Consider the following 54,487-nt stretch of genomic DNA (forward strand, 5'->3'; position numbering starts at 1 on the left):
GTCAAGATCTCGCCCTACCTGTACATCTCCCCGTTCTTCATCTTGTTCGCGATCGTCGGCCTCTTCCCGCTCGGGTACACGGCCTTCGTGTCGATGCACAAGTGGCAGCTCATCGGTGGCCAGGGCGAGTTCGTCGGGCTCGAGAACTTCACGTACGTCCTGCAGCAGCCCAACTTCTGGAAGGGCCTGCGCAACACCTTCAGCATCTTCCTGCTCTCGTCCGTCCCGCAGGTCTTCATCGCGATCGTCATCGCGGCCGTGCTGGACGCGAACCTCCGGGCCAAGACCTTCTGGCGCATGGGCGTGCTGCTGCCGTTCATCGTGGCCCCCGTGGCCGTCTCGCTGATCTTCGGCAAGCTCTTCGCCAGCGACTCCGGCATGATCAACTCGATCCTCGGGAGCGTCGGCATCGACGCCATCCGCTGGCACGCCGACGTCCTGGCCAGCCACGTCGCGATCGCCTCGATGGTCAACTTCCGCTGGATCGGCTACAACACCCTCATCTTCCTCGCCGCGATGCAGGCGGTGCCGCGCGACCTCTACGAGGCAGCGATCCTCGACGGCGCGAACCGCCTGCGGCAGTTCTTCTCGGTGACGGTCCCCATGCTGCGGCCCACGATCATCTTCGTGGTCGTGACCTCGACCATCGGTGGCCTGCAGATCTTCGACGAGCCGCGCCTGTTCGACCAGGCCGGCCAGGGCGGCGCCGACCGTCAGTGGATGACGGTGACGATGTACCTCTACGAGGTCGGATGGGGCGCGCAGAAGAGCTTCGGCCGAGCCGCAGCGGTCGCGTGGATCCTGTTCCTCATCATCATCGTCCTCGCGCTGATCAACTTCTCCCTCACCCGCCGCATCGCCTCCGATGGGGCCCCGAAGACCGGAAAGAAGAAGAAGCGATGAGCGCGCCTTCGATCCCCGTCATCCACCAGACGGCTGGAGCCGGCGCAGCCCGCGCGGCAGCACGTCGCCGCCCCACCAAGGGTGCAGGCTCCGACCGCCGACCGGGCTGGGTCACCTATGTGATCCTGGTCGCCGTCATCCTCATCTCGGCGTACCCGTTGTACTTCGCGTTCCTGCTCGCCAGCTCGGACGCCGGGACCATCGCCCAGACGCCGATCCCGTCGCTCATCCCCCGGGGTCAGTTCTTCGACAACGTCGGCCGGGTGCTGTCCGCGGACATCCACTTCTGGAAGGCGCTCGGCAACTCGCTCATCATCTCGACCGTGACGGCGCTCTCGGTGGTCATCTTCTCGACGCTGGCCGGGTACTCGTTCGCGAAGCTCCGGTTCCGGGGGCGTGGCCCGCTGCTCGTCTTCGTCGTCGCGACCACCGCGGTCCCGACCCAGCTCGGCATCGTCCCGCTGTTCATCGTGATGTCGCAGCTCGGCTGGACCGGCAAGCTCATCGCGGTCATCGTGCCCGGCATGGTCACGGCCTTCGGTGTCTTCTGGATGACGCAGTACCTCGAGAGTGCGCTCCCCTACGAGCTCATCGAAGCCGCCCGCGTGGACGGGGCGTCGATGATCCGCACGTTCTACCACGTGGCTCTTCCGGCGGCCCGTCCCGCCGCGGCGATGCTCGGACTGTTCACCTTCGTGGGTTCCTGGACGAACTTCTTCTGGCCGTTCATCGTGCTCGGGTCGTCCAACCCCACCCTGCCGGTGGCTGTCCAGCTGCTCCAGTCCACGTACTTCAAGGACATGTCGCTCATCATGGCTGGTGTCACGCTCTCGGTGATCCCGCTGGTCGTCGTGTTCATCTTCGCGGGACGCCAGCTCGTCGCCGGCATCATGCAGGGCGCCGTCAAGGGCTGACGGACGTGCCCGCGCGGCAGCGACCGGACTCCGGTCGCTGCCGCGCGGCGCTCCCGGCATGCCACGCTGCCTCGGCAGCCTCAGGAGGGGACGGCCAATGGTGGTCGACAGCACAGAGATCCGACCCGGTGCCGACAGGCCGGTCGCACCCACGCTCGAGCAGGTCGCCGAGCGTGCCGGGGTCTCACGCTCCACGGCGTCACGCGCCATCAACGGCGGGCTGCGTGTCTCCCCCGAAGCCCTCGCCGCGGTCGAGGCCGCGGTCGCCGACCTCGGGTACAGCCCGAACCGCGCGGCACGCTCGCTGGTGACGCGCCGCACCGACTCGATCGCGCTCGTGGTCCCCGAGCCCGACGAACGCGTGCTCTCCGACCCGTTCTTCGCGGGCACCCTCAACGGGATCAGCAGCGCCCTCGCCGACTCCGACCTGCAGCTCGTGCTGGTCATCGCACGCCCAGGCGACAGCGCGCGCACCATCCGCTACCTGCGCAACGGGCACGTGGACGGCGCGATCGTGGTCTCGCACCACCGCGACGACGCGCTCGACCAGGCGCTGCGTCAGTCGCGGCTGCCCAACGTCTTCGTCGGCCGGCCCCTCGCGGCGGGCGACGCCCAGTACGTCGACACCGACAACGTCGCCGGTGGTCGCATCGCGACCCAGCACCTCATCGACCTCGGACGGCGCCGCATCGGCACCATCGCCGGCCCGCTCGACATGTCCGCCGGCATCGACCGGCTCGCCGGCTGGCGTCAGGCCGTGCGTGCCGCGGGTCTGCCCGAGGACGCCGTGGTGCACGGCGACTTCACGATCTCCTCCGGGGCCGCGAGCACGCGTCGGCTGCTCGCGCAGCACCCGGACGTCGACGCGATCTTCGTGGCGTCCGACCTCATGGCCGCCGGCGCGCTCGGTGTGCTCAGCGAGCTCGGCCGTGACGTGCCCGGCGACATCGCCGTCGTCGGGTACGACAACCTGGGCGTCGCGATCTCGACCAACCCCCCGCTGACCACTGTGATCCAGCCCGTCGTCGCGATGGCCCGAGCAGCAGGGGCACGGTTGCTCGACCAGCTGCACGGCGCCAGGCCCGAGGCTCCCCTGATCTTCGCCCCGGAGCTCGTGATCCGCGCCTCGGCATGACCCACCGCCAATCGTTCGTGCTCGTCGGCCTGGGCGGCGCCCTCGGTGGCCTCGTCCGGTGGTCGCTCACCCAGGTCGTCCGCGAGCCTGCGGGCGCGTTCCCGTGGACCACGTTCGCGATCAACGTCGTGGGCTCGTTCCTGCTCGGCCTGCTGGTCGTCGGCGTGGTCGGACGTCTCGGGGCGCCGGCGTGGGTGCGGCCCGCGCTCGGGACCGGGCTGCTCGGCGGCTTCACGACCTTCTCGGCCTACACCCATGCGGTCGACGCGCTCGTCACCGGCGCGGAGCCCGGCACCGCCCTGGCCTACCTGCTGGGCTCGCTCGTCGCGGGTGTGGTGGCGGCGGGCGCCGGGGTCGCGACGGGCGCCCGGCTGCCGGCGCGGCGCGGCACGGACGAAGAGCTGGCAGCGTGAACGGCTGGGTCGTGGTGGGCGTAGGCGTCGGTGCTGCGGTGGGCGCACAGCTGCGGTTCGCGACCGAGATCGTGCATGCCCGTGCCCGGGAGCGCCGGGGGCTGGGGCGGCCGACGTTCCCGTGGGCCACCCTGACGGTCAACGTCGTGGGCTCCGCGCTGCTGGGGGCTGCAGCCGCGCTCGCCGTGCGGGGCGTCCTCACCACGGAGTGGCTCACAGTGCTCGGCGCCGGGCTCGCGGGCGGCCTGACGACGTTCTCGACGTTCGCCCTCGACGTGGTCGAGCTCGCGCGCACCCGACGCTGGGCACGTGCGGTCGCTGACATCGGGCTGCACCTGGGGCTGGGCGTCGGTGCTTCCGTCCTCGCGTTCCACCTGCTCGCCTGAGAGCCTGGTCCGCGCTGCGCCGACCAGCCCGCCGACGCCCGGTGCAGCCGGGTGGCGGGACCGGCAGGGATCGCTAGCGTCAGGTGGCATGACACGTCGCCGTCGTCTCCTCGCCCCTCCGGCTGTCAGCGTGCGGCTCTCGGCGGCGGACCTCACCACTGCGGAACGTCTCGACGACGCGCGGGTGGAGCAGCGGCGCGGTCGACGGCGCCGGGCGTGCGGGATGACGGCAGCGGTCGTGGCGACAGCGGTGGTCGGTGCGATCGGGACGGCCCCGCGCAGCAGCTGGTTCCGCGGTCTCGAGAAGCCGTCCTGGTACCCGCCGGACCGCGCCTTCGCCCCGGTGTGGACCGTGCTGTACGCCTCGATCGCGTGGTCCGGCACGCGGGCGCTGAACGCCGCCCCGGCGACCGGGCGCGTCCGGCTCCGACGCCGCATCGCGCTCGACCTCGGGCTCAACGCGGCCTGGACCTGGACGTTCTTCCGTGCCAAGCGCCCTGGTCTCGCCCTCGGGACGATCGTGGCCCTCGACGCGGTGAACGTCTCGCTCGTCCGCGAGTCGGCGCGGCACGACCCCGTCGCGGCGGTCGCCCTGCTGCCCTACGCGGCGTGGACCGCGTTCGCGACGGCGCTGACTGAGGAGATCTGGTTCCGCAACACCGACAGGTGATCCCGCAGGTCAGCGGGCCTGCTGTGCGTGGGCGCCCCCGGTGGCCACCGGGCCTGCGAGATCCTCGCGGCCGGACTCGACGTGGCCGAAGCGGTGCCGGGTCCGGCTCACTGCCTGCTCGCGCAGCACGGTGAGCAGCTCGCGTCGGCCGGCGGCGAGCACCGGACCGTCGAGCACAGTGACGTGACCGGTGCGGGTACGGGCCGCGGCGCGCAGCCCCACGGCGGTGCCGACGACGCGGATCCGCCCGTCGACGGCGCCGTCGCGCACGCGTCCGGCGAAGAACTCGTCGGGCTCGGTCGCGGCACGGCTCACGGTCACGGGGACCCCGACCAGGCGTGCGGCTGCCAGGACGCGCTCGACCTCGACCTCGCGGGCGTCGGGGCCGACGCGGACGGTCAGGTGCGGCACGGGGCGGTGCCGCAGCACGTTGGACTCGGGGCGCAGACCGCTCGGGTCGTGCTCGAGACCCAGCTCGTGGGCCCAGCAGCGCGCGTCGTCGGCCAGCGCCCAGGCGAACCAGCCCGCGTCGTCGGCGGGCACCTCGGGGGCGTCCGCCCACGTGCCGAGCTGCGCGACGTAGTGGGGCCCACCGGCCTTGGCGCCCGGGCCGACGACCGAGGCCTTCCAGCCACCGAACGGCTGGCGCTGCACCACGGCCCCCGTGATGTGGCGGTTGATGTAGGCGTTGCCGACCTCGACGCGCTCGAGCCACAGGTCGATCTCGCGTTCGTCGAGCGAGTGCAGCCCACCCGTGAGTCCGAACGCGACGGCGTTCTGGAGCTCGATGGCCTCCTCGAGCGTCTCGGTGCGCATGACGCCGAGCACGGGGCCGAACACCTCCGTCAGGTGGAACGCCGATCCGGGCTGCACACCGACCTTGACCCCCGGGCTCCACAGGAGGCCGCTGTCGTCCAGCTGGCGAGGCTGCACGACCCACCGCTCCCCCGCGTCGAGCGTGGTCAGCGCGTCGAGCAGCTTGCCCTGCGCGGGCTCGGTGAGCGGCCCCATGGCCGTGGCCAGGTCGGTCGCGGGGCCGACGCGCAGCGAGGTGACGGCGTCGACGAGCTGGCGGTGCAGGCGGGCCGAGCGTCCGGCCGAGCCGACGAGGATGAGCAGCGACGCCGCGGAGCACTTCTGCCCCGCGTGACCGAACGCGGAACGGACCACGTCGGCGACGGCCAGGTCGACGTCGGCCGACGGGGTCACCACGAGGGCGTTCTTGCCCGACGTCTCGGCCATCACGTCGAGGTCCTCGCGCCAGGTCGCGAACAGCTGGGCCGTCTCGATCGAGCCGGTGAGCAGCACCCGGCTGACGGCGGGGTGGGTCACGAGGTGCCGACCGACCTCCCCCTCGGGGGCCAGCAGCACCTGCAGCACGTCGCGCGGCACGTCGAGCTCGTCCATCGCACGGTGCACGGCCCCCACGGCGACCTGCACGCAGCGCGGCGTCTGGGGCGCGGGCTTCACGAGCACGGGCGACCCGGCCGCGAGGGCCGCGAGCACCGAACCGACCGGGATGGCGACCGGGAAGTTCCAGGGCGGCGTCACGACCGTGAGGCCTTCGGGACGGAACCGGGCACCGGGCACCACGCCGTCGGCGAGCTCCTCGGCACGGTCGGCGTAGTAGCGCGCGAAGTCGACGGCCTCGCTGACCTCGGGGTCGGCCTCGGCGACGGTCTTGCCCGCCTCGGCGACCATGGTGGCGACGAGGTCCCCACGGGCCTCCTCGAGGTGCAGCGCGGCGCGGCGCAGCAGCCGCGCGCGGTCGGCGGGTGTGGTCGACGCCCAGCCGGACGCGGCACCCACGGCCCGCTGCACGGCGGTGTCCACGTCGGAAGTCGTGCCGACCCGCACGCCGTCGGGCACCGCGACCTCGCGGACGAGCAGGTCGGCGGCCCAGTCACGGGAGGCCGCGACGGCCGGGTCGGTGTCGGGGGCGTTCACGAAGGGCGTGCCCGACGCCGTCTCGACGGGTGCGGGGCGGGGGGTGCGCTGCGGCGGGGTCGTCGGTGCGAGCGCGTCCTGGACCGAGGCGAGGAACGCGGCGCGCTGCGCCCCGAGCCCGTGCTCGCCCCCGCCCGGTGCGAACAGCGCGTGCAGGTAGTTCTGCGGCGCGGCGTTCTCCTCGAGCCGTCGCACCAGGTACGAGATGGCCACGTCGAAGTCCGAGCGGGCCACGACGGGCGTGTAGAGCAGCACCTCGCCGACGACGTCGCGCACGGCACGGGCCTGCGCCGGGGCCATCCCCTGGAGCATCTCGATGTCGAGGGCCTCGGCGACGCCGCGCGCCTCGGACAGCAGGTGCGCGAGGGCCACGTGGAAGAGGTTGTGGCTGGCCGCGCCGATCCGCACGTCGGCGGTGCGCTCGGGCCGCAGCGCGTGGTCGAGCAGCCGCACGTAGTTCGCGTCGACCTCGGCCTTCGAGCGGTAGGGCGCCTGCGGCCAGCCGTGCAGCTCGGCCTCGACCTGCTCCATGGCCAGGTTCGCCCCCTTGACCAGGCGCACCTTGATCCGGGCTCCACCCGCCGCGCGCCGGCGTGCCGCGATGGCCGTGAGCTCGTCGAACGCCCCGATCGCATCGGGCAGGTAGGCCTGGAGCACGATGCCCGCCTCGACGTCGACCAGCTCGGGGTCGGTCACGAGCCGTTCGAAGACCTGCACCGTGAGCGCCAGGTCGCGGTACTCCTCCATGTCGAGGTTGAGGAACGTGCCGTGCTGGGCGGCCGCGAGGTACAGCGGGCGCAGCCGGGCGACGACCCGGTCACGGCTGCCGGCGGTGTCCCACGTCGAGAGCTGGCTCGCGACGGCCGAGACCTTGATCGAGACGTAGTCGACGTCGGGCCGCTCGACGAGCGCCCGCACGCGTGCGAGCCGGGCGTCGGCCTCGTGCTCGCCGAGCACGGCCTCGCCGAGCAGGTTGAGGTTGAGCCGGAACCCGTCGGCCCGGGCCCGGGCGATGTGCGGGCCGAGCCCGCGGCCCGCGTCGGCCACCAGGTGCCCGACGATCTGCCGCAGCCGTTCGCGCGCGGCCGGGACCACGACCCGCGGCAGCACCGGGGCCAGGCGTGCACCCACCTCGAGCAGCACCCGGTCCACGGGTCCGAGGAACCCGCCCGCGGCCGACGTGAACCGGGTGAGGTCCGCGAGCTCGCGGGCCGCGACGTGCAGGTCGTCGGGGCGCGCCACGCGGTCGACGAACCGCACCGCGAGCTCGAGGCCCGCGGGGTCCGAGACGAGCGCGGCGAGGCGCCCGGTGGTGCGCCGTTCGCGCGAGGTCTGACCGGCGGCGGTTGCGGCGACCCAACGGTCGGCCAGGGCAAGTGCGTCGTCGACCAGGTCGGTCGTGCTCGTCTGCATGCGACCATCGTCGGACGCGGGAGGCCCCGGCGTCTTGTCACGATCCAGCGACCTGCCTGACGTCCGCGCGCTGCCCGCGCTCCCCCGCCCGCGGAGCGTCCTGCCGACCCGGCAGCGCGGGCGGTACCCTCCGAGCGAGATGAGCACCCTGCCCTCGGCCCCCGCCGCGCCGCCCACCTGGCCAGCCGCGATCGCGCTGGTCACGGCCCTGGGCGCTCCGATGCTCGCGCTGATGGACGAGCTGTCCACCACCATGTTCTGCGCCAAGGACACCGACGGCCGCTACGTCGCGGTCAACCAGGCCTTCGTCGAGCGCACGGTCGAGCGCTCGCGCCGCGCTGTGGTCGGGCGGGCCGCGGGCGACCTGTTCGCTGCGCCGTTCGCGGAGCACTACTCCCAGCAGGACGCCGCTGTGCTCGCCACCGGACGACCCTTGCGCCACGTGCTCGAGCTGATCCGGGGGCCCGGCGGGGCACCCGGCTGGTACCTGACCTCGAAGCAGCCCGTGCGGGCCGACGGGCGGCTGCTGGGTCTGGTCAGCGTCTCGCAGGACCTGCGCTCGTACGACACGGCCGACGTCGCGGTGAGCTCCCTCTCACGGGTCGTCGCGCTGGTCACCGAGCGCCTCGCGGACGGCGTCTCGGTCGCCGAGATGGCGCAGGCCGCCGGCTGCTCGCCCTCGACCCTGGACCGGCGGATGCGCAAGGTCTTCTCGCTCTCACCCCAGCAGTTCGTGCTGCGGGCGCGCATCGACCACGCGACGACGCTGCTCACGACGGGCGACCTGCCCATCGCACGCGTCGCGCAGGACTCCGGCTTCTGCGACCAGGCCGCGTTCACACGCACCTTCGGTCGCCTCACGGGAGAGACCCCGGCCCAGTTCCGGCGCGGGGCCACCCCGGCCGCCACCCCGCACTGATCGCCCCCTGCTCGGCCACCCCGAAAGGGCCGCCGCGCCGGACGCCTCACGCGACCGCGGCGACGACCGGCGATCATGGGGCCATGAACAGCCCCACCCTCCCCACCCTCGCGCTGCGCGGCGCGGACATCCCGCTGCTCGGGCTCGGCACCTGGCAGTCCGAGGGTGACGACGCCCGCCACGCCGTGCGGGCCGCGCTCGAGCTCGGCTACCGCCACGTGGACACCGCCACCGGCTACGGCAACGAGGCGCAGGTCGGCCGTGGCCTCGCCGACTCGGGCGTCGCCCGCGAGGACGTCTTCCTGACGACCAAGCTGCCGCCGAGCGCCGCCGGGCGCGAGCGCGAGACGATCGAGAGCTCGCTGACCGACCTCGGCACCGACCACCTCGACCTGTGGCTCGTGCACTGGCCGCCGAACGGCGCAGCGACCCCCGCGACGTGGGAACGGCTCATCGAGCTGCGTGACGCGGGACTGACCCGTGCCATCGGCGTCTCGAACTACTCGGTCGCGCAGATCGACGAGCTCGTCGCCGCCACGGGCGAAGCCCCCGCGATCAACCAGGTCCCGTGGAGCCCGGGCGACTTCGACGCCGAGCTCGTCGCCGCGCACGCGGCACGCGGGGTCGCGCTCGAGGGGTACAGCCCGTTCAAGCGCACCGACCTCGACTCGCCCGTGCTGGTCGAGATCGCCGCGGCGCACGGCGTGAGCACGCGCCAGGTCGTGCTGCGCTGGCACCTCGAGCACCAGGTCGTGGTCATCCCGAAGTCGACGCGCCGCGAGCGCATCGCCGCCAACCTGGACGTGCTGGGCTTCACGCTCGACGCCGACGAGGTCGCCCGCATCGACTCGCTGCCGCCCACGGCCGACGCATGAGGCGCTGACGCGGGAGGTTCGGCGACACGGCGGCCTTCACGGTGGCAGGGTGGGGGCGGAGGCGTCCCCCGTCGGCGAGGGTGCTGACGACGCGCTCCACCACGAATGCGCAGCCCAGGAGGCACACGAGCATGACGGTGACCGGTTCGTCGATCACGAGCACCCACCCCTCTCCGCTGGCCACGGCCCACGCCCAGCTCTCGACGGTCGTCGAGATCCTGGGATACGACGAGGGCCTCCACCGGATGCTCGCCACACCCCGGCGAGAGATCAACGTGGCCATCCCCCTGCGTCGTGACGACGGGAGCACCGAGCTCTTCACGGGCTACCGCGTCCAGCACAACATCTCGCGCGGCCCCGGCAAGGGCGGCCTGCGCTACGCGCCGGGGGTCGACCCCGACGAGGTGCGGGCCCTCGCGATGTGGATGACCTGGAAGTGCGCCGTGGTCGACCTGCCGTACGGCGGCGCGAAGGGCGGTGTGGCGATCGACCCCCGGCAGTACTCGAGGGCCGAGCTCGAGCGGGTCACGCGGCGCTACACGAGCGAGATCATGCCGATGATCGGCCCGGAGCGGGACATCATGGCGCCCGACATCGGCACCGACGAGCAGACCATGGCGTGGGTCATGGACACCTACTCGGTCAACCAGGGCTACACGATCCCCGCGGTCGCCACGGGCAAGCCGCTCGCGATGGGCGGCTCGCTCGGCCGGGCCACAGCCACCTCGCGCGGCGTGCTGCACGCCGCACGCGCGTGCCTGGCCGACTCGGGCGTCGACCTGCGGGACGTGAGCGTCGCGGTGCAGGGCTTCGGCAAGGTCGGCTCGCACGCGACGCGCTTCTTCGCCGAGGCCGGTGCGCGAGTCGTGGCCGTGTCCGACCAGTACGGCGGGGTGCTGTCGGTCGACGGCCTGGACGTGCCGGCGCTGCTCGACCACGTGGCGGCGACCGGCTCGGTGGTGGGCTTCGCGGGCGCCGACCCGATCGACAACACCGCGCTGCTCGCGCTCGACGTCGACGTGCTGGTCCCGGCCGCCGTCGAGGGCGTGCTCGACGAGGACACAGCGGCGTCGGTCAAGGCGCGCTGGGTGGTCGAGGGCGCCAACGGGCCCACCACCGAGGCCGGCGACCGGGTGCTGGGGGACCGCGGCATCATCGTGGTGCCGGACATCCTGGCCAACGCGGGCGGCGTGGTCGTCTCGTACTTCGAGTGGGTGCAGGCCAACCAGGCGTACTGGTGGACCGAGCGCGAGATCGAGGAGCGGCTCGAGCAGCGCATGCTCGCGTCCTACGCGAACGTGGCCCAGGTCGCGCGCGTCGAAGGGCTGAGCCTGCGTGACGCCGCGCTGACGATCGGGGTGCGGCGGGTCGCGGAGGCCCACCAGATCCGCGGCCTCTACCCGTGACGCCACGGTGAACGGCACTGTCTGATCCGTCACGACGCCGCCGGGAAGCGTTCGGCTCCCGGCGGCGTTGGCCTGGGGTGACCACGAACCCCCTGCCCCTGTCCGTGCTCGACCTGGCCACCGTGAGCGAGGGCTCGTCGAGCCGCACCGCTCTGCTCGACACCACGACGCTCGCCCGGCGCGCCGACGCGCTCGGCTACCGCCGGTTCTGGGTCGCCGAGCACCACGCGATGCCCGCTGTCGCCTCGACCGCGCCCGCGGTGCTGATCGCGCACCTGGCCGGCGTGACGCACCACCTGCGGATCGGATCGGGCGGCGTGATGCTGCCCAACCACCCCTCGCTCGTCGTCGCCGAGCAGTTCGCGATGCTCGAGGCCCTGCACCCCGGCCGCATCGACCTGGGGATCGGCCGCGCTCCCGGCGCCGACCCGATGACCGCCGCCGCGCTCCGCCGCACCGTCGAGGGGCTCGGTGCCGAGGACTTCCCGGCCGAGCTGATCGACGTGCTCGCGCTCCTGGGCCAGACGCCCCCGGGCCGGGCACCGTCGGCGCGCGCCCGCAGGCTCAGCGCGACCCCCGTGCAGGGGTCGACGCCGCAGGTGTGGCTGCTCGGGTCGAGCCTGTTCAGCGCGACCCTCGCGGGCGAGCTGGGGCTGGCGTTCAGCTACGCGAACCACTTCGCCACGGGCCGCACCGAGCAGGCCGCTGACGCCTACCGGGCGGCGTTCCGCCCCTCGGAGGTCCTCGCGGAGCCGCACCTCATGGTGTCGGCGTCGGTGCTGCTCGCCGAGACCGAGGCCGAGGCGCACCACCTCGCCGGGCCGAGCCGCGTCATGGCGCTCAGCCTGCGCGGCGGCGGCCGGCTCGGACCGATCGTGTCCCCCGACGACGCCGAGCGGGTGCTGGCCGGGCTCGACCCGGACACCGCGCGGGCGTTCTTCGCCCAGTCCCCCGGCACGCAGCTCGCGACCACCCCCGAGCGTGCGGTCGCCGCGCTGGGAGATCTGGCGGCCCGCACGGGCGCCGACGAGCTGCTCGTGACCGGGACCAGCCACGACGTGGGCACGCGCGTGCGCACGCTCGAGCTGCTCGCCGAGGCGTGGGGGCTCACGGCCCCCGACGCCCCGGGAACGGCCGAGCCGGCCGGTCTGGCGGGTCAGGCCTCGCGGGGCTGACGGTCGGCCCACTCGGCGAGCGTGACGCGCGGACCCGTGTAGAACGGGACCTCCTCGCGCACGTGCCGGCGGGCCTGGGTCGCGCGCAGCTCACGCATGAGGTCGACGATGCGGTGCAGCTCGTCGGCCTCGAACGCGAGGATCCACTCGTAGTCGCCGAGCGCGAACGCGGCGAGGGTGTTGGCCCGCACGTCGGGGTAGTCCTTGGCGGCGCGCCCGTGCTCGACGAGCATCGCGCGGCGCTCCTCGTCGGGCAGCACGTACCACTCGTACGAGCGCACGAACGGGTACACGGACAGGTAGTCGCGCGCGGGCTCGCCCGCGAGGAACGCCGGGACGTGGCCGCGGTTGAACTCGGCGGGGCGGTGCAGCGCGACGACCGACCACACGGGCACCACGTGGCGGCCGAGCGCGCTCGCCCGCAGCCGCTCGTAGGCGCCCTGCACGGCCTCGATCGAGTCGCCGTGGAACCACACCATCAGGTCGGCGTCGGCCCGCAGGCCCGCGACGTCGTACCAGCCGCGCACGACCAGGTCGCCCAGCGAGCCGTCGCCCGTGATCGCGGCCTCGGCCTCGCGCACCAGCTGGGCGCGCTCGTCGTCGTCCTCGGGCAGCGACTCCTCGAGCGCGTAGACCGAGAACATCGCGTACCGGATCGACGTGTTGATCGACTCGGCGACCTCGGTCGTGTGACCGCCCGGCTCGGGCGTGCCCGTGTGCTGCGTGCTCATGCCTGCTGTGCTCCCGTCGTCGCGTCCATGTCCGTCACGTCCTGCTCGACCGGGTCCGAGCCGCACGCGGCAGGGATCCCGCTGTCCTCGCCCGACCGCATCCGGCAGCAGCCGGGACGGCAGACGTCGGGCCATGCTCCCAGGGTGCCGACGGTCGCCCGTGCCACCTCCTCGCCGCGCTCGGCGGCCGCCCGCTCGAGCACCAGGTCGACGAGGCCCTCGACGAACGGCGCGCGCGTCGAGACCGACCCCGCACGGACCGCGACCACCCCGAGCTCGCGGGCCGTCTCGAGCGCCTCGGTGTCGAGGTCGAACGCGACCTCCATGTGGTCCGAGACGAAACCGATCGGGGAGAGCACGACGGCCCGCAGACCCGCCGCGGCCCGCTCGGAGAGCAGGTCGTTCACGTCGGGCTCGAGCCACGGCTGGCTGGGCGGGCCCGAGCGCGAGCAGAACGCGAGCGTCCACTCGACCTCGCGACCCAGCCGTGCGCCGACCTCTGCCGCCACGAGCGCCCCGACGTCGAGGTGCTGCGTGCGGTAGCTCGGTGCCTGCGCCCCCGAGGCCTCCTCCATGGTGTCCGGCACCGAGTGCGTGACGAACACGAGCGGGGCGCTGCCCGCGAGCGTGCCGACGTCGGTGCCGGTCCGCTCGGCGAGCTCCTCGTAGGCCTCGACGACCGCGTCGGCGTTCGCCCGGACGAAGCCCGGGTGGTTGAAGTAGTGGCGCAGCTTGTCCACGACGATCCCCGCGCTGCCGTCGTCGCCGGTGGGCGTGCTCGCGCCCAGCTCGACGAGTGTCTTCGCGAGGTTCTCGCGGTACTGGCGGCAGCCCGAGTACGAGCCGTACGCGCTGGTCACGATCGCGAGGACGCGGCGCGCTCCCGAGTCCCGCAGGTCGCGCAGCGCGTCGATCGTGTACGGCTCCCAGTTGCGGTTGCCCCACGCGACGGGCAGGTCCACGCCGCGGCGCGCGAGCTCGGCGCGCAGCGCGTCGACCAGCGCGAGGTTCTGCGCGTTGATCGGGCTGCGACCACCGAAGTGGGCGTAGTGCTCACCGACCACGGCGAGACGCTCGTCCGGGATGTTCTTGCCGCGCGTCACGTTCCGCAGGAACGGCAGCACGTCCTCCGGGGCGTTCGGGCCGCCGAACGAGTAGAGCATCAGGGCGTCGTAAGGGGCGGTCGAGGTCGTCGATTCCACTGCTGCATCATGGCACTGCGCTCTGAGACCCGACGCGGCCGCGGGACCCCACGAGCGCGTGATCTTGTCCCGACAGACCGTCAGAACCGTGAGTGCCCAGGTCGCGCCCGGATGCGGACGCCGCGAGCGACTTCTACCGTCGAGGGTGGGTCGTGACGATCCGGCGCCGTCCCGAGGCAGATCCCTCGGACGGGAGCACGACGAACGAGGGAGCGCAGCCGGCGTGGAGACGATCGACCCGAACGCGCTGGTCGGATGGGTGCTCGGTCACCGCTACGACCTCGGGACGCCTCTCGGGCACGGGGGGATGAGCACGGTGTTCCGCGCGACGGACGTGCGCCTGACCCGCTCGGTCGCACTCAAGCTCTTCTCGCTCGACGGGGTCGCGCCCCGCGAGATCCGCCGGTACGCGGACGAGGCCCGGCTGCTGGGTGCGCTCTCGCACCCGGGCCTGGTCGCCCTGCTGGACGTCGGCGCCGACCTGGGGCCCGCCGCGGAGCCGTTCGCGTTCCTCGTCATGGAGCTCGTCGACGGCACGACCCTGCGCGAGCTCGTCAGCCGCGGCCCGCTGCCCCCCTCCACGGTGGCCGACATCGGGCGCCAGCTCGCCGAGGCGCTGGGGCACGCGCACGCCGCGGGCGTGGTGCACCGCGACCTCAAGCCCGCGAACGTCCTGGTCGCGCGCGAGGCGGTGCTGTCGGGCGACGCCGAGGCGCCGACGATCTCGACCAAGCTGGCCGACTTCGGCATCGCCCAGCCGCTGCACGGCCCGACGACGAACGGCACAGCGGGCGAACCGACGTTCGGCACCGCGAACTACCTGAGCCCCGAGCAGGCCCTGGGCAGGCCGCTCGGCCCGCGCTCCGACGTCTACTCGCTGGGCCTGGTGCTGCTCGAGTGCCTCACGGGCGAGCGCACGTTCCCGGGCGAGGCCCTGTCGAGCTCGCTCGCCCGGCTGCTCGACGCGCCGGTCGTGCCCGACAGGTTCGGCCCGCAGTGGGCCGCGCTCCTGCGGGCGATGACGGCCTCGGAGCCCGACCAGCGCCCGACCACAGCCGAGGTCGCCGACCGGCTCCGCGGGCTGCGCCAGCCGGCGCTGTGGGACCGCGTCGCGGCACGTCTGACCTGACCAGGTCGCAGACCCGTGGAGCCGACCGAGGCGTCCCGGGGTCAGTGGTGGGCGTGCACCGGTGCGGGGGCGAGGGTGGCGAGCGTCTCGGCGATCTCTGTCGCCCAGCCGGCCACGGCCTCCATGTCCCGGTGGTCCCCCTCACGGGCGCGGGCACCCGAGATGAGCGCACGCTCGGCGAACGTCAGCTCGCTGCGCACCAGACGACCGGCGAAGCTGCGGTGGGCGCGGGCCCCGAGCCGCTCGCGCAGCGCGGCGACCTCGTGCGGGGAGTTGGCCGACGCAGCGGGCTGGGTCGCCAGACCCGACGACAGGAGCCACACGTGCCGTTCCGCGAGGTCGTCAGCGCAGCGCTCGGCCAGCTCACGGGCACGCGGCAACCAGTGGGCCGTGTACACGGCGGAGCCGAGCACCACCGCGTCGTACCCCCGTACATCGGTCACGTGCTCCGGGTCCAGCTCGTCGACCTCGTGGCCGGACTCCGCAAGCACCCCAGCGATCACCGAGCCGATCTCCTGCGTCGCCCCGTGCCGGGACGCCACCGTCACCAAGATCCTCATCGCGTGCACCTCCTGCTCGTCGTCGTGCCGTGCCCCCTCGACCAGGCGCTGACCAACATCGTCCGTCGGTGAGGCGGCCCTCACCTGGGCCAGAGGTCCCCCGCTCGGCCTAAGCACGCCACGCGACGGGGTGCGGGCGGCTGTGGTGGCGGTGCGGTCGCCGTGCGTGAGCGGCGTGGTGGCGACGGTCGACGACGACGTCCACGACGATTCACGCATCGTGACGCCGTACTCTGGCCCGATGCAGATCGGCGAAGGTCGCACCACCTACGTCCTGGTCGACGGCGAGAACATCGACGCGACCCTCGGCTCGTCGATCCTCAACGGTCGACCCACGCCCGAGCAGCGCCCGCGGTGGGAGCGCGTGCTCGACTTCGCGCAGCGCACGTGGGGCAACCCGGTCAAGGGGCTGTTCTTCCTCAACGCCTCGAACGGCACCATGCCGATGTCGTTCGTGCAGGCCCTCGTCGCGATCGGCTTCCAGCCGATCCCCCTGGCCGGGGAGAGCTACGAGAAGGTCGTCGACATCGGCATCAAGCGCACGCTCACGGCGCTCGCCGGGCGCGAGGGCGACGTGCTGCTCGCGAGCCACGACGGTGACTTCATCCCCGAGGTCGAGCACCTGCTCGGCGACGACCGCCGCGTCGGGCTGCTCGCGTTCCGCGAGTTCACCAACTCGGGGCTCGCCCAGCTCATGGAACGCGGCCTGGAGGTCTTCGACCTCGAGAGCGACGTCAAGGCGTTCAACGTCCAGCTGCCGCGCCTGCGGATCATCCCGCTCGACGAGTTCGACCCGCTGCGCTACCTCTGACGCGACGGACGGCGGTGCGGCTCGCACCGCCGTCCGCGCGGGGTTCAGCGGCCGGTCACGCCCCGAACGCGGCAGCGACGAACGTGTCCATCTGCTCGAGGACCTGGGGGCCGGTGTCGGTGAGCAGGATCGAGACGCCGTGCGCGCCGCCCGGCAGCTCGACGTAGGTGCTCGGGTCGTCGGCGCGGGCGACCTGCTTCGACTCGGAGGCGTTGACCGTGCCGTCGGACACGCTCGCGATCACGAGCAGCGGCCCCGTGTACGAGCTGCCGGCCGAGGTCGCGTCGAGGTCGTCGACCTTGACGCCGGGGCTCAGCGCGATCACGCCGACCGGAGCGGGGTCGAGGTCGTCCGCGACGCCGGCGACGACGCCGGCCCCCTTGGACGCACCCACCAGCACGACGTCCTCCGCCCCCTCGTCCCGGATCGCGGCGACCGCGTCCTTGAGGGACTCGGCGCCGTCCGCTCCCCACCCGAACGACGCGACCCGGTAGCCCGCGGCGGCGTACCGCACCATCTGGTCGGACCACTGGCAGAAGTTCCCGTTGGACTGCGGGGCGAACACGATGCCCTTGGCGCCCTCGCCGAGCGTGAGGACGACGGTGTCGTCGGTGCCGGCCACGACCGCCCGGGTGCCGTCGGGGGCGCAGTCGGGGGTGTCGATCGCGCGGGGGGCGGCGGCGGACGGCGCCGCGGACGAGGTGGCCGCGACGGGTTCGGACGAGGCATCGCAGCCGGCGAGCGCCGCGATGAGTGGGAGCGCTACCACGAGCGCAACGATGGGCTGGTGTCGCACAGAGGGGGTCATGGGTGAATTCGTAGACCTTGCGGGTCGGCGGCACCAGAGGATTCACCCGTTTGCCTCCGGTTCGATCCTCGCCCGGGCGGGGCCTCGAGCAGGCTGCCTGTGCCGCGGGTTGTCGCCCCGGCGCGACGAGGTCATGCTCGCGGGATGACGGCGGCCACCGCGCTCCTGCGCGGCATCAACGTGGGCGGGCACCGCACGGTGCCGATGGCCGACCTGCGAGCGGTCGTCGAGGAGCTCGGCCACACCCAGGTCGCGACCCACCTCAACAGCGGCAACGTCGTCTTCGCGGTGGCACCGTCCGACGCTCCCCCGGCGGGTCCCGACCCCGCGGCGCTCGCCGCCGCCGTCGCCGACGGCCTGCACCAGCGGCTCGCCCTCGACGTGGACGTCGTGGTGCGCACAGCGACGCAGGTCGACGCCGTGGTGGCGGCCAACCCGTTCGACGACGCGGCGCGCACCGACCCGTCCCACCTGGTCGTCGTCTTCTACCCGGACCCGGTGGGCGACCCGGCGCTCGACACGAGCCGGTACGGCCGGGAGCAGGTCGTGTGGGACGGCGCGCACGCCTACGTGCACTACCCGGACGGCATCGGCCGATCGCGGCTCACGGGCGACGTGCTCGACTCCGCCGCGGGCCAGCCCGGCACCGGCCGCAACTGGCGCACAGTGCTCGCGGTCCAGGAGCTGCTGCGCGCGCGTGCCTGAGCGCCGTCGGGGCTAGGTTGGGCGCCATGGCCACCGTGTTCTCGCAGATCATCTCCGGGGCGATCCCGGGCCGCTTCGTGTGGGCGGACGACGTCGCCGTCGCCTTCACGACCATCGCGCCCATCACCGACGGGCACACGCTCGTGGTCCCGCGCGAGGAGATCGTCCAGATCACCGACGCCCCTGCAGACGTCCTGGCGCACCTCGTGCACGTCGCCCAGACCATCGGCAAGGCGCAGCAGGAGGCGTGGGACGCCCCGCGCGTCGCGCTGCTCACCGCCGGGTTCGAGGTGCCCCACCTGCACCTGCACGTGCTCCCCGCGTGGGACGAGCAGAGCCTGACGTTCGCGAACGCGCGCCACGACGTGCCCGCGGCCGACCTCGACGCAGCGGCCGAGCGGGTGCGCGAGACGCTGCGCGCGCAGGGCCACGGCGACCACGTGCCGGCGACCCTCGGCTCGCCCGCCTGACACCGACCCGCCGGCGGCCCTAGTCGCCGATCTCGGCGAGGCGCAGCACGCGCGCATCGGCCGCCACGACCCGCTCGGCCTCGGCCAGGAGCGAGGCCGGGGTGTCGGCCCCCGCCCGCACGAACCGCCCCGAGAGCACGTCGAGCTCACCCTCGCCCATCGCGACCACGAGCTCGGCCACGGCCTCGACGGGCGTCCAGTCGGCGCGCGTGTCGTGCATCGGCATCGCGCCCGTCATGTCGGTCGCGACGACTCCCGGCGCGAGGTCGAACACGCGCAGGCCCGCGTCCCGGTACTGCGCGTCGAGCAGACGCGTGAACCGCGAGAGCGCGCCCTTGCTGATCGCGTAGCCGGTGTAGACGTCGAGCGCGCGGTGCCCGGCGCCCGAGTTCATGTTGACGACGCGGCCCGCACCCCGCGCCAGCATGCCCGGCAGCACGGCGTGCGTCACGAGCAGCGGACCACGCACGTTGGTCTCGATGACCCGCCACGTCTCCGCCGGGTCGTCCTGCGCGAACGGCACCTCGGTCCGCTCGATGACGCCCGCGTTGTTGACCAGCAGGCCGAGGCCCCCCGCGGGGGCGAACGCGTCGAGCACGTGCCCGACGGCCGTCTCGACCGCGGCCGGGTCCACCAGGTCGGCCGTCGCGACGCTCACGTCGGCGCCGAGCGCCCGGCACTCGTCCGCGACCTGGTCGAGGTGCGCGCGGGTGCGACCCACGAGGGCCAGCGACCAGCCGGCACCGGCGAGCCCGTGGGCGATGCCGCGGCCGATCCCCCGTCCGGCTCCGGTGACGAGTGCGGTCCGGGGTGCGTCGGTCATGCCCCCCATCCTCGCTCACCGGCCCGGGCGGGGAGGTCCTCGTTGCGCGGGCGCCGCTGGCCTGGAAGTTTGGGGGGGATCGCACGACGACGGAGGGCCGAGATGCCGCAACGCCCCAGGCCGGGCCCCCCGCTGCGGGTCCGGCTGCCGAGCCTCAACCCGGGCGTCGTGGACTTCCTCGAGGACGAGGCGGGCAGCGCGGTCTTCCTGCTCGTGGCGACGGTGGTCGCGCTGGTCTGGGCGAACTCCCCGTGGGCCGCGGCCTACGAGACGCTCTGGTCGACCCCCGCCGGGGTGTTCGTGGGCGGGTTCGGGCTCGAGCTCGACCTGCACCACTGGGTCAACGACCTCGCGATGGCTGTGTTCTTCCTGGTCGTCGGGCTCGAGATCAGCCGGGAGGCCACGAGCGGCGAGCTGCGTGACCGGCGCACGGTCGCGGTGCCCGCCCTCGGCGCACTGGGCGGCATGGTGGTCCCGGCGCTCGTCTACCTCGCGTTCACCGCGGGCACCGAGGCGGCGCACGGGTGGGGCATCGTCATGTCGACCGACACCGCGTTCCTCATCGGCATCCTGGCGCTGTTCGGGCCGGCGTGCCCCGACCGGCTGCGGCTGTTCCTGCTGACCCTGGCGATCGTCGACGACATCGGCGCGATCACGGTGATGGCCGTGTTCTACACCGACTCGGTCGACCTCGCGGCGCTCGGGCTGGCCGCGCTGGTGATCGTCGCGGTCCTCGTGATGCGGTGGATGCGCGTGTGGCGCCTCGCGCCGTACGTCGCGGCGGGCCTGGTGCTGTGGGTGGCGGTGCAGGCCTCGGGCGTGCACCCGACGCTCGCGGGCGTCCTGCTGGGCCTCCTGGTGCCCGCTCGGCCGTCGGCCCGGGAGCACGTGGACGTCGTCGCCCGCTACGCCGACCACCTCGCCCAGGACACCACGGCCGACCGTGAGCACCTCACCGAGCTCGCCGCCCGCGCCGCGGTCCCCGCGAACGAACGCCTGCAGCGGATGCTGCACCCGTGGAGCGCGTACGTGGTGGTGCCGGTCTTCGGGCTCGCGAACGCCGGGGTACGGCTCGATGCGGAGGCGCTCTCGCAGGCCGCACGCTCGCCCGTGACCCTCGGCATCATCGTGGCGCTCGTCGTGGGTGACGCGGTCGGGATCTTCGGCGCCTCGACCCTCGCGATCCGGCTCGGCCTCGGCGACCTGCCCGGGCGGGTGCGCTACGGGCACCTGCTCGGCGGCGCCGTGCTCGCCGGCATCGGCTTCACCATCGCACTGTTCATCACCGAGCTGGCCTTCGACGACGCCGCGCTGCGCGAGCAGGCGAAGATCGGCGTGCTCGCGGGCTCGCTCGCGGCGGCCGTGCTCGGCACCCTGCTGCTGCGCCTGCTCGGCCAGCGCCTGCCGCTGTGCTCCCCGGAGTCGGACACCCCGCCGCCGCTGCCGCCGCTCCCCTGGCGCAACGCCTGACCGCGCTGCGGCGGGCCGGGTTCAGCCCAGGCCGACGGCTGCGCGCAGGTCCGGGAGCTCGATCCGCCCCACGTACCGCTCGCCGTCGATGAACAGCGTCGGCGTGCCCTGCACACCCGCGTCGACTCCCGCCTGGTACTCGCGCCGGACCACGTCGGAGTACGCCTGCGCGGCCGGGCCGACGACGCTCGACGGGTCGAGGCCGAGCGACTGCGCGTACCGGCCCAGGCTCGCGTCGTCGAGCGCGTCGTGGTGCGCGAAGAGCAGGTCGTGCATCGGCCAGAACCGGCCCTGCGCCCCGGCCGCCGCGGCCGCGAGCGCCGCGGCGAGGGCGTGCGGGTGGATCTCGAAGAGCGGGAAGCTCCGCCACACGAGCCGGACCTGCCCGCCCGAGCTGTCGACGAGCTCGCGGAGCACCGGCACCGCAGCGCGGCAGTAGGGGCACTCGAAGTCGCCGTACTCGACCACCGTGACCGGCGCGTTCGGGTCACCGCGGACGTCTCCTTGCGACATGGGCGCCTCCTCGCCCCCCAGCATCGCACCGGCGCCATGGGGACGCACGGGCCTTCCGCCTTGCCGTGCGACCCAGGTGCTGGTCTGCTGTCGCATGACGACTGTCCGATTTGTCCAGAGGGGAACCCCATGTCGACTCCCACCGTCCTGCTGGTGCACGGCGCCTTCGCCGACGGGTCGAGCTGGTCGCGCGTCATCGCGCGCCTGCAGGCCGAGGGCGTGACGGCGCAGGCCCTCGCCAACCCCCTGCGCGGCCTGACGCACGACGGCGAGTACGTCGCCGACGCCGCGTCGCAGGTCGACGGCCCCGTGGTGCTCGTGGGGCACTCGTACGGCGGCCCGGTCATCACCTACGCGGGCAGCAAGGCGCCCAACGTGACGGCGCTCGTGCTCGTGGCCTCGTTCGGCGTCGACCACGGGCAGTCCGCGGTCGGGTCGGTCGCGGGCTTCGCCGAGCCCGAGCTCAACGACGCGCTCGAGCCGCACACGTTCCCCGGCGGCGACAGCCCCGAGCTGTACATCCAGCGCGAGAAGTTCCGCTCGGTCTTCGCCGCGGACCTGCCCGACGAGGAGACAGCGCTGCTCGCCGTGAGCCAGCGCCCGCTCGCCCTCGCAGGGCTCGAGCAGGTGCTGGAGGTGCCGCCCGCGTGGAAGACGCTGCCGACGTGGTTCGCGGTGGCCACCCAGGACCACGCGATCGACCCCGACGCGCAGCGCGCGGCGGCCGTGCGCCTCGGGGCGACCACGGTCGAGATCGAGGGGTCGCACGCGATCGCGCTCTCGCAGCCGGACGCCGTCGCGGCACTCGTGCTCGCGGCGGTCCGGGCTCAGTCCTGAGCCGGGCCGCCGTGCTCGGGGTCGGCCGGGTACGGCGGGTCGTCGTCGACCGGGGCGGGCTCCCGCTCGCCCAGGTGCAGGATGCAGTGGTGCGGCCCGACGAACCGCTCGAGCCACGTCGCGACGAGGGGACCGTCGTGGCTCTCGAGCAGGCCCTGGCTCAGGCCCAGGTGCACCTGGCACACGATGTCGGGCGACTGGGCGACGAGGTCGACGAACGGGCACCGGTGCAGGTGCACCTCCATGCCCTCGGGGTCCGTCTCGGGCTCGAAGCCCAGGCTGTGCAGCTGGTGGCGCAGCTCGGCCAGCTGTGCCTGCGCCTCGGGGCGCGACACCAGCTCGGCGTGGTCCGCCGGGGGCACCGGCGAGTCGAGCAGCCGCGCCCAGGTGCGGCCGCACTCCTCGGCCTGGCCGCCGGGGTGCGGGGCCTGCACCGGCAGGCGCACCGGGCAGGCGGGCGCCGCTGGCTCCGAGGTGCCGAGGCCGGCGAGCAGCGCACGGACCAGCTGGTCGCGGGCCCGCGCGTCGCCCGGCGCCTCGATGTCGGGCGCGGCGCTGTAGAGGATGCGCGGGCGTCCGCGGGTGTGCCGGCGCTCGACCTCGCTCGTGACCAGGCCCGAGTCCATGAGGCGCTCGAGGTGCTCACGGACGGTGTTGACGTGCAGGCCGACGCCGCTGGCGATCTCGTCCGCGCTCATCGGTCCGGCCTGGCGCTGGAGCAGATGCACCATCGCCATCCGCTTGTCCGATGCGAGCGCGCGGTGCGCGTTGACCGGCTGAGAAGGCATGCCACCAGTGTGAACCACCTGGTCAGCGAGGTCGTAGGACCATCGGTCGCTACGGTTGCCCGATGAACTCAGTGCTCGCGACAGTCGTCGTCGTCTCCGACCGGTGCTCCCGGGGTGAGCGCGAGGACCGCTCCGGGCCTCGCGCCGTCGAGCTCCTGCAGGCCGCGGGGCTCACCGTCGGCGCGCCCGTCGTGGTGCCCGACGGCGCCGCCTCGGTGGCCGCCGCCCTCGCCGAGGTCCTCGCGTCGGGGGCCCGGGTCGTGGTGACGAGCGGTGGCACGGGCGTGACGCCGCGCGACCAGACGCCCGAGGGGACGCGTGGGGTGATCGACCGCGAGCTGCCGGGCCTCGCCGAGGCGCTGCGCCGCGAAGGCCAGACGCACGTCGCGAGCGCCGTGCTCTCGCGCGGGCTCGCGGGGGTCACCGCGGGCGGCGCCGTGGTGGTCAACCTGCCCGGGTCCACGCGTGCGGTCGAGCAGGGGATCGCTGTGCTCGCGCCGCTGCTGCCGCACCTGCTCGACCAGCTCGTGGGCGGAGACCATTGAGCAGCCCGGTCCCGCTCCCCCTCCCGGTGCTGCGCCCCGCCGCGACCACGCCGGGGCCGGTCGCCGACGCGCCGGTGGCCGACGCCCGGGTCACCACCACCGGGCCGCTCACCGACCGGTTCGGGCGGGTGCACCGCGACCTGCGCATCTCGCTGACCGACCGGTGCTCGCTGCGCTGCACGTACTGCATGCCCGCCGAGGGGGTGCCCTGGATCCCGGGCACCGACCTGCTGACCACCGCCGAGCTGGTGCGGATCGCCACGGTGGCGGTCGAGCAGGCGGGGATCGACGAGCTGCGCCTGACGGGCGGTGAGCCGCTGCTGCGAGCGGACGTCGTGGACGTGGTCGCCGCGCTGAGCGCGCTGCGCGGACCGCACGGGGCCCCCGAGGTCTCGCTCACCACCAACGCGCTGCGCCTGCCCCAGCTCGCCAGTCGCCTCGCGGACGCGGGGCTCACGCGCGTCAACATCAGCATCGACACGTTGCGGGCCGACCGGTTCCTCGCGCTGACCCGCCGGGACCGGCTCGCGGACACCCTCGCGGGCATCGCGGCGGCCGACGCGGCCGGGCTGCACCCGGTCAAGCTCAACGCGGTCGCGATGCGCGGCGTCAACGACGACGAGCTGGTGAACCTGGTGCGGTTCGCCACCGAGCGCGACTACGAGATGCGGTTCATCGAGCAGATGCCGCTCGACGCGGGCCACTCGTGGCGGCGCACCACCATGGTCACCGGCGCCGAGATCCTCGAGCGGCTCGCCGGGGCGTTCACGCTGACCCCGGTGCCCGGGCGCGGCGCCGCCCCCGCCGAGCGCTGGCTCGTCGACGGCGGTCCCGGCAGGGTCGGGGTCATCGCCTCGGTGTCGCAGCCGTTCTGCGGGGCGTGCGACCGGCTGCGGCTCACGGCCGACGGCCAGCTGCGCTCATGCCTGTTCGCCCGCACCGAGACCGACCTGCGCGCCCTGCTGCGCTCGGGCGCCGACGACGGCGCGCTCGTGGCGGCCTTCCGCACCTGTGTCGCGGGCAAGCAGCCCGGCCACGGCATCGACGACCCCGCGTTCCTGCAGCCCGACCGCCCCATGAGCGCGATCGGCGGCTGACGGCTCAGACGGGTTCGGCGCGGGACCAGTCGTGCGGGCCGCCCATGGCCATCCACCGGGCGTACCAGTCGGTCGCGAGGTCGTCGGCGCGGTGCATCGCGTCGGCCAGCGGTCCGGCACCGATGCCGGCGGCGTACCCGACCAGGAATGCCGTGAGCGGTGACGCGGCGGGCTTGCCCACGCTGCGTGCCGCGTGCTGCACGACCGCCAGCAGCGTCTGTTCGTCGACGACGTCGGCGTCGACCCCGAGGTCACGCGCGAGCGTGTGGAACCAGACGTCGAGCGGTGTCCCCGGCGCCTCGATGAGCCGGCCGACCGGGAGCACCGGTCGGGGTGAGCTGTCGGTCATGCCGCGCCTCCCCTGTCGCACAAGCCGCGTCCTTCCATCGTGCCACGGGACGGGGCAGGGCGCCCGGACAGCGGTCCAAGACGCGGGTCGAGGCGCCCGTCAGCCGTCCAGGAGGCGCACGGCCTCCCAGGTGTCGACGTCGACCGCGGCACCGTCCGCGTCGGCGAGGCGTCGCACGTCGAGGTCACCGAGCACGGCGCGCACCGGGGCCCCACGCACCCCGCGCCCGCGCTCGAGGCGCTCGACGCTCTCGTCGAGGGCCGCCCGGCGGTAGATGCCGACGAGCGGCTGGTCGCGGCCGTCCGCGTCGACCAGCATCGCGCCGTCGGGCCCCTGGGCGCCCGCACCGAGGAGCAGCGGCACGGCGCCGCCGACGAGCGGCAGGTCGCACGCGAGCAGCAGCACCCACGCCGCGGCTCGGTCGGTCCCCGCGTCGAGCGCGACGAGGCCGGCGGCGACGCCCGCGGCAGGTCCGCCGTCGGGCGGGTCCTCGAGCGTGAGCAGCACGCCGCCCGGCACGTCGAGCGTGGGCGGCCCGACGACCGCGACGCGACGCGCACCCGCGACCGCGACCGCGTCGAGCACGTGCTCGAGCATGCGCCGCCCGCGCACGCGGACGTCGGGCTTGGAGACCCCACCGAGGCGGCTGGCCCGGCCGCCCGCGAGCACCACGGCGTCGAACGACGTGAGCCGCCCGGCGTCGGGCGTCTCCGTCGGGACGCCGGACCCGGTCACGGGGCGATCCGCACGACCGTCACCTCGTCGCCCGGCTCGACCGCGGTCACGTCCGCCGGCACGATCCCCAGGGCGTCCGCGAGCGCGAGGCTGGCCACGAGGTGCGATCCCGAGCCGCGCACGGCCGACGGACGCACCTCGACGCCGTCGGGCCCGTCGGTCAGGGCGAGCGGGATGTGCTGCTCGCGACCCACGGGCGAGGACCAGCCTTCGCTCGCGCGGGCACGCAGGCGCGGGCGGTGCAGGGCGGCACCGGTCAGGCCCCGCATCGCGTGCAGCGCCGGGCGCACGAACGCCTCGAACGACACGTACGCGCTCACGGGGTTGCCGGGCAGCGCGATCACGGGCGTGCCGTCGTTGAGCCTGCCGAGGCCCTGCGGCTTGCCGGGCTGCATCGCGACGGGCACGAACTCCATGCCGGGCAGCGGGGCGAGCACCTCCTTGACCACGTCGTACGCGCCCTGGCTCACCCCGCCCGAGGTCACGATCAGGTCGGCCGTCGGGTGCTGCGCCTCGAGCACGGCCCGCAGCGAGTCGGCGTCGTCGGGCACAGCACCGAGGCGGTGGACGCTCGCGCCTGCGGAGTGCGCCGCGGCGGCCAGCAGGTAGGAGTTGGAGTCAGGGATCTGCCCGGGGCGCAGGGCGGTGCCGGGCGTCACGAGCTCGGAGCCGGTGGAGAGCACGACGACGTGCGGGCGCCGGTGCACCACGACCTCGGGGCGCCCGAGCGCGGCGACCGTCGCGACCCGGTAGGGGGTGAGCTCCTGGCCGGCGCTCAGCACCACGGTGCCGGCGGCGACGTCCTCCCCCGCGCGGCGCACGTGCGCACCCGGGCGGGCGGCGGCCCGGATGCTCACCGTGACGGTGCCTGCGTCGGTCTGCTCGACCGGGACGATCGCGTCGGCGCCGGGCGGCACCGGCGCTCCCGTCATGATGCGCGCCGCGGTGCCCGGCTCGACCGCGCGGTCGGGGTCGACCCCGGCGGGCAGGTCGGAGACGACCCGCAGCGTCACGGGGTTCTCAGGAGTTGCCGCGGCCACGTCCTGCGCGCGGACCGCGTAGCCGTCCATCGCGGAGTTGGTGAACCGGGGCAGGGCGTCCGGGCTCGTGACGTCGTGGGCCAGCACCATGCCCGCCGCGTCCTCGAGGGTGACCGTGACCGGCGGCAGCGCGGTGACCAGCGAGAGCACGGCCTGCAGGTGCTCGGCGACCGTCCGGGGGGCCTGGTGCGTCGTCATGGCCCCCACGCTATCCGCAGTCCCGGGAGCACCTCCTAGGACCCCGCGCCGAGGGCACCGGCGGAGCGGGTCAGTGCTGCTGCGAGCCGCGGTCGTGCCGCGGGTTGAGGTTGTGCGGGTCCGCGTCGGTGTCGGCGTCGGGGTCGTCCGTGGGGTCGCCCGCGGCGTTCGCCCCCGATCGCGGGTTCAGGTTGTCCGGGTCGGCGTCGGTGTCGTAGTCCGCGGCGTCGACGTCGGACGGGTCCTCGTGCGGCTCGCCGGGTGTCTGCTCCATCCGTCCACGCTGCCACCGCTCGGGCGTGGCCGCATCCGCGGTCCCGCTGCTCCCCGCGCCAGTCCCCCGCGCGGCTGGTGACCGCACTCCGGACAGCCACCGCGTCCGGTTCGAGAGTCATCCTATGATTCGTCGGTGCCTGACAGCTCTCAGCAGCCCGTGGACGTCGTCCTCGTCGGCGGCGGGATCATGAGCGCGACGCTCGCCGCGCTGATCTCGACGCTCGAGCCGACGTGGACGATCGAGATCTACGAGCGTCGGCCCGGCCTCGCCCAGGAGAGCTCGAACGCCTGGAACAACGCCGGCACCGGCCACGCCGCGCTGTGCGAGCTGAACTACACGCACGAGCGGCCCGACGGCACGATCGACATCGCCAAGGCGGTGACCATCAACGAGCAGTTCGAGCTGTCCCGCGAGCTGTGGAGCCACCTGCTGACGAGCGGCCGGCTGCCCGACGGCACGGAGTTCGTCTCCCCCGCACCCCACATGACGTTCGTGCGCGGCGCCGCCAACGTCGACCACCTGCGCCGACGCGCCGACGCGCTGCGCAGCCACCCGCTGTTCGCGGACATCGAGTTCACGACCGACCCCGAGACGATCCGGGCCTGGGCACCGCTCCTCCTTCTCGAGCGCGACCCCGACGAGCCCGTCGCCGCGACACGGGCCTCCGAGGGCACCGACGTCGACTTCGGCGCGCTGACCCACGCGCTCGTCGCCGACGTCACCCGGCGCGGCGCGACCGTCCACCTCGAGCACGAGGTGCGCCGGCTGCGCCAGCTCCCCGACGGGACGTGGCGGCTGCGCGTCAAGGACCGCCGCTGGAACGCGACGCCACGGCACCGCACCGTCACCGCGCGCTTCGTGTTCATCGGCGCCGGGGGCGGGGCGCTCAACCTGCTGCAGCGCTCGGGCATCCCCGAGGCCAAGGGCTACGGCGGCTTCCCCATCAGCGGGCAGTTCCTGCGCACCACCGACCCCGGCCTCGTGCGTCAGCACCTGGCGAAGGTGTACGGAATGGCTGACGTCGGCTCCCCGCCCATGTCGGTGCCGCACCTCGACACGCGGGTGGTCGACGGGCAGACGGCGCTGCTGTTCGGCCCCTACGCCGGCTGGAGCATGAAGTTCCTCAAGCACGGCTCGCCGTTCGACCTCCTCCGCTCGATCCGGCCCGCGAACGTCGTCCCCATGCTGGCCGTGGGCCTGCACAACATGGACCTGCTGAAGTACCTCGTCAGCGAGCTCACGGCGTCCGAGACGCGTCGCCTGCGCACCCTGCGGGCGTTCGTGCCCACCGCCGACCTGCGCGACTGGGAGCTCATCACCGCGGGCCAGCGCGTCCAGGTCATCAAGAAGCACCCGACCCAGGGTGGGGTGCTCGAGTTCGGCACCGAGCTCGTCACGGCCGCCGACGGGACCATCGCGGGCCTGCTCGGCGCCTCGCCGGGCGCCTCGACCGCCGTCGCCACGATGCTCGACCTGCTCGAGCGCTGCTTCCCCGACCGGGTCGACGTGTGGGGCCCGAAGCTGCATGCCATGATGCCGAGCCTGGGCAGCGACGACTGGGACGACGCGTTCGCGCTGGACCAGCTCGTCGACGGCGACCAGGTCGACGTCGAGCCCTGACCCTCAGCCGTCCCCCCGGACCGGGTCGCCCGACCCGACGGCCCCCGACGGCCGGGTTCGCGCCAGCGTCACGTACCCGACCAGCGCCACCGTCACGGCCAGCCCCCCGGCAACCCCCAGCGCGAGCCCGGCGTGCACCCGGATCAGCAGCGTCCCGACCAGGGCGCCGCCCACCAGCATCACGATGCTGCCCGAGCGCCGCACCCACGGTTGGGGCCGACGTCGCCCGAGGTCCCCGGCCAGGCCCGTGACCTGCTCGTCGACGATGACCGTCGGCACGTCCGCCACGCCCAGCTGGCGAACTGTCGCGGCCTGCAGCCCCATGCACGCGCCGAGCACGGCGGCCGACGCGAGAGCGACCGGCCGCGGTGGCTGGGCCGACGACCGCGCGAGCGCGAGCGCGACGACCCCGACCCCCAGGCCCGTCGCGCCGAGCAGCGCCGTGGTGTGCCCGGTCCACACCCGCTCGCCCCCGCGCAGCGCCCGCCCGGACAGCACAGCCCCCACCCAGAACGTCGACAGGGCGAGGGCGAGCCCGACGGTCCCCAGCCCCGCCGCCCCGGTGAGGGACATGCCGAGCAGGGCCGTGTTCCCCGTCATGTTGCCCGTGAACACCCGGGCGAGCACGAGGTACCCCACGGCGTCGACGATGCCGGTCGCGAAGGTCAGCACCAGGAGCAGTCCCGCCTCGCGTCGCAGCACGTCGCGACCGGCCAGGGTCGCGGGCCCTCGGGCGCGCGTCACGGCGCCACCGCCGTGGTCCGTCCCTGCTCGAGCCGCACCCGCCCCGCGACGGCGACGCCCAGGCTCAGCGCGGCCACGAGCCCGAGTGCGAGGGCGGGGTGCACGCTGATGAGCAGCGCCCCGACGAGCGCGCCCGCGCCGATGAGCACGAAGCTGCCCATCCGTCGGCCCCACCCCGGGGAGCGGTCCACGTGCCGATGGAAGGTGAGGCCCAGGTCCACGATCGCGGTGGTCACCACGTCGGTGGGCACCTCGGGGATACCGGTCGCGCGCGCCGCCGCGGCCTGCAGCCCCATGCAGGCGCCGAGCACGGCCGCGGCCCCGAGCGCCGCGGGACGGCTCGTCGCAGGCGGCACCACGACCAGGCCGACCCCGACCAGGCCGACCGTCGCCCCCGAGGTCGCGACCAGGGCCGACGTGCGCCTCGTCCACCCGTCTGGCGTGGAGCGCAGCGCGACGCCGCACAGCTGGGCTCCGACCCAGAACGCGGCGAACGCGACCACCGGGCCGACCACCTGCAGGTGCGCCCCACCGGCGAGGGCCATGCCGAGCAGCAGCATGTTGCCCGACATGTTGCCCGCGATGACCCGGTCCAGCGCGAGGTAGCTCACCGCGTCGACCACGCCCGTGCCGAACGTCAGCACGAGGAGGAGGACCACCTCATGACGGCGGGTGTCGCGACGCAGCGCCTCGAAGACCATCGGCCCTCCCGATCACTGGCCCCGATCACCGGCCCACGGGTGCGGTGCCTCGCGCGCGGGACCACCGAGGCCTTCCAGGCTAGGTGGGGTGCGGCGGGGCCGCGCTGCGGGTGCGTCCGGCACAGGCCGGGGGTAGACCTGAGCAGATGACGACCCGACCCGACTGGCTGCCCGTCGGCAGCGGCTACGTGGCGCTCGGCGACTCGTATGCGGCCGGGCCGGGCATCCCGGTGACCGTCGACGTCGAGTGCGCGCGTTCGGACGGGAACTACCCGCACCAGGTCGCGGCGATGCTCGAGCTGGCGCTCGGCGACAGGACGTGCCGGGGCGCCTCCCTCGACGACATCCTGAGCATCCCCGAGTCCGCGGGGGTCAAAGGACCACCGCTCCCTCGGCAGGTCGACGCGCTGCTGCCCGACACCGCGCTCGTGACGCTCACGGCAGGTGGCAACGACGTGGGGTTCGTCGCCGCGCTGCGCTCGTGGTCGGCCGTGCACGCCGCCGAGCGCGGGCAGCTGCCGCACGGCCCGGGCAGCATCACGTCACCCCCCGCGCAGCCCGTGGACCGGGCACGCGTCGAGGAGGGTCTGCGCGGCATCGGGCCCCGGCTCGGGGACGTGGTCAACGCCGTGCGGTCGCACGCGCCCGACGCGCGCATCGTGCTGGTGGACTACCTCACCGTGCTGCCACCGCTCGGCACCGCCGTGCCCGAGGTCCCGCTGACCGCCGACGAGCAGGAGTTCCTGTGGCACGTCGCGCACGCGCTCGAGGACTCGACGGCGAAGGTCGCGCACGACCACGGCGCGACGCTCGTGCGAGCGTCGGCCGCGAGCCGCGAGCACCATGCAGGAGCGCCCGAGCCGTGGGTCACCGGCTTCTTCCCCGGGCTGAACCTGCCGCCCTACCACCCCGACGAGGCCGGGCACCTCGCGATGTCGGACCTGGTGCTCGACGCGCTCGGCGTCACGCGCTGACCGACCTGCCCCGACGGCCGACCGGTCAGGCCGTGCCGACGACGCCGGCACGGCCGAGACGCAGGTCAGCCCCCGGCGAGGAGGTCCTCGAACGACGTGGGGTTCGCGAACGGGTCCGCGACCTCGTGCGGGGCCCGGGCGGCCACGAGCCCGGCGAGCTCGCGCCCGGCCCGGTCCACACGCTGGTCGAGGGCACCCGCGTCGTCCGAGACGTCCTGGCGTGCCGTGGCGCCGAAGTCCTCGGTCGCCGCGAACACTCCCGTGGGCACCACGAGCGCGCGCAGGTAGGCGAACAGCGGCCGCAGGGCGTGGTCGAGCGCCAGCGAGTGCCGGGCGGTGCCCGCGGTCGCGCCCAGCAGCACCGGGGTGCCAGCGAGCGCGCCCTGCTCGGTCACGTCGAAGAAGTTCTTGAACAGCCCCGAGTACGAGCCCGAGAAGATCGGCGTCACCGCGATCACCCCGTCGGCGCGGGCCACCGTGTCGAGCGCGGCGCGCAGCTCACCGGCCGCGAAGCCCGTCAGGAGCATGTTGGTCAGGTCGTGCGCGAGCAGCCGCAGCTCGATCACCTCGACGTCCACCTCGATGCGCTGGGCCTCGAGCTCCCGCACCGTCGCCGCGGCGAGCCGGTCGGCGAGCAGGCGGGTCGAGGACGGCTCACGCAGGCCCGACGTGACGACGGCAAGCGTCCGGCGCGTCATCGGGAGGCCTCCGGGGAGGCGCCGGTGACGTCGTCGACCGCGTGGACGAGGGTCGGTGCCGGGCGGTCGCCCGCCGCGGCGACCCGGGCGGCGTGCGTGGGCGCGTCGGGCACATGGGCGGGACGTCCGGCGGCGAACTCCTTGCGCAGCGCGGGCACGACCTCGCCGCCGAGCAGGTCCAGCTGCTCGAGCACGGTCTTGAGGGGCAGGCCCGCGTGGTCCATGAGGAACAGCTGGCGCTGGTAGTCCCCGACGTGCTCGCGCATCGTGGCGTAGCGGTCGATGACCTCCTGCGGGCTGCCGACCGTGAGCGGGGTCTGCGCGGTGAACTCCTCCATCGTCGGGCCGTGGCCGTAGACGGGGGCGTTGTCGAAGTAGGGCCGGAACTCGCGCTTGGCGTCCTGGCTGCTGGCCCGCATGAACACCTGGCCTCCGAGCCCGACGATGGCCTGGTCGGCGCTGCCGTGGCCGTAGTGCTCGAAGCGGCGGCGGTAGAGCTCGACCATCTGCCGGGTGTGCTCGATGGGCCAGAAGATGTTGTTGTGGAAGAAGCCGTCGCCGTAGTAGGCGGCCTGCTCGGCGATCTCGGGGCTGCGGATCGAGCCGTGCCACACGAACGGCGGCACGCCGTCGAGCGGGCGGGGCGTCGCGGTGAACGACTGCAGGGGCGTGCGGTGCTTGCCCTCCCAGTCGACCACGTCCTCGCGCCACAGCCGGTGCAGCAGCGCGTAGTTCTCGACGGCCAGGTTGATGCCCTGGCGGATGTCCTTGCCGAACCACGGGTACACGGGGCCGGTGTTGCCGCGGCCCATCATGAGGTCCATGCGCCCGTCGGTGAGGTGCTGGAGGTAGGCGTAGTCCTCGGCGATCTTGACCGGGTCGTTCGTCGTGATGAGCGTGGTCGAGGTCGACAGCAGGATGCGCTCGGTCTGCGCGGCGACGTACCCGAGCAGCGTGGTGGGCGACGAGGGCACGAACGGCGGGTTGTGGTGCTCGCCCGTCGCGAAGACGTCGAGGCCGACGTCCTCGGCGTGCTTGGCGATCGTGACCGTCGCCTTGATCCGTTCGTGCTCGGTCGGCGTGCGACCGGTGGTGGGGTCGGTCGTGACGTCGCCGACGGTGAAGATGCCGAACTGCATCTGAGGCATGTGGTGCTCCTGCTCCTGCGACTCCGAGGTTGTCAAACATTCAACCACTTGTGCGCTGGAACCCCAACCCCGCAGCCGATATTCCGCCGTCGGCTGCGTCACGGTCGGCCGCTGACGACCCGGCCGACCGTGTCAGGCCATCCGACCGCAGAGGGGCTAGGTTGCCCACCAGGACGTGCTCGACGCCTCGGGCCCGCTGACCGCGGCCCGCTCGGTCGAGCTCGACCTCGAGTTCCACCTGCTGACACCCTGCTGGAGGACTCCTGATGCCCCGCTCCGCCGCCGGCCTGTTCACCACGGGTCTGCTCCTCCTCACCGCCGCGACCGGTGCGATCGACGCCGTCAGCTACCTCGCCCTGGACCGGGTGTTCACCGGCAACATGACCGGCAACGTGCTGTTCGTGGCCTTCGCGTTCGTCGGGGTGGACGGCATACCGCTGCTCAACAACGCGCTCGCGCTGGTCGGCTTCGCCCTCGGGTCGGTGCTCGGCGGCCGGGTCGTCGGGCGCGGGCACCCCGTGGGGCTGCCGCGACGCAGCGTCTGGTTGCTCGTGTCGGGCACCGCCCTGATCCTCGCCCTGACCGGCTGGTGGGTGCTGGCCGGCGACATCGGCGGCACCGCCGAGGCCACGCTGACCGCGCTCCTCGCCGCGCTGATGGGTGCGCAGGTCGCGGCGGTCAAGCCCGTCGGCAACACCGACATCACCACCGTGGTCGTCACCAACACCCTCGCCAACCTCACGCGCGAGTCGCGGTTGGGCGGCGGCAGCCAGACCCCGCACCAGTGGCGCCACCGCTTCCTGGCGGTCGTCGCGATGGGCGCCGGCGCCGGGCTCGGCGCGACGTGCCTCAAGGTGGGCGACGGCCCGGTCGCGCTGCTCGTCTCGGGCGGCGTCTTCGCCCTCGGCACGCTCACGCTGGTGGCCGGGAACCGCGCGCAGCACCACGGCGCCCCGGTGACCCAGGCCCCGACCCCGCCCCCCGCGCCCGACCTCGCCGGCTGATGACCCGACCGGGCGCGGCCACGGCCCCGGATACGGTGGGGCAGTGACACAGCTCTCCGCACCGACCACGCCCACCGCCCGCGAGCTCGCCGACCAGTGGGTCGAGACGCTCGCCGACCTCGATCCCGGTGTCGGGACCGCGCTGGGCATCCGCCCCGGCGACGACCGCATGCCCGACCTCTCCCCCGAGGCCGACGCGGCCTGGGCCCGAGCCGCGTGCGACGTGCTCGGCAGGCTCGACACGGCGCGGCTCGAGAACGACGACGACCGGCGCTGCGCGACGCTGCTGCGCGAACGCATCGGCGCCCGGCTCGCGGCGCACGACACGGGCGAGCTGCTCGTGAGCCTGCGCCCCATCGGCTCGCCCGTGCACCAGCTCCAGTCGATCTTCCTCATGATGCCGACGGCCACCGACGAGGACTGGGCCGTCGTGGCCCGCCGCATGGCCCGCGTGCCCGAGTCCGCCCGGTCGTACCGCCGCTCGCTCGCCGAGGGGCTGCGCCGCGGCCACGTGAGCGCACCGCGCCAGGCCGCCGCGGTGGTCGACCAGCTCGCCGCGTGGCTGCCGCGCGGCGAGGAGCCGGGCTGGCACGCGGGCTTCGTCGCCGCGGGACCGGCCTCGCTGCGCGCCGAGCTCGACGCGGCGGCCCGGTCCGCCGCGGACGGCGTCGACGAGCTGCGCGCGTGGATCGCGACCGAGTACCTGCCGGCGGTCGAGGGCACCCCGGACGGGGTCGGCCGCGAGCGCTACCTGGTCTCGGCCCGCGCCAGCATCGGTGCGACGCTCGACCCCGAGGACGCGTACGCGTGGGGCTGGGAGGAGCTCGCCCGGATCGAGGAGCAGATGCTCGCCGAGGCCGATCGCGTGCTGCCGGGTGCGACCCCCGCGCAGGCGCTCGCGCACCTCGACGTGCACGGCGAGGCGGTCGAGGGCGTCGAGGAGGTCCGTGCCTGGCTGCAGCGCATGATGGACACCGCGATCGCCGAGCTCGACGGCACAGTGGTCGACGTGGCCGAGCCGGTGCGCCGCGTCGAGGCCATGATCGCCCCGCCCGGCGCCGCCGCCGCGCCCTACTACACGCGCCCGTCGCTCGACTTCGCGCGTCCGGGCCGCACCTGGCTGCCGACGCTGGGGCGCACCCGGTTCCCCACCTGGGACCTCATCAGCACCTGGTACCACGAGGGCGTGCCCGGCCATCACCTGCAGCTCGGCCAGTGGGCCTACCGCGCGGGCGAGCTCTCGCGCTTCCAGGTGAGCGTCGGTTCGGTCTCGGCCACCACCGAGGGCTGGGCCCTGTACGCCGAGCGGCTCATGGACGAGCTCGGTTACCTCAAGGACCCGGGCGCCCGCCTGGGCTACCTCGACGGTCAGCGGATGCGCGCCGTGCGCGTGATCATCGACATCGGCATGCACCTGGGCCTCGAGATCCCCGCGTCCTCGCCGTTCCACCCGGGCGAGGTCTGGACCGCCGAGCTGGGCGAGGAGTTCTTCGCGGCCCGCTCGGGCTCGCCCGCCGAGTTCGTGGCGAGCGAGGTCGTGCGCTACCTGGGCTGGCCCGGGCAGGCCATCAGCTACAAGCTCGGCGAGCGGGCCTGGCTCGCGGGCAGGGCGGCGGCCCGTGCCCGTCGGGAAGCGGTCGGGGAGGTCTTCGACCTGCGTGCCTGGCACACCGCTGCGCTGTCGATCGGTGCGCTCGGGCTCGACGACCTCGAGCGCGAGCTCAGCGTCCTCTGACGGCGGCGCTCTGACCCCGGGGCATCGGCGCGCACCCGTCAGGTGACGCGCGATCCCCGCTGCTCGTCCTTGGCGACGTGCACCTGCGCCCGCAGGTGCACGTCGTCACGGCCCAGCACCCGGTGCAGGTCAGCGCTCGCGACCTCGATCGCGGACCCGACGCCGTCGAGATCGGCGGTCGGGTCGACCGTGACCACGAGCCCCGCGACGAGCTCGCCACGGTCCCGGATGAACGAACCGCTCGCGGACCGCACGCCCGGCGTCCCGGCGAGGACGTCGGCGGCGGCGCGGGTGGCCTCGTTCGCGTCGATGCTCAGCGCACCCGACGGGCTCGACCCCTCGAGCCGGAGCGGTCCCGCCCCGCGACGCGGGACGTGCCCCCACAGCCAGCGCAGGCCCAGCAGCACGAGCAGCAGACCGAGCACGCCCGCCGCCCACGGCCACCACGACTGGTCGACCTGGTCGGCCGCACCGCCCGTCGCGAGCTGGTCGGGAGGGGTCCACCACGAGTCGAGGTAGCCGCCCCACCAGGCGATGGCCAGGAGACCTGCGACCAGGAGCACGATGCCCAGCACGCAGGCCACGGCCCGGTCCCAGCCGAGCACGGAGCGGCTCATGGGGTTGTCCCTTCGTGGGCGTGCGAGGCACGCGCGCGGACGTTGACGCGCGGTGGGCGCTTGAGCGGCGCGAGCCGTGCCGCGACGACGTCCCGCACCCGCAGCGCGGTGTTCCGGTCACCGGTCGTGAGGATCTCGACGTCGACCGTCGAGCGGCTCGCACCCGCGCGGGCCTCGAGCACCCCGTCGACGTCGGCGGCGGCGGCCTTGGCCAGGCGGGCCAGGGCCTTGGGGCGCAGCCCCACCCCCGCGGCCGACTGCAGCTGCAGGGTCTTGCGCCGACGCCGGCGGAACGCGACGACCACGAGCCACAGGCCCACGAGCGCGAGCACGATGCCCGCGATCAGCACGCCCGTGGTCGGCTCGAGCCCGTCGAGCGCGTCGACCGCCGAGCTGTACCAGGTCGTTCCCGACAGGACGCCGGCGGCGACGAGCGCGTCGCGCACGAGGGCGACGCCGAGGGCCACCGTCAGCACCGCGAGCACGACGCCCACCACGCCGATCACCCCGGAGCCCGTGAGCTCGCGGGCCGGCCGCAGCGGGGTCGACCCGGGGGCCAGGTGCTGCGCGCTCATCGGACCCGGGCCCCTTCGCGGGGGGGCACCGACACGACGCGCCGCACCTCGACGGCCACCGAGTCGGCCTGGATGTCGAGCAGCGACCCGAGCTGCTCGCGCACCCGGTCCCGCACGGCCGCCGCGACCTCGGACGCGGAGCGCGGCCACAGCAGTGCGATCTCGAGCGTGAGCCGCGCACGCTGCCCCGCCGTCGTCACTGTGGTGCGTGGGTAGTCCCGCCCGAGCAGGTGGGACACCCGCCCCGAGACGTCGCGTGCGTTCGCCACGCCGTCGACCTCGAGCGCGGAGCGGGCGGCCAGGTGGGTCACGGCACGGTCCTCGACGTGGGTCGTGCCGCGGCTGCCGGGCTCGTCGGCGACGTCAGCCACGACGGCGGCCCTGGATCATCGACCCGATGTCGAGCCGACCCTCGATCTGCATGCCGATGAGCAGACCGATGGCTCCGAGGACGACCGCGAGCAGGAAGCCTCCGAAGCCGCCGAACGTGGCGGCGATCGCCAGCAGGATGCCGACGAACAGACCGATGACGGAGATGGACATGTCAGCTCCAGGTGTCGGAAGAGATCAGGTGTCGGGGACCTCGAGGTCGTCGACGTGGACGTCGACCGGCGCGGGGCGCACCTGCTGGACCGCGGCGCGCACCGCGTCGGCGACGTCGGGGACCGGCCGATCGAGCGTCACGACCACGTGCACCTCGGTGCGTCCGGGATCGAGCCGGACGCCGGCGACGCGTCGGCCGGGGAGGTAGGTGGCGGCCCCGCCGGACAGTCGCGCCACGCCGGGCACGGCCAGCACCGCGGCCTCCACGATGTCCGCGGGCTCGACCGACCCGACGGGCGCGAGGTCGTCCGCCGGGCTGGGGTCCTTCGGGACGTGCGCCCCGGGGGACGGTGCGGGGTCGCTCATTGCACGCGCGACCCTTGCTGGCTGCTGTCCTTGCCGCCCGAGTCGCCGCTGTCGTCCTCGTCGGGGAGGTGGATGTCGACCACGGTGATGTTCACCTCGGAGACCTCCAGGCCCGTCATCCGCTCGACCGACGAGATGACGTTCTGGCGGATCGCCGACGCGACGTCGGCGATGGCCACGCCGTACTCGACGATCACCGAGACGTCCACGGCGGCCTGCTTCTCGCCGACCTCGACGCCCACTCCCTGCGAGTAGTTGGGGTGCGTGCCGGGGATCCGGTCGCGCAGGGCCCCGACGGTGCGTGAGGCACCGCTGCCGAGCCCGTGCACACCCTGGATCTCCTTGGTCGCCAGGCCGGCGATGGTGCTCACCACGGTGTCCGCGATCGTGGTCATGCCCTGCGCGCTGTCGAGCGCGCTGTGGCTCTTGCTGGTGCTGCTCGTGCTGGTGCTGCTCGTTCCGGACTGCTCGCTCACGATGTGCCTCTTCCCTCTGCCCCCGCAGGGTTCCGTGGCGACGACGTTCCCCGCAGACGCGAGGCGCCCGACGTCGGGTGTCACGTATGTGACGACTTCCAGTGGAGCACCGCCCCCCGCTCTCCGCACCTCGCAGGTCGGACTGGTGGGGCAGAGAGGGACATACCGCTCCCCTCCCCCCAGAGGTCACGGGCCGATAACGATCTGCCGCCGCGCCGGGGAAGTACCTAGTACTCACTGTTCCACCCACGTCAGGCGCTGCTAGACAGTGGCTGCTCGGTCCGGCGGGACCTAGGTCCCAGGTCGGACCCGGTCGTCCTCGCTCCCGGCCCTGCCTCCACGACTCACACCACAACGAGGTGGTCATGACCAGACACGTGCTCGCGGGGGCTTTCCTCGCCGTGCTCGCGACCCTCACCGTCCTGCTGTCCGGCGTGCTCGGCCCCGAGGTCCAAGGGGTCGCACTGCTCGGGGCGGCACTCGGCGGTGCGCTCGGGCTCGTGCCCGACCGCACGCCCGGCCAGCGTGCCGCGGCCTTCGCGGTCGGTTTCGCCGCCGCGTGGCTCGGCTACCTGCTGCGCGCCTCTGCACTGCCCGACGCACCCAGCGGCCGGGCCGTCGCGGTGCTCGTCGTGCTGCTCGTGTGCCTCGCCGTCGGCGCCGGCACCCGGGGACGTCTGCCGCTGTGGGCCGCGCTGCTCGGGGCCGCCGCCATGGCCGGCTCGTACGAGGCCGCGTACGCGGCCGACCCGTCCGGCTTCGTCACGACCTCCCCCGTCGCCGCGACCGCCGTGCTCCTCACCGCAGGCGCGGGCTTCTTCGCGACCGCGCTGCTCGGGCCCACCGTCGAGCACGACCGCGCGGTGGAGCACGACGACGCTCCCCCGCCGGACGCCACGCGCGCACGCCCCTCGACCCGCACCTCCGAGCCCGCCGCGTACCGCCCCTTCGAGCCCGCCCCGGAGGCCTGACATGACCGCACCCCACCCGCACCGCGCCACGCTGCGCCGCACCGCCCTGCGCCGTACCTCGCTGCGCCGCACCACCCTGCGCCGGGCCGGCGTCGCGACGCTCGGGCTCCCGCTCGCGCTGCTCGTCGCCGCCGCACCCGCCACCGCGGCCGGTGCCGTGCGCGCCGCGTCAGACGCGGACGTCGTGGTGACCAACACCGAGACCGTCCAGGCCCGGCTCGACGCCAACGGCAGGCTCCAGGTCGCGCGCGTCTACGAACAGCTCGCGTTCACCGGCCACGGCACCACGACCGTGAGCAACCCCGTCTCGACCAAGGGGCTGCGCAACCTCGATGGCTTCGGCGGTTTCACGCTCGAGGACGGCGCGATGCAGACCACCGTCACCGTCGACGGCGAGAAGCGGCTGCGCACAGTGAGCGACTTCACCGGCGAGCTGCCCGTCCGCGTCGCCGTCGAGTATCTCCTCGACGGCGAGAAGGTCAGCCCGGGCGCGGTCGTCGGCAGGTCCGGCACGCTCGAGGTCCGCTACACGGTGACCAACCTGACCACCCGGCAGGACGAGGTCACGTACGACGACGGCACCGGCAAGCAGGTCACCGCGACCGCCGAGACCGTCGTCCCCGTGGTCGGCCAGCTCACCACCACGCTGCCGTCCACCTTCACCGCCGTCACGTCCGACGAGGCCAACATGGCCGGCGACGGCCGCGGCGGCACCAAGATGAGCTACACCATGACGCTGTTCCCGCCCATCGGCTCCCCGACGGCCGAGTTCGGCTACACCGCCCAGATCACGCGCGGCGAGATCCCGCCCGCGAACGTCTCGGTGCTGCCCGTCTCGCCGCTCACCAGCCCGTCCTTCAAGGGCGGGTCGGCCAGCTACGCCGGCGGCGCCGCGAGCGGTGTCGCCCTCACCGCAGGCGCCACCGAGATCGACGCGAACCTGCTCAAGCTGCGCGACGGCGCCGCGACGCTCCTCGACGGGCTGCTCCAGCTCCAGGCGGGCGCCGACAAGCTCTCGGCCGGCCTCAACGACACCGCCGCCCCGGGAGCCGCCAAGCTCGCCGCGGGCGCCGCGACGGCCGACGACGGCGCTGCCGCGCTCGCGACCGGGGCCCGCTCGGCCGATGCCGGCGCGCAGCAGCTCGCGACCGGCGCCGCCGCGCTCGACACCGGCCTGTCCTCGGCCGGTGCCAAGGTGCCCGAGCTCCTGGGCGGCCTCACGGCGGTCAGCGACGGGCTCACGACCATGGACCAGGGGCTCGCGAAGATGTACGACGACATCGGTGGCGTCCCCGCCCAGGCCAAGCCGATCCAGGACGGCATCACGACGCTGAAGAACGGGGTGACGTCCCTGCTCGACGGGCTGACCGCCCTGCAGGCCGTCCAGTCGAGTCTCGCGACGGTCTTCGGAGTCCTCTCCTCGACCACCGCGACCGTGAGCGTGGCGACCGACGCCACGCAGATGGGGGCGCTCCACCAGCTGTTCCAGGGGCTCGCCGCGCAGACCACGGACCCCACCCAGCAGGCCCAGTTCCAAGGCCTAGCAACCCTGTACGACCCGGCGACGTACGCCGCAGCGCCCACGACACCCGTCTCCTTGGCCTCGGCGTTCAAGGGCCTCACCGGCCTGACGAGCTCGATCGTCGCCAAGGTGCAGGGCGCCCGGTGCGGCCTGTCCAACGCCGCCAGCGGCGCCTGCGACCCGAAGGCGCCCGGGCTGAAGGAAGGACTCGACCTCGCCGCGGGCGGCGTCGATGCGCTCACGGCGGGCGTGGTCGCCAAGGTGCGAGCAGGTGTCGGAGTCGCAGGCCAGACCAAGGCCGACGGGACGCTGCGCGGCGGTGTCGGGTCGTTGAGCGCGGGCGTCGGGCAGCTGTCCGCGGGCGGGAAGACGCTCGTCGGCGGACTCGGGCAGCTGTCCGCCGGCGCCACGGCTCTCAAGTCCGGCTCGTCGCAGCTCGCCGGTGGGACGAGCCAGCTCGCTGCCGGGTCCTCGAAGCTGGCAGCCGGCACCGGGCAGCTCTCGGTCGGCGCGAACCAGCTCTCCGCGGGTCTGCGCACCGCGGCGGACGGCTCGCAGACCCTGGCCGAGGGTCTCGGCACGGCGGCGGGCGGCGCACCGGCCCTCGTCGACGGCGCCGAGCAGCTCTCCGAGCAGGGCACCTCGGTGCTGGTCGAGACCGGCGCGGCCACGGCCGCCGACTACGGCGTGAAGTACGCCGTGATCGAGGCGGGTGCGGCGCGGGCGGCCGACGAGTCGATGGCCTACGGCGGCCCCAAGGGTGCGGAGTCCGTCACGGCGTACTCGATCGACATCGCGGGGGCGGACGGTGCAGGGGCGAGCTCGCTCGGGCGCGGCACCGCGGCGATCGCGCTGTTCGGTCTGGGTGGGGCACTGGCCGCGTTCGCGCGGCGCCGGTTCGCCTGACCCCCGGTCGACCGCACACACGGTCGGGACGACGACGGGCGTCGCGCGGGAGGCTCCGGCCCCCGTGCGGCGCCCGTCGCCGTTCTGTCCCGACGAGGCCGTGGCCGTCGGGATCGACCATGCGACCTGCGGCGTCCTGGTGGGAGGATCGACGCCACCCACCCAGCGCGGACAACAGACGCCGCGGCCAGGGCGAACACACGAGGACGGTCTGCCGCTCGCGGCCGCCTGCGGGGATCGAGAGGACGAGGTCATGAACCGTCGAAGGATCGTCGCGCTGGCGGGCGTGGCCGTCGCCTGCCTGGTGGTGGCCACCGGCGGCTGCTCACGCGTGGTGCTGGACCCCGGGCCGAGCACGAGCGAGCAGCGCGAGATCGACGACCCGACGCGGGTGCACCTGAAGACCCCGGGCCGGCTCGTGATCGGCGTCGGTCCCACCGCCTCTCTCACCGTCACGGCGGGAGAGAACGTCATCGACGACCTCACGGCGGTGACGGAAGACGGCGAGCTCACGCTGGGGGTCTCGTCGGCCCTCGGGGACCTCGGGGACGTGCAGTACGACCTCGTGCTGCCGGACGTCGACCAGCTCACGCTCAGCGGGTCGGGGAGCATCGAAGGGCAGATCGCGGCGCAGGCCGGGCTGACGATCCGGGCCGAGGGCAGCGGTTCGGTGCGGCTCGAACCGATCGAGGTCGACAGCCTCGACGTGCGGATCGCGGGCACGGGCGACGTGCGCCTCGAGGGCACGGCGGCCCGTCAGGACGTCTCGGTCGAGGGCACCGGGTCCTACGACGCCCCCGGTCTGGTGACCGAGGACACCACCGTGGAGATCTCCGGCACGGGCAGCGCGGACGTCAACGCGACCGGCACCCTCGACGCGCACGTCTCGGGCACCGGGTCGGTCCGCTACACCGGTGACCCGCAGGTCACGAGCACGGTCGACGGGACGGGCCGCGTCGAGAAGCAGTGAACGCACGGCGGCCGGGCGGGCGTCGCCGCGACGGGCTCGCCGCGCGCGTCTAGGTTGGCTCCCATGGCGCCCACGAAGACGCCGGCGGTCGAGCTCGACGTGCGAGGTCGCACCGTCCGCGTGAGCAGTCCCGACCGTGTCGTCTTCCCCGCGCGCGGGATCACCAAGCTCGACGTGGTCGAGTACTTCCTGTCGGTGGGTGACGGCATCCTCGCGGCGCTCCTCGACCGGCCGACGACGCTCGAGCGCTGGCCCAAAGGGGTGTTCGAGGGTGCGCGGCTCGCGACGCGGACCGACTCGTCGGGCGACGCGTTCTACCAGAAGCGCATCCCACAGGGCGCTCCCCCGTACGTCGAGACGGCGCGGATCGCGTTCCCGAGCGGGCGCACGGCCGACGAGGTGTGCCCCACCGAGCTGGCGGTCGTGGCGTGGGCCGCGAACCTCGGCACGCTGACGTTCCACCCGTGGCCGGTGCGCCGCGACGACGTCGAGGCACCCGACCAGCTGCGCATCGACCTGGACCCGCAGCCGGGCACGGACTTCTCCGACGCTGTGCGGGTCGCCCCCGTGGTGCGCGAGGTGCTGCACGAGTGCGGCATGGAGGGCTGGCCCAAGACCTCGGGCGGACGCGGGCTGCACGTGTTCGTGCCGATCGCGCCGCGGTGGACGTTCACCCAGGCCCGGCGCGCGACGATCGCGCTGGGCCGCGAGGTCGAGCGCCGCCTGCCGGACCTGGTGACCGTGCACTGGTGGAAGGAGGAGCGCGGGCGGCGGATCTTCATCGACTACAACCAGATGGCCCGGGACCGCACCATCGCCTCGGCGTACTCGGTGCGCGCCAACCCCCGGGCCACGGTCTCCGCACCGCTCGCCTGGGACGAGCTCACGGTCGTGGCCCCCGACGACTTCGACGTGACGACCATGCCGGGGCGCTTCGCCGACGTCGGCGACCTGTTCGCACCGCTGAGTGCCGTCGACGGCCCCGGGTACTCGATCCAGCCGTTGCTGGACATGGCCGACCGGGACGAGCGCGACCACGGGCACGAGGACCTGCCCTACCCGCCCGAGTACCCGAAGATGCCGGGCGAGCCCAAGCGCGTGCAGCCGAGCAAGGACCGCGACCGGGCGCACTGACCCGCAGCCGCGCGCGGACCGCCGCGCGAGCCGCGAACGCCGTCAGACCGCGACCGGCACCTCAGCCGCTCGGGGCGCGGCGTGGCCGATCGTCCCCGAGCTGCCGGCGGCGAACCCGCTGCCGGCCATGACCAGCGCCACGAGCGCCATCACGCCCAGCGGGATCGTCCACCCGGCCCCCGAGAGCACCCCCACGAGCACGGGCAGCCCGGCGCCCAGGCTGTATCCGACGGCCTGCACCATCGCCGACAGCGAGCGCGCGACGTCCGCGTCGACCGCGCGACGGGCGATGAGGATGAACGCGACGGAGATCCCACCGCCCTGCACGGCTCCCCCGAGCAGGATCCACACGGCCCACAGTCCGGGAGCCAGCAGGAGCCCGACGAACGTCGCGGCCCAGAGGAGCCCGAACATCACCGCCGGCACGCGGGGCGACCGGGTGCGTGCGACGAGCACGGGCGTGGCCAGCGCGCCCACGATCCCGAGCACCTGGAACGTGGACATCGCGAGCGCGGCAGCGTCGGCGCTCAGGCCGCTCATGTCGCGCAGCATCCCGGGCAGCCACGCGGTGACCGCGTAGTACGAGCCGGACTGCGTCCCGAAGTAGACCGCGAGCGCCCAGGCCCCGCCGGCGCGCCACACGGGCGAGCGCCCTCGCGTGCGCGGCAGCTCCACCTCGCCCCGGCCCTGCGACGAGCGCCACCACAGCGCCGCCCCGCCGGCGGCCATGACCGCCCACACGGCTGTCGCGGCACGCCAACCCAGGACGTGCGCGAGCGGGGTCATGAGCACGGCTGTGATCGCGGCCCCCGTGGTGAGCGAGGCGGTGCTCACCGCCGTCACGGTGTTGAGCCGGCGCGAGAAGTCCCGCTTGACCAGCACGGGGATCAGGACGTTGCCGATCGTGATGCCGGCCCCGATCACGACGGTGCCCACGAGCAGCGGCACCGCACCACCCCACGGCCGCAGCGCGATGCCCGCGGCGATGACCAGCAGCGCGGTGATCACGGCCCGGTCGACGCCCCACCGGCGCGCTATGCCAGGCACAAGGAGCGAGCCGAGCGCGAAGCACAGCACGGGCAGCGTGGTGAGCAGCGCGGCGGTCCCGGCACCCAGCCCGAGGTCGGCCCGGATGTCGTCGAGCACCGGCGAGACCGCGGCGATCGCACCGCGCAGGTTGAGGCTCACGAGCACCAGGGCCAGCAGGTGCACGACACCCGCGGTGGGACGCGGGGGTCGGCCCGCGGCGGGGCCGGCGGTCGTCGTGGTGCGGGGGCGTGCGGCAGCCGCGGGGGCGCCAGAGCGTTCGGTCACCCGGCTTTGTAGCACAACAGTGTTGCGGCTACTTGACCGATCCGCTGGTCAGGCCCGCGACGAACTGGCGCTGGAGCAGCAGGAACCCGATCACGACGGGCACGCTCACGACGAGCGAGGCGGCCATGACCTGGTTCCAGTAGACGTTGATCTGGGTCGAGTACTCGCGCAGCCCGATCGACAGGGTGCGGTTGCTCTGCGACGTGAGCACGGACGCGAACAGCACCTCGCCCCACGCGGTCATGAACGCGTAGATCGCCACCGCGATGACCCCGGGCCGCGCGGCAGGCAGCACGACGCGGAACAGCGCGCCGAGCGGTGAGCACCCGTCGACCCGCGCGGCCTCGTCGAGCTCGCGCGGGATGCCGTCGAAGTACCCGGCGAGCATCCAGATCGCGAACGGCAGCGAGAACGTCAGGTAGGTGATGATCAGGCCGATCCGGCTGCCGATGAGCTGCACGCCGAACGTCTGCGAGATGTTGACGAAGATGACGAACAGCGGCAGCAGGAACAGCACCCCCGGGAACATCTGCGTCGAGAGCACCGTGGTCGTGAACGCCGTCCGCCCGCGGAACCGGTACCGGGAGACGGCGTACGCCGCGAAGATCGCGATCGCGACGCTGGCGAGAGTCGCCGCGGTCGAGACGATCACGCTGTTCATGAAGTAGCGGGCCAGCGGGATGGTGCTCCACATGTCCACGAACGGCTGGAGCGTGAACTCGGTGGGCCACCACGTGAACGTGCCCCGCACGTCGGCCAACGGCTTGACCGACGACCCCACCATGACCCACAGCGGCAGGATCGTGAACGTCGCCAGCACCACCACGACCACGACCCGGAACACCTTGAACGCGGTGGTGTCATGCACGGCGGGACCTCCGGTTCAGGACGAGCAGGTAGATGCCCGCCACGAGCAGCAGGAAGAGCAGCAGCAGCACCGACATGGCTGCGCCGAGGCCGAAGTTCCAGGTGAGGAACGTGGCGTTGTAGATGTGGAACGAGATGAGGTCGCCCGAGGTCGGCTGCGCGGTCCCGAACAGCACGTACGGGGTGTTGAAGTCGTTGAACACCCACAGGAACATCACGAGCACGAGCACCGTGTTCACAGGCCGCAGCATCGGCACCGTGATCGAGCGCCACGTGCGGAACGCGTGCGCGCCGTCGACGGCCGCCGCCTCGTAGACGTCCTGCGGCACCGACTGCAGCCCGGCCATGAGCATGAGGAAGGCGAACGGCCACATGCGCCAGATCGCCACGACCACCACCGAGACGAACGCGTTGGACCCGATCAGCCAGAACGGCTTCTCGGTCAGCAGCCCCAGGTCCTCGACCAGCAGGTGGTTCACCATCCCCGTGTCCCGCTGCAGCATGAAGTTCCACGTCAGCACCCCCGCGTACACGGGGAGCGCGTAGGGCACCAGGAACAGCGTGCGCCAGCCGGACCGCCCCCGGAACGAGCGTTGCAGCACGACCGCCGCCGCCATCCCGAACGCCCAGGAGAACGCGACGACGAGCACGGTGAACCCGCAGGTCACCAGGAACGACTTGAACAGGGCCTCCCCCACGGCCCCGTTCACGTCGACCGCGAGCCGGTAGTTGCGCAGCCCGGTGAACGGGGCTGCCGTCCAGTCGCTGATGAAGAACTTCGTCAGCCCGCGAAAGCTCATCCAGAGGCCGGTGATCATCGGCACGACGTGGATCACGAGCTCGAACAGGACCGCCGGCGCCAGGATGGCGTACGGCAGCCACCACCCCTGGCGTCGACGTCGCCGGACCGGACGCGGCGGGACACCTTTCTCCGCGTCGTCCCGCTCCGAGACCGAGGTGGTGGCCACCGTGCGCCTCCTATGTCAGACGAGTTCCGGACGTCAGCCGGCTGTGGCGGCGACCTGGTCCTGGGCGGTCTGCAGTGCGGCCTTCACGTCGGAGGCGCTCACGCTGCCTCCCGTGGCGACCGTCGCGAACATCTGGTTCATAGCCTTGCCCACCGTGCTCTCGAACTGGTCCTCGGACGGGACCAGCGGCAGCGGGGCGGAGCGGGTGTTGTAGATGTCGATGAAGGTCTGCGCCTGCTCGGCGTTGTCGGTGAACGTCGCCTCCGCGTCGTTCAGCACGGGCAGCGTGGAGAACGGCCGACCGAGCGTGCTCTGCACCTCGGGGCTGGTCATGTACTTCACGAACTGCAGCGCCTCGTCCTTGGCGTCGGTGTTGTCGAAGATCGAGAGGTTGATGCCCGCGACGTGGCTCGCGACGTCGGACTCGGCGCCCTCCGGTGCGGGGTAGGCGACGACCCCGTACTGGTCGTCCGTCATGCCGTTGGCGCTCAGCGTCGCACCGGCGTTGTTCTGCGTGAGGATCATGGCGGCCTTGCCGTTCGCGAAGTCCGCGACCGCCAGTGCGCCGTTGTCGTACTGCGCGTTCGAGGGGTTCACGACCTTGTCCGACTGCATCAGGTCGACGTAGCGCAAGATCCCGTCCACGACCCCGTCCGAGGTGAACGTCGCGGCGCCGTCGCTGTCGAACAGCTCCTCGCCGTTCTGGGTGGCGTTGATGAACGCGAAGTGGCTGTTCTCGGTGTAGCTGCCCGCGGCGAGCACCATGCCCGAGACCCCGGTGCTCGGGTCCGTCAGCGTCTGTGCTGCGGTCACCATCTCCTCCCACGTCGTGGGCGGCTGCAGACCGGCCTGCTCGAACATCGCCTTGTTGTAGTAGAGCCCGTACGCCAGCCCGTAGAGCGGCACCGACGTCGGGTCCTGCCCCTCGACGCCACCGGTCGCGAGCGCCGTCTCCACGAACTTGTCGGCACCGCCGATCGCGTCCATCTCCTCCGAGCCGAACGGCATGAACGCGTTGGTGGCCTGCAGCGAGGCCGCCCAGGTGTTCCCGATGTTGACGACGTCGGGCCCCTGGCCCGAGGTCACCGCCGTCTGGATGCGGGTCTGCAGGTCGTTCCACCCGATGACCTCGAGGTCGACCGGGATGCCGGTCTGCTCGGTGAACGCGGCCAGGACGGGCGTCAGGACCTCTTTGTCGTTGTCCAGGCTCGTGCCCTGGTTGCTGGCCCAGTAGGTGAGCGTGGCCCCGCTCGACGACCCGCCGTCCGACGCGGAGCCGGATGCGTCGTCGGCGGAGTCGTCGGAGCTCGAGCATGCCGTCATGCCGAGCAGCAACGCTGCGGCGGCGACGGAGGCGGTGAGTGTGCGTGTCTTCACGAGATGGTCCCCCCTGACCGAGACGGGGGCCGGCGTCCGGAACGGGCCGGCCCACCTGTGCGCCGAGCTCTCACACCCGACCCTTTTGATCGTATGCGTCCCGGTACGTCCCGGCTCGTCGAGAAGGTCACCGCGTGGCACCGGCGCCGGGCGGCGCGGCAGAATGCGGGGCACCCGCCCGCCGCCCGAAGGACCCGCCATGACCCCGCTCGGCACCCCCTGCACGCCCTCCGCGACCCGCGTGATGCTCCTGGGCTCGGGTGAGCTCGGCAAGGAGGTGCTGATCGCGCTGCAGCGGCTGGGCGTCGAGACCATCGCCGTGGACCGGTACCCCGGGGCGCCGGGACACCAGGTCGCGCACCGCGCGCACACGATCGACATGACCGACCCGCAGGCGCTGCGCGCCCTCGTCGAAGCCGAGCGGCCGGACGTGGTGGTGCCCGAGATCGAGGCCATCGCGACGTCGGTGCTGGTGGACCTCGAGGCCGAGGGTGCGGTGCGCGTGGTCCCGACGGCGCGCGCGACCCGGCTGACGATGGACCGCGAGGGCATCCGGCGCCTCGCGGCCGAGACGCTGGGGCTGCCGACCAGCCCGTACCGGTTCTGCGACTCGCTGGACGAGCTGCGCGCGGCGGTCGACGGCATCGGCTACCCGTGCGTCGTCAAGCCGGTGATGAGCAGCTCAGGCAAGGGCCAGAGCCGGCTCGACGGCCCGGCCGACCTGACCCCGGCCTGGGAGCACGCGCAGGAGGGTGGTCGCGTCCAGGGCGGTCGCGTGATCGTCGAGGGCTTCGTCGACTTCGACTACGAGATCACGCTGCTCACGGTCCGCGCGGTCGAGACCGACGGGACCGTGGGGACGCACTTCTGCGAGCCGGTGGGTCACCGGCAGGTCGCGGGCGACTACGTCGAGAGCTGGCAGCCGCAGCCCATGTCCCCCGTCGCGCTCCGCCGCTCGCAGGAGATCGCGCGGGCCGTGACGGACGACCTGGGCGGGCTGGGCGTGTTCGGCGTCGAGCTGTTCGTGCGCGGCGACCAGGTCTGGTTCAGCGAGGTCAGCCCGCGCCCGCACGACACGGGCATGGTCACGATGACCACGCAGCGGCAGAGCGAGTTCGAGCTGCACGCGCGGGCCATCCTGGGGCTGCCCGTGGACACCACGCTGCTGAGCCCGGGGGCGAGCGCCGTGGTGCACGGCGGGGTCGACGCGGCCGCGGTCGTGTTCGAAGGCGTCGACGAGGCCCTGCGGGTGCCGCACAGCGACCTGCGGCTGTTCGGCAAGGCCGACAGCCGGGTGCACCGCCGGATGGGCGTCGCACTCGTCCACGACGAGGACGTGGACACCGCCCGCGCGCAGGCGGCGCTCGCCGCGAGCCTGGTGCGTCCGCGCCCCGCCTGACCGCTGATCCGCTGGTCTGTGGCCGCGCCGCTGGGAGGACGTCGGCGCCGAGGGATTGACTTCGAGCGCGCTCGAACTTCTAGCCTGCTCGGTGTGACAGACGAGTTCGAGACACCGGGCCTGACGGTCGCGCAGATGGCGGCTGCGACCGGGCTGTCGGCGCACACGCTTCGGTACTACGAGCGTGCGGGCCTGATCCGATCGGTCGCCCGCAGCGCGGGGAACCAGCGCCGCTACTCGGCGTCGGACATCGAGTGGCTGCGGTTCCTGTTGCGTCTCCGCGAGACCGGGATGCCGATCGCGCAGATGCGGAAGTACGCCGAGCTGCGGGCCGAGGGCACGCCGACGACCGAGGCGCGCCTCGCGCTCCTGGAAGCGCACCGCACCGGACTGCACGAGCAGATCGCGCTGCTCCTCAGCCATGAGAAGACGCTCGACGCCAAGATCGCGACCTACCGCCACGACCTCGCCGACCTCGCCGACCTCCGCGCGAGCGACGACCCGACCCAAGGAGCACACACCCATGAGTGAATCGACGACGCGCGAGGAACGCTACGAGCGCGGCCGGAAGGTGCTCGACGCGATCGACGGCACGGCCGGCACGAACGTCATCGACTCGCTCAAGGACATCTCCCCGGAGCTCGGACATCAGGTCGTCGCCTGGGGGTTCGGCGACATCTACGCCCGTCCCGCGCTCGCTCCGCGGGATCGGCAGCTGGTGACGCTCGGGATGCTGACAGCGCTCGGCGGCTGCGAGCCGCAGCTCGACGTCCACATCAACGCTGCCCTGAACGTCGGGCTGACCCCGGAGCAGATCATCGAGGCGTTCCTGCACTCCGCGGTCTACTGCGGTTTCCCCCGAGCCCTGAACGCGACGTTCGCCGCGAAGAAGGTCTTCGCGGAGCGGGGACTGCTGCCGCTCGAGTGACCACCGCTCGCCGTGCGTGCTCAGCCGAAGCTGACGCCCTGCGCGAGCGGCAGCTCGTCCGAGTAGTTGACGGTGTTGGTCGCGCGGCGCATGTAGGCGCGCCACGCGTCCGACCCCGACTGCCGTCCCCCGCCCGTGCTCTTCTCGCCGCCGAAGGCGCCACCGATCTCGGCGCCCGACGTGCCGATGTTGACGTTGACGATCCCGCAGTCGGAGCCGTCGGCCGCCATGAACCGCTCGGCCTCACGCTGGTCCCGCGTGAAGATCGCCGACGACAGGCCCTGCGGCACGTCGTTGTGCAGCGCGACGGCCTCGTCGAGGTCGCGGTAGGTCAGCACGTACAGGATCGGGGCGAAGGTCTCGCGGCGGACGACCGCCGTCTGCGCGGGCATCCGCACGAGCGCGGGCGTGACGTACGCGGCCCCGGGCGCCCCCTCGACGGGGTGCGGCTCACCGCCCACCAGCACGGTGCCGCCGTCCGCCACCGCCTCGGCGAGCGCGGCCAGCATGGCGTCGCGCGCGGCTGTGCTCACGAGCGGCCCGACGAGGGTGCCGGGCTCGCGCGGGTCGCCCACGGGCAGGTGGGAGTACGCGGTCACGAGCCGGGCCAGGACCTCCTCGACGACGTCCTCGTGCACGATGAGCCGGCGCATCGACGTGCAGCGCTGCCCTGCGGTGCCCACCGCGGCGAACACCACGCCGCGCACCGCGAGGTCGAGGTCGGCCGACGGTGCGACGACCGCCGCGTTGTTGCCGCCCAGCTCGAGCAGCGTGCGCCCGAAGCGGGCCGCGACGACGGGGCCTACCTCGGCCCCCATCCGCTCGGACCCGGTCGCGGCGACGAGGACCACCCGCGGGTCGCGCACCAGCAGGTCACCCACCTCGCGACCGCCCAGCACCACGCTGCTCACCCCGGCTGGCGCCCCGACCTCGGCCGCGGCCCGGTCCAGCAGCGCCGCGGCGCCGAGCGCGCTGAGCGGGGCCAGCTCGGAGGGCTTCCACACCACGGTGTCCCCGCACACGAGCGCGATCGCCGTGTTCCACGACCACACGGCCACGGGGAAGTTGAACGCGCTGATGGCCGCGACGACACCCAGCGGGTGCCAGGTCTCCATCAGCCGGTGACCCGGCCGTTCGGAGGGCATCGTGCGCCCCTCGAGCTGGCGCGAGAGGCCGACCGCGAGGTCGCACACGTCGATCATCTCCTGCACCTCGCCGCGCGCCTCAGCGGTGATCTTGCCGACCTCGAGGGTGACGAGCGTGGCGAGGTCGTCCTGGTGCGTGGCGAGCAGCTCGGCCCAACGCTTCACGAGCCGGCCGCGCACGGGGGCGGGCACGGTCCGCCAGGCGACGAACGCCTCGCGGGCCGCGGCCAGGGCGGTCTCGACGTCGGCGGGCGACGCGACGGGCAGCTCGAGCAGGTCCTCCCCCGTGAGCGGCGACCGCGCCCAGCTCGTCGCCGCGCCGGGGGTGACCGCAGGCACGCGCGCCCCGAGGCGGGCGAGGGCCGCGAGGGCCGCGGAGCGCAGGTCGGCCGGGTCGGGGTCCTGCGAGGGGGACGTGCGGGAGTCGGGGGTCGTTCCGGTCGAGGTCGTCATCGTCTCGCTCCGATCGGGCTCAGGGTCGCGGGGTCGAGGTCGAGGTCCGCGCAGACCTGCGCGGCCGAGGCCTCGCTCTGGGCGGCGTACAGGTCGAACGGGTCGTGCAGCGTGCGCCCGACGACGCCGGCCATCCAGTCGGCGTCGAGCGCGACGCCCTCCTGGGTCACGTCCTTGGACCCGTCGGCGGTCAGGTTGGACTGGAAGATGCCCGCGGCGGACATCGGCAGGAAGTCCTCGTACACGATGGGGTCGGCGACGACGCGTCCGGCCACCGCGCGGTACGTGAAGTACCCGAGCCGGCGCTCGGCGAGCTCGTGCTCGGTCGCGGGGAAGTCGCGGCGCCAGATCTCGCGGGCCACGTGCTGCCCCTGGGCGGCGCCGAGGCCGGCGGTCGCGGTGCGGACCTCGGCGATCGCCGCGTCGTAGATCGCCCGCCCGGCGCGGGTCAGGGCGATGCCGCGGGCCTCGACCTCGCCGAACCGCACCCGCAGGGTGTCGGTGGTGACGGCGCCGTCGGGCCCTCGGAACGCCCGCGGCTCGGCGAGCGCCCGGAAGGACGTCTGGCGCAGCAGCACGTCCGGCCCCTCCCAGCGCGGCGGTCCCTGGATGTCGTCGATCATCGTGATGCCGCGGTCCTGCATGCGGGCGTACAGGTCGTCGATGTCGAGCACCCGCGGGGTGAGGTGGTTGACGTGCGTGCTGCGCACCCCGCCGATGTCCGCCGCGACGGCCGACACCCGCTCGAGCTCGTCGTACCAGGCGCGGTCGACGGGCTCGCGCGAGAGCTCGAACGCGGCGGTGGCGAGCGCGAGGAACCGGTCGGCGTCGGCGCGGACCAGGCCGCCGTCGGCCTCGGCGCGGGCCGCCAGCTCGAGCAGCTCGGGGGCGAAGACCTCGCGGTCGGCCAGGAACGCGTCGAGCCGCCGCGCGAGGTCCGGGGAGAAGAAGCGGCGGTCGGCCGGCGTGAGCACCGAGGTGAACACCCGGAACGGGTTGCGCGCGAGCTCGTCGGCGGCGATCGGGCGGAACGCTGTCGAGACGACGGGCACGGCGCTCGTGGCGGCCTCGCGCAGGTCGTAGAAGCCCACGGGGTGCATGCCCATCGCGCCGAAGATGCTCGCGACCTGGGCCATCTCGCGCGGGGTGCCGAGCCGGATCGCGCCGTGCCGCTCGGCCGTGACCCGGTCGATGCTGCCGAGCCGCTCGGCGTCGGCGCCGCGCGCGGCGAGGACGTCACGGTTCACCTCGTGCGCGACGTCGAGCAGGGTCGTGTACGCGGGCACCTCGGTGCCGTACATGTCCGAGAGGCTGCGGGCGAACGCGGCGCGCAGCTCCCAGGGTTCGACGAGCCTCATGGGCGCTCCTCGCGGGTCGGGTGCGGGTCGGGGCGGGTGGGGTGCGGGTGGGGTCGGGTGCGGGTCGGGGCCGGGGCGGGTGCGCCGGGTCAGATGATGTTCGCCTCGGTCAGGAGCGCCGCCTGGGCGAACCGCTCGGCCCGGAACGCCGCGACGTCCAGGAACGGGGTGCGCTCCAGGACCAGGTCGCGGACCACCTCCCCCACCGCGGGGGCCTGCAGGAAGCCGTGCCCCGAGAAGCCCGTGGCGTACAGGAAGCGGCTCACGCCCCGGGCCTCGCCGATCAGCGCGTTGTGGTCGGGGGTCATCTCGTACAGCCCGGCCCACCCGTGGTCGAGCGGGACGCCCTGCAGTGCGGGGGCGCAGGTCGCGGCCGCGTCGCGCAGCGCGGCGAGCAGCGGCTCGTCGTCGTAGGCCACGCCGAACCCCACGTCCTGGTCGGGTTCGGCGATACCCACGGCGAGCCCGTCGCCCGCGTTGTGGAAGTAGAACGTGGTGCCGTAGTCGATCGTGAACGGGATGCGTGGCGGCGCGGGCTCGAGCGCGGGGCTGAACGCGATCTGCCGACGCAGCGGCTCCACGGGCAGGTCCACGCCGACGAGCGCACCCACCCCCCGGGACCACGCCCCGGCGCAGCAGACCACGGTGCCCGTCCGGACGACGCCGCGGGTGGTCTGCACGTCGGTGATGCGCGTTCCCGAGGTGCCGATGCGGGTCACGTCGCACCCGG

At 73.7% G+C, this 54,487-nt stretch carries 58 protein-coding genes (1 of these 58 cut by a window edge); 29 read left to right on the plus strand and 29 right to left on the minus strand.

The window, feature by feature from the left end:
- From ACGIF2_RS14475 to ACGIF2_RS14500, 6 genes are all read left to right on the plus strand, one after another.
- The coding region (locus tag ACGIF2_RS14475) for a carbohydrate ABC transporter permease (protein ID WP_396047831.1) at positions 1-903 on the plus strand (903 nt) is incomplete at its 5' end.
- Positions 900-1,817, plus strand: a complete 918-nt coding sequence (locus tag ACGIF2_RS14480; protein WP_396047763.1) for a carbohydrate ABC transporter permease — start codon at positions 900-902, stop codon at positions 1,815-1,817. The genes ACGIF2_RS14475 and ACGIF2_RS14480, both read left to right, overlap by 4 nt.
- A gap of 97 nt (positions 1,818-1,914) precedes the next feature.
- Positions 1,915-2,952, plus strand: coding sequence for a LacI family DNA-binding transcriptional regulator (locus ACGIF2_RS14485; protein WP_396047744.1), 1,038 nt, complete (start codon positions 1,915-1,917; stop codon positions 2,950-2,952).
- Positions 2,949-3,365, plus strand: coding sequence for a fluoride efflux transporter FluC (locus ACGIF2_RS14490; protein WP_396047742.1), 417 nt, complete (start codon positions 2,949-2,951; stop codon positions 3,363-3,365). Before ACGIF2_RS14485 ends, ACGIF2_RS14490 begins: the two co-directional genes overlap by 4 nt.
- On the plus strand, positions 3,362-3,751 hold the full coding sequence (locus ACGIF2_RS14495; RefSeq protein ID WP_396047740.1) for a fluoride efflux transporter FluC: 390 nt from the start codon (positions 3,362-3,364) through the stop codon (positions 3,749-3,751). The genes ACGIF2_RS14490 and ACGIF2_RS14495 overlap by 4 nt, the downstream gene beginning before the upstream one ends.
- Before the next feature lie 88 nt (positions 3,752-3,839).
- Positions 3,840-4,421 carry a TspO/MBR family protein gene (locus ACGIF2_RS14500; RefSeq protein ID WP_396047738.1) on the plus strand — a complete coding sequence of 194 codons (582 nt, stop codon included), beginning with the start codon at positions 3,840-3,842 and terminating at the stop codon, positions 4,419-4,421.
- Between the two features lie 9 nt (positions 4,422-4,430).
- Here ACGIF2_RS14500 and ACGIF2_RS14505 read toward each other — a convergent pair whose 3' ends face one another.
- Positions 4,431-7,781 (minus strand): proline dehydrogenase family protein, encoded by a 3,351-nt coding sequence (locus tag ACGIF2_RS14505; protein ID WP_396047736.1) that lies wholly within the window; start codon positions 7,779-7,781, stop codon positions 4,431-4,433.
- A gap of 139 nt (positions 7,782-7,920) precedes the next feature.
- Here ACGIF2_RS14505 and ACGIF2_RS14510 point away from each other — a divergent pair, with 139 nt between their 5' ends.
- The 4 genes from ACGIF2_RS14510 to ACGIF2_RS14525 all read left to right on the plus strand — a co-directional run bounded on the left by ACGIF2_RS14510 (position 7,921) and on the right by ACGIF2_RS14525 (position 12,156).
- Positions 7,921-8,700 carry a helix-turn-helix domain-containing protein gene (locus ACGIF2_RS14510; RefSeq protein WP_396047734.1) on the plus strand — a complete coding sequence of 260 codons (780 nt, stop codon included), beginning with the start codon at positions 7,921-7,923 and terminating at the stop codon, positions 8,698-8,700.
- A gap of 83 nt (positions 8,701-8,783) precedes the next feature.
- Positions 8,784-9,575: an aldo/keto reductase gene (locus ACGIF2_RS14515; RefSeq protein WP_396047732.1), complete on the plus strand. Its 792-nt coding sequence runs from the start codon at positions 8,784-8,786 to the stop codon at positions 9,573-9,575.
- A 131-nt stretch (positions 9,576-9,706) separates the two neighbouring features.
- Positions 9,707-10,981: a Glu/Leu/Phe/Val dehydrogenase gene (locus ACGIF2_RS14520; RefSeq protein WP_396047730.1), complete on the plus strand. Its 1,275-nt coding sequence runs from the start codon at positions 9,707-9,709 to the stop codon at positions 10,979-10,981.
- Positions 10,982-11,058: 77 nt separating this feature from the next.
- Positions 11,059-12,156, plus strand: coding sequence for an LLM class flavin-dependent oxidoreductase (locus tag ACGIF2_RS14525; RefSeq protein ID WP_396047728.1), 1,098 nt, complete (start codon positions 11,059-11,061; stop codon positions 12,154-12,156).
- On the opposite strand, the gene hemQ is transcribed toward ACGIF2_RS14525, so the two are convergent.
- Together hemQ and ACGIF2_RS14535 are read right to left on the minus strand one after the other, a co-directional pair.
- Positions 12,138-12,887: a hydrogen peroxide-dependent heme synthase gene (gene hemQ, locus ACGIF2_RS14530; protein ID WP_396047726.1), complete on the minus strand. Its 750-nt coding sequence runs from the start codon at positions 12,885-12,887 to the stop codon at positions 12,138-12,140. The genes ACGIF2_RS14525 and hemQ overlap by 19 nt on opposite strands.
- On the minus strand, positions 12,884-14,050 hold the full coding sequence (locus ACGIF2_RS14535) for a ferrochelatase (protein ID WP_396047759.1): 1,167 nt from the start codon (positions 14,048-14,050) through the stop codon (positions 12,884-12,886). The genes hemQ and ACGIF2_RS14535 overlap by 4 nt, the downstream gene beginning before the upstream one ends.
- Before the next feature lie 262 nt (positions 14,051-14,312).
- Between ACGIF2_RS14535 and ACGIF2_RS14540 the strand changes: the two genes are divergently transcribed.
- Complete coding sequence (locus ACGIF2_RS14540; RefSeq protein ID WP_396047724.1) at positions 14,313-15,218, plus strand: serine/threonine-protein kinase; 906 nt, start codon at positions 14,313-14,315, stop codon at positions 15,216-15,218.
- A 41-nt stretch (positions 15,219-15,259) separates the two neighbouring features.
- Here the strand turns inward: ACGIF2_RS14540 and ACGIF2_RS14545 are convergent, their stop codons facing one another.
- Entirely contained in the window at positions 15,260-15,778 is a 519-nt protein-coding gene (locus tag ACGIF2_RS14545; RefSeq protein ID WP_396047722.1) for a flavodoxin domain-containing protein, read from the minus strand.
- Positions 15,779-16,019: 241 nt separating this feature from the next.
- Between ACGIF2_RS14545 and ACGIF2_RS14550 the strand changes: the two genes are divergently transcribed.
- Positions 16,020-16,589, plus strand: coding sequence for an NYN domain-containing protein (locus tag ACGIF2_RS14550; protein ID WP_396047757.1), 570 nt, complete (start codon positions 16,020-16,022; stop codon positions 16,587-16,589).
- Positions 16,590-16,644: 55 nt separating this feature from the next.
- On the opposite strand, the gene ACGIF2_RS14555 is transcribed toward ACGIF2_RS14550, so the two are convergent.
- Positions 16,645-17,358 carry an alpha/beta hydrolase gene (locus ACGIF2_RS14555; protein ID WP_396047720.1) on the minus strand — a complete coding sequence of 238 codons (714 nt, stop codon included), beginning with the start codon at positions 17,356-17,358 and terminating at the stop codon, positions 16,645-16,647.
- Positions 17,359-17,541: 183 nt separating this feature from the next.
- Between ACGIF2_RS14555 and ACGIF2_RS14560 the strand changes: the two genes are divergently transcribed.
- Both ACGIF2_RS14560 and ACGIF2_RS14565 read left to right on the plus strand, forming a co-directional pair.
- On the plus strand, positions 17,542-18,102 hold the full coding sequence (locus ACGIF2_RS14560; protein WP_396047718.1) for a DUF1697 domain-containing protein: 561 nt from the start codon (positions 17,542-17,544) through the stop codon (positions 18,100-18,102).
- 26 nt (positions 18,103-18,128) lie between these two features.
- Positions 18,129-18,572 (plus strand): HIT family protein, encoded by a 444-nt coding sequence (locus ACGIF2_RS14565; RefSeq protein WP_396047716.1) that lies wholly within the window; start codon positions 18,129-18,131, stop codon positions 18,570-18,572.
- A gap of 19 nt (positions 18,573-18,591) precedes the next feature.
- Here the strand turns inward: ACGIF2_RS14565 and ACGIF2_RS14570 are convergent, their stop codons facing one another.
- Positions 18,592-19,395, minus strand: coding sequence for an SDR family NAD(P)-dependent oxidoreductase (locus tag ACGIF2_RS14570; protein ID WP_396047714.1), 804 nt, complete (start codon positions 19,393-19,395; stop codon positions 18,592-18,594).
- 102 nt (positions 19,396-19,497) lie between these two features.
- Here ACGIF2_RS14570 and nhaA point away from each other — a divergent pair, with 102 nt between their 5' ends.
- Positions 19,498-20,865, plus strand: coding sequence for a Na+/H+ antiporter NhaA (gene nhaA / locus ACGIF2_RS14575; RefSeq protein WP_396047712.1), 1,368 nt, complete (start codon positions 19,498-19,500; stop codon positions 20,863-20,865).
- Positions 20,866-20,886: 21 nt separating this feature from the next.
- Here nhaA and ACGIF2_RS14580 read toward each other — a convergent pair whose 3' ends face one another.
- Entirely contained in the window at positions 20,887-21,378 is a 492-nt protein-coding gene (locus ACGIF2_RS14580) for a DsbA family protein (RefSeq protein WP_396047710.1), read from the minus strand.
- Positions 21,379-21,507: 129 nt separating this feature from the next.
- Here ACGIF2_RS14580 and ACGIF2_RS14585 point away from each other — a divergent pair, with 129 nt between their 5' ends.
- The gene (locus tag ACGIF2_RS14585; protein ID WP_396047708.1) at positions 21,508-22,215 is read left to right on the plus strand and encodes an alpha/beta fold hydrolase; all 708 of its coding nucleotides are present in this window, start codon (positions 21,508-21,510) and stop codon (positions 22,213-22,215) included.
- On the opposite strand, the gene ACGIF2_RS14590 is transcribed toward ACGIF2_RS14585, so the two are convergent.
- A complete protein-coding gene (locus ACGIF2_RS14590) occupies positions 22,206-23,003 on the minus strand; it encodes a helix-turn-helix transcriptional regulator (RefSeq protein ID WP_396047706.1) in 798 nt (265 codons plus the stop codon). The genes ACGIF2_RS14585 and ACGIF2_RS14590 overlap by 10 nt on opposite strands.
- Before the next feature lie 62 nt (positions 23,004-23,065).
- Here ACGIF2_RS14590 and ACGIF2_RS14595 point away from each other — a divergent pair, with 62 nt between their 5' ends.
- Positions 23,066-23,548, plus strand: a complete 483-nt coding sequence (locus ACGIF2_RS14595; protein WP_396047704.1) for a molybdenum cofactor biosynthesis protein B — start codon at positions 23,066-23,068, stop codon at positions 23,546-23,548.
- Complete coding sequence (gene moaA, locus ACGIF2_RS14600) at positions 23,545-24,645, plus strand: GTP 3',8-cyclase MoaA (RefSeq protein WP_396047702.1); 1,101 nt, start codon at positions 23,545-23,547, stop codon at positions 24,643-24,645. The genes ACGIF2_RS14595 and moaA overlap by 4 nt, the downstream gene beginning before the upstream one ends.
- A 4-nt stretch (positions 24,646-24,649) precedes the next feature.
- Here moaA and ACGIF2_RS14605 read toward each other — a convergent pair whose 3' ends face one another.
- From ACGIF2_RS14605 to ACGIF2_RS14620, 4 genes are all read right to left on the minus strand, one after another.
- Positions 24,650-24,994, minus strand: coding sequence for a DUF6457 domain-containing protein (locus ACGIF2_RS14605; protein ID WP_396047700.1), 345 nt, complete (start codon positions 24,992-24,994; stop codon positions 24,650-24,652).
- A 99-nt stretch (positions 24,995-25,093) separates the two neighbouring features.
- Positions 25,094-25,729, minus strand: a complete 636-nt coding sequence (locus ACGIF2_RS14610) for a molybdenum cofactor guanylyltransferase (RefSeq protein WP_396047698.1) — start codon at positions 25,727-25,729, stop codon at positions 25,094-25,096.
- The gene (gene glp / locus ACGIF2_RS14615) at positions 25,726-26,967 is read right to left on the minus strand and encodes a gephyrin-like molybdotransferase Glp (protein WP_396047696.1); all 1,242 of its coding nucleotides are present in this window, start codon (positions 26,965-26,967) and stop codon (positions 25,726-25,728) included. The genes ACGIF2_RS14610 and glp overlap by 4 nt, the downstream gene beginning before the upstream one ends.
- 70 nt (positions 26,968-27,037) lie before the next feature.
- Positions 27,038-27,241: a hypothetical protein gene (locus tag ACGIF2_RS14620; protein WP_396047694.1), complete on the minus strand. Its 204-nt coding sequence runs from the start codon at positions 27,239-27,241 to the stop codon at positions 27,038-27,040.
- Positions 27,242-27,376: 135 nt separating this feature from the next.
- On the opposite strand from ACGIF2_RS14620, the gene mqo reads away from it, so the two are divergent.
- Entirely contained in the window at positions 27,377-28,864 is a 1,488-nt protein-coding gene (gene mqo, locus ACGIF2_RS14625) for a malate dehydrogenase (quinone) (RefSeq protein WP_396047692.1), read from the plus strand.
- A gap of 3 nt (positions 28,865-28,867) precedes the next feature.
- Here mqo and ACGIF2_RS14630 read toward each other — a convergent pair whose 3' ends face one another.
- The gene (locus tag ACGIF2_RS14630; RefSeq protein WP_396047690.1) at positions 28,868-29,608 is read right to left on the minus strand and encodes a YoaK family protein; all 741 of its coding nucleotides are present in this window, start codon (positions 29,606-29,608) and stop codon (positions 28,868-28,870) included.
- Complete coding sequence (locus tag ACGIF2_RS14635) at positions 29,605-30,309, minus strand: YoaK family protein (RefSeq protein WP_396047688.1); 705 nt, start codon at positions 30,307-30,309, stop codon at positions 29,605-29,607. Before ACGIF2_RS14635 ends, ACGIF2_RS14630 begins: the two co-directional genes overlap by 4 nt.
- Before the next feature lie 146 nt (positions 30,310-30,455).
- Here ACGIF2_RS14635 and ACGIF2_RS14640 point away from each other — a divergent pair, with 146 nt between their 5' ends.
- Positions 30,456-31,283 (plus strand): SGNH/GDSL hydrolase family protein, encoded by an 828-nt coding sequence (locus tag ACGIF2_RS14640; RefSeq protein ID WP_396047686.1) that lies wholly within the window; start codon positions 30,456-30,458, stop codon positions 31,281-31,283.
- Positions 31,284-31,348: 65 nt separating this feature from the next.
- On the opposite strand, the gene ACGIF2_RS14645 is transcribed toward ACGIF2_RS14640, so the two are convergent.
- On the minus strand, positions 31,349-31,981 hold the full coding sequence (locus ACGIF2_RS14645) for an FMN reductase (RefSeq protein ID WP_396047684.1): 633 nt from the start codon (positions 31,979-31,981) through the stop codon (positions 31,349-31,351).
- Positions 31,978-33,120, minus strand: coding sequence for an LLM class flavin-dependent oxidoreductase (locus ACGIF2_RS14650; protein ID WP_396047755.1), 1,143 nt, complete (start codon positions 33,118-33,120; stop codon positions 31,978-31,980). The genes ACGIF2_RS14645 and ACGIF2_RS14650 overlap by 4 nt, the downstream gene beginning before the upstream one ends.
- Before the next feature lie 275 nt (positions 33,121-33,395).
- On the opposite strand from ACGIF2_RS14650, the gene ACGIF2_RS14655 reads away from it, so the two are divergent.
- Positions 33,396-34,133: a YoaK family protein gene (locus ACGIF2_RS14655; protein WP_396047682.1), complete on the plus strand. Its 738-nt coding sequence runs from the start codon at positions 33,396-33,398 to the stop codon at positions 34,131-34,133.
- A gap of 43 nt (positions 34,134-34,176) precedes the next feature.
- Positions 34,177-35,868, plus strand: coding sequence for a DUF885 domain-containing protein (locus ACGIF2_RS14660; RefSeq protein WP_396047680.1), 1,692 nt, complete (start codon positions 34,177-34,179; stop codon positions 35,866-35,868).
- Between the two features lie 38 nt (positions 35,869-35,906).
- Here ACGIF2_RS14660 and ACGIF2_RS14665 read toward each other — a convergent pair whose 3' ends face one another.
- The 6 genes from ACGIF2_RS14665 to ACGIF2_RS14690 are packed head-to-tail and all read right to left on the minus strand — an operon-like array spanning position 35,907 to position 38,445.
- Positions 35,907-36,485, minus strand: a complete 579-nt coding sequence (locus ACGIF2_RS14665) for a hypothetical protein (protein WP_396047678.1) — start codon at positions 36,483-36,485, stop codon at positions 35,907-35,909.
- The gene (locus ACGIF2_RS14670; protein ID WP_396047676.1) at positions 36,482-37,060 is read right to left on the minus strand and encodes a DUF6286 domain-containing protein; all 579 of its coding nucleotides are present in this window, start codon (positions 37,058-37,060) and stop codon (positions 36,482-36,484) included. The genes ACGIF2_RS14665 and ACGIF2_RS14670 overlap by 4 nt, the downstream gene beginning before the upstream one ends.
- Entirely contained in the window at positions 37,057-37,431 is a 375-nt protein-coding gene (locus ACGIF2_RS14675; protein WP_396047674.1) for an Asp23/Gls24 family envelope stress response protein, read from the minus strand. Before ACGIF2_RS14675 ends, ACGIF2_RS14670 begins: the two co-directional genes overlap by 4 nt.
- The gene (locus tag ACGIF2_RS14680; protein ID WP_396047672.1) at positions 37,424-37,603 is read right to left on the minus strand and encodes a DUF2273 domain-containing protein; all 180 of its coding nucleotides are present in this window, start codon (positions 37,601-37,603) and stop codon (positions 37,424-37,426) included. The genes ACGIF2_RS14675 and ACGIF2_RS14680 overlap by 8 nt, the downstream gene beginning before the upstream one ends.
- 24 nt (positions 37,604-37,627) lie before the next feature.
- On the minus strand, positions 37,628-37,969 hold the full coding sequence (locus tag ACGIF2_RS14685) for a hypothetical protein (RefSeq protein ID WP_396047670.1): 342 nt from the start codon (positions 37,967-37,969) through the stop codon (positions 37,628-37,630).
- The gene (locus ACGIF2_RS14690) at positions 37,966-38,445 is read right to left on the minus strand and encodes an Asp23/Gls24 family envelope stress response protein (RefSeq protein ID WP_396047668.1); all 480 of its coding nucleotides are present in this window, start codon (positions 38,443-38,445) and stop codon (positions 37,966-37,968) included. Before ACGIF2_RS14690 ends, ACGIF2_RS14685 begins: the two co-directional genes overlap by 4 nt.
- A gap of 365 nt (positions 38,446-38,810) precedes the next feature.
- On the opposite strand from ACGIF2_RS14690, the gene ACGIF2_RS14695 reads away from it, so the two are divergent.
- From ACGIF2_RS14695 to ligD, 4 genes are all read left to right on the plus strand, one after another.
- A complete protein-coding gene (locus ACGIF2_RS14695) occupies positions 38,811-39,416 on the plus strand; it encodes a hypothetical protein (protein WP_396047666.1) in 606 nt (201 codons plus the stop codon).
- 1 nt (position 39,417) lies between these two features.
- Positions 39,418-41,844: a hypothetical protein gene (locus tag ACGIF2_RS14700; RefSeq protein WP_396047664.1), complete on the plus strand. Its 2,427-nt coding sequence runs from the start codon at positions 39,418-39,420 to the stop codon at positions 41,842-41,844.
- 253 nt (positions 41,845-42,097) lie between these two features.
- Positions 42,098-42,814: a head GIN domain-containing protein gene (locus tag ACGIF2_RS14705; protein WP_396047662.1), complete on the plus strand. Its 717-nt coding sequence runs from the start codon at positions 42,098-42,100 to the stop codon at positions 42,812-42,814.
- A gap of 63 nt (positions 42,815-42,877) precedes the next feature.
- A complete protein-coding gene (gene ligD, locus ACGIF2_RS14710; RefSeq protein WP_396047660.1) occupies positions 42,878-43,948 on the plus strand; it encodes a non-homologous end-joining DNA ligase in 1,071 nt (356 codons plus the stop codon).
- Positions 43,949-43,990: 42 nt separating this feature from the next.
- Here the strand turns inward: ligD and ACGIF2_RS14715 are convergent, their stop codons facing one another.
- Genes ACGIF2_RS14715 through ACGIF2_RS14730 form a run of 4 tightly spaced genes read right to left on the minus strand, consistent with a single transcriptional unit; the run spans position 43,991 to position 48,474 of the window.
- The gene (locus tag ACGIF2_RS14715) at positions 43,991-45,262 is read right to left on the minus strand and encodes an MFS transporter (RefSeq protein ID WP_396047658.1); all 1,272 of its coding nucleotides are present in this window, start codon (positions 45,260-45,262) and stop codon (positions 43,991-43,993) included.
- Positions 45,263-45,290: 28 nt separating this feature from the next.
- Entirely contained in the window at positions 45,291-46,130 is an 840-nt protein-coding gene (locus ACGIF2_RS14720) for a carbohydrate ABC transporter permease (RefSeq protein ID WP_396047656.1), read from the minus strand.
- Positions 46,123-47,097 carry a carbohydrate ABC transporter permease gene (locus tag ACGIF2_RS14725; protein WP_396047654.1) on the minus strand — a complete coding sequence of 325 codons (975 nt, stop codon included), beginning with the start codon at positions 47,095-47,097 and terminating at the stop codon, positions 46,123-46,125. Before ACGIF2_RS14725 ends, ACGIF2_RS14720 begins: the two co-directional genes overlap by 8 nt.
- A 33-nt stretch (positions 47,098-47,130) precedes the next feature.
- Complete coding sequence (locus ACGIF2_RS14730) at positions 47,131-48,474, minus strand: ABC transporter substrate-binding protein (protein WP_396047652.1); 1,344 nt, start codon at positions 48,472-48,474, stop codon at positions 47,131-47,133.
- Between the two features lie 199 nt (positions 48,475-48,673).
- On the opposite strand from ACGIF2_RS14730, the gene purT reads away from it, so the two are divergent.
- The 3 genes from purT to ACGIF2_RS14745 all read left to right on the plus strand — a co-directional run bounded on the left by purT (position 48,674) and on the right by ACGIF2_RS14745 (position 50,801).
- Positions 48,674-49,873 (plus strand): formate-dependent phosphoribosylglycinamide formyltransferase, encoded by a 1,200-nt coding sequence (gene purT / locus ACGIF2_RS14735; RefSeq protein ID WP_396047650.1) that lies wholly within the window; start codon positions 48,674-48,676, stop codon positions 49,871-49,873.
- A 93-nt stretch (positions 49,874-49,966) separates the two neighbouring features.
- Positions 49,967-50,404 (plus strand): MerR family transcriptional regulator, encoded by a 438-nt coding sequence (locus ACGIF2_RS14740; protein ID WP_396047648.1) that lies wholly within the window; start codon positions 49,967-49,969, stop codon positions 50,402-50,404.
- Complete coding sequence (locus ACGIF2_RS14745) at positions 50,397-50,801, plus strand: carboxymuconolactone decarboxylase family protein (RefSeq protein ID WP_396047646.1); 405 nt, start codon at positions 50,397-50,399, stop codon at positions 50,799-50,801. The genes ACGIF2_RS14740 and ACGIF2_RS14745 overlap by 8 nt, the downstream gene beginning before the upstream one ends.
- A gap of 20 nt (positions 50,802-50,821) precedes the next feature.
- Here the strand turns inward: ACGIF2_RS14745 and ACGIF2_RS14750 are convergent, their stop codons facing one another.
- The 3 genes from ACGIF2_RS14750 to ACGIF2_RS14760 form a co-directional block, all read right to left on the minus strand.
- Positions 50,822-52,399 carry an aldehyde dehydrogenase family protein gene (locus ACGIF2_RS14750; protein ID WP_396047644.1) on the minus strand — a complete coding sequence of 526 codons (1,578 nt, stop codon included), beginning with the start codon at positions 52,397-52,399 and terminating at the stop codon, positions 50,822-50,824.
- On the minus strand, positions 52,396-53,757 hold the full coding sequence (locus tag ACGIF2_RS14755; protein WP_396047642.1) for a 2-oxoadipate dioxygenase/decarboxylase family protein: 1,362 nt from the start codon (positions 53,755-53,757) through the stop codon (positions 52,396-52,398). The genes ACGIF2_RS14750 and ACGIF2_RS14755 overlap by 4 nt, the downstream gene beginning before the upstream one ends.
- Before the next feature lie 89 nt (positions 53,758-53,846).
- Positions 53,847-54,487: the 3' portion of an NAD(P)/FAD-dependent oxidoreductase gene (locus ACGIF2_RS14760; RefSeq protein WP_396047640.1), read on the minus strand. Its footprint extends 535 nt past the window's final position; only the last 641 of its 1,176 coding nucleotides appear in the window; the start codon falls outside the window, past its right edge; its stop codon occupies positions 53,847-53,849.

The sequence above is a fragment of the Cellulomonas sp. P22 genome (assembly GCF_044392165.1).

Bases quoted from the DNA above. Each gene is read 5' to 3' on its own strand.
- ACGIF2_RS14620 (WP_396047694.1), bottom strand. From the start codon at position 27,241: ATGGAGCAGACACCCGGCGAGCCGCACGAGGACCCGTCCGACGTCGAC.
- ACGIF2_RS14490 (WP_396047742.1), top strand. From the start codon at position 2,949: ATGACCCACCGCCAATCGTTCGTGCTCGTCGGCCTGGGCGGCGCCCTC.
- ACGIF2_RS14650 (WP_396047755.1), bottom strand. From the start codon at position 33,120: ATGCAGTTCGGCATCTTCACCGTCGGCGACGTCACGACCGACCCCACC.
- ACGIF2_RS14705 (WP_396047662.1), top strand. From the start codon at position 42,098: ATGAACCGTCGAAGGATCGTCGCGCTGGCGGGCGTGGCCGTCGCCTGC.
- purT (WP_396047650.1), top strand. From the start codon at position 48,674: ATGACCCCGCTCGGCACCCCCTGCACGCCCTCCGCGACCCGCGTGATG.
- ACGIF2_RS14480 (WP_396047763.1), top strand. From the start codon at position 900: ATGAGCGCGCCTTCGATCCCCGTCATCCACCAGACGGCTGGAGCCGGC.
- ACGIF2_RS14560 (WP_396047718.1), top strand. From the start codon at position 17,542: ATGACGGCGGCCACCGCGCTCCTGCGCGGCATCAACGTGGGCGGGCAC.
- ACGIF2_RS14640 (WP_396047686.1), top strand. From the start codon at position 30,456: ATGACGACCCGACCCGACTGGCTGCCCGTCGGCAGCGGCTACGTGGCG.
- ACGIF2_RS14665 (WP_396047678.1), bottom strand. From the start codon at position 36,485: ATGAGCCGCTCCGTGCTCGGCTGGGACCGGGCCGTGGCCTGCGTGCTG.
- ACGIF2_RS14750 (WP_396047644.1), bottom strand. From the start codon at position 52,399: ATGACGACCTCGACCGGAACGACCCCCGACTCCCGCACGTCCCCCTCG.
- ACGIF2_RS14550 (WP_396047757.1), top strand. From the start codon at position 16,020: ATGCAGATCGGCGAAGGTCGCACCACCTACGTCCTGGTCGACGGCGAG.
- ACGIF2_RS14635 (WP_396047688.1), bottom strand. From the start codon at position 30,309: ATGGTCTTCGAGGCGCTGCGTCGCGACACCCGCCGTCATGAGGTGGTC.
- ACGIF2_RS14700 (WP_396047664.1), top strand. From the start codon at position 39,418: ATGACCGCACCCCACCCGCACCGCGCCACGCTGCGCCGCACCGCCCTG.
- ACGIF2_RS14655 (WP_396047682.1), top strand. From the start codon at position 33,396: ATGCCCCGCTCCGCCGCCGGCCTGTTCACCACGGGTCTGCTCCTCCTC.
- ACGIF2_RS14545 (WP_396047722.1), bottom strand. From the start codon at position 15,778: ATGAGGATCTTGGTGACGGTGGCGTCCCGGCACGGGGCGACGCAGGAG.
- ACGIF2_RS14510 (WP_396047734.1), top strand. From the start codon at position 7,921: ATGAGCACCCTGCCCTCGGCCCCCGCCGCGCCGCCCACCTGGCCAGCC.
- ACGIF2_RS14485 (WP_396047744.1), top strand. From the start codon at position 1,915: ATGGTGGTCGACAGCACAGAGATCCGACCCGGTGCCGACAGGCCGGTC.
- ligD (WP_396047660.1), top strand. From the start codon at position 42,878: ATGGCGCCCACGAAGACGCCGGCGGTCGAGCTCGACGTGCGAGGTCGC.
- ACGIF2_RS14585 (WP_396047708.1), top strand. From the start codon at position 21,508: ATGTCGACTCCCACCGTCCTGCTGGTGCACGGCGCCTTCGCCGACGGG.
- ACGIF2_RS14605 (WP_396047700.1), bottom strand. From the start codon at position 24,994: ATGACCGACAGCTCACCCCGACCGGTGCTCCCGGTCGGCCGGCTCATC.
- ACGIF2_RS14565 (WP_396047716.1), top strand. From the start codon at position 18,129: ATGGCCACCGTGTTCTCGCAGATCATCTCCGGGGCGATCCCGGGCCGC.
- ACGIF2_RS14535 (WP_396047759.1), bottom strand. From the start codon at position 14,050: ATGCTCTACTCGTTCGGCGGCCCGAACGCCCCGGAGGACGTGCTGCCG.
- ACGIF2_RS14745 (WP_396047646.1), top strand. From the start codon at position 50,397: ATGAGTGAATCGACGACGCGCGAGGAACGCTACGAGCGCGGCCGGAAG.
- ACGIF2_RS14645 (WP_396047684.1), bottom strand. From the start codon at position 31,981: ATGACGCGCCGGACGCTTGCCGTCGTCACGTCGGGCCTGCGTGAGCCG.
- nhaA (WP_396047712.1), top strand. From the start codon at position 19,498: ATGCCGCAACGCCCCAGGCCGGGCCCCCCGCTGCGGGTCCGGCTGCCG.
- ACGIF2_RS14570 (WP_396047714.1), bottom strand. From the start codon at position 19,395: ATGACCGACGCACCCCGGACCGCACTCGTCACCGGAGCCGGACGGGGG.
- ACGIF2_RS14685 (WP_396047670.1), bottom strand. From the start codon at position 37,969: ATGAGCGACCCCGCACCGTCCCCCGGGGCGCACGTCCCGAAGGACCCC.
- ACGIF2_RS14755 (WP_396047642.1), bottom strand. From the start codon at position 53,757: ATGAGGCTCGTCGAACCCTGGGAGCTGCGCGCCGCGTTCGCCCGCAGC.
- ACGIF2_RS14670 (WP_396047676.1), bottom strand. From the start codon at position 37,060: ATGAGCGCGCAGCACCTGGCCCCCGGGTCGACCCCGCTGCGGCCGGCC.
- ACGIF2_RS14680 (WP_396047672.1), bottom strand. From the start codon at position 37,603: ATGTCCATCTCCGTCATCGGTCTGTTCGTCGGCATCCTGCTGGCGATC.
- ACGIF2_RS14595 (WP_396047704.1), top strand. From the start codon at position 23,066: ATGAACTCAGTGCTCGCGACAGTCGTCGTCGTCTCCGACCGGTGCTCC.
- ACGIF2_RS14695 (WP_396047666.1), top strand. From the start codon at position 38,811: ATGACCAGACACGTGCTCGCGGGGGCTTTCCTCGCCGTGCTCGCGACC.
- glp (WP_396047696.1), bottom strand. From the start codon at position 26,967: ATGACGACGCACCAGGCCCCCCGGACGGTCGCCGAGCACCTGCAGGCC.
- ACGIF2_RS14520 (WP_396047730.1), top strand. From the start codon at position 9,707: ATGACGGTGACCGGTTCGTCGATCACGAGCACCCACCCCTCTCCGCTG.
- ACGIF2_RS14505 (WP_396047736.1), bottom strand. From the start codon at position 7,781: ATGCAGACGAGCACGACCGACCTGGTCGACGACGCACTTGCCCTGGCC.
- ACGIF2_RS14500 (WP_396047738.1), top strand. From the start codon at position 3,840: ATGACACGTCGCCGTCGTCTCCTCGCCCCTCCGGCTGTCAGCGTGCGG.
- ACGIF2_RS14590 (WP_396047706.1), bottom strand. From the start codon at position 23,003: ATGCCTTCTCAGCCGGTCAACGCGCACCGCGCGCTCGCATCGGACAAG.
- hemQ (WP_396047726.1), bottom strand. From the start codon at position 12,887: ATGAGCACGCAGCACACGGGCACGCCCGAGCCGGGCGGTCACACGACC.
- ACGIF2_RS14580 (WP_396047710.1), bottom strand. From the start codon at position 21,378: ATGTCGCAAGGAGACGTCCGCGGTGACCCGAACGCGCCGGTCACGGTG.
- ACGIF2_RS14515 (WP_396047732.1), top strand. From the start codon at position 8,784: ATGAACAGCCCCACCCTCCCCACCCTCGCGCTGCGCGGCGCGGACATC.